The organism is Nocardioides sp. YIM 152315, assembly GCF_029210375.1.
GTDB lineage: Bacteria > Actinomycetota > Actinomycetes > Propionibacteriales > Nocardioidaceae > Nocardioides.
The window spans coordinates 1-55,705 of sequence record NZ_JARGER010000042.1; the positions used below are offsets into that span (position 1 = coordinate 1).

59 protein-coding genes and 1 pseudogene (1 of these 60 cut by a window edge) are annotated in these 55,705 nt (G+C 70.3%); 34 read left to right on the forward strand and 26 right to left on the reverse strand.

Annotated features, from left to right (window positions below):
* The 3 genes from PZ894_RS17635 to PZ894_RS17645 form a co-directional block, all read left to right on the forward strand.
* Nucleotides 1-340 (forward strand): hypothetical protein (locus PZ894_RS17635; RefSeq protein WP_275746805.1); only part of this gene is annotated, 340 nt, incomplete at its 5' end.
* Between the two features lie 17 nt (nucleotides 341-357).
* Complete coding sequence (locus PZ894_RS17640) at nucleotides 358-1,554, forward strand: cytochrome P450 (protein ID WP_275746807.1); 1,197 nt, start codon at nucleotides 358-360, stop codon at nucleotides 1,552-1,554.
* A gap of 43 nt (nucleotides 1,555-1,597) precedes the next feature.
* Entirely contained in the window at nucleotides 1,598-3,844 is a 2,247-nt protein-coding gene (locus tag PZ894_RS17645) for a catalase (RefSeq protein WP_275746809.1), read from the forward strand.
* Nucleotides 3,845-3,856: 12 nt separating this feature from the next.
* Here PZ894_RS17645 and PZ894_RS17650 read toward each other — a convergent pair whose 3' ends face one another.
* Both PZ894_RS17650 and PZ894_RS17655 read right to left on the reverse strand, forming a co-directional pair.
* Complete coding sequence (locus PZ894_RS17650) at nucleotides 3,857-4,390, reverse strand: hypothetical protein (protein ID WP_275746811.1); 534 nt, start codon at nucleotides 4,388-4,390, stop codon at nucleotides 3,857-3,859.
* Nucleotides 4,391-4,454: 64 nt separating this feature from the next.
* Complete coding sequence (locus PZ894_RS17655; RefSeq protein WP_275746813.1) at nucleotides 4,455-4,751, reverse strand: hypothetical protein; 297 nt, start codon at nucleotides 4,749-4,751, stop codon at nucleotides 4,455-4,457.
* Between the two features lie 193 nt (nucleotides 4,752-4,944).
* Between PZ894_RS17655 and PZ894_RS17660 the strand changes: the two genes are divergently transcribed.
* From PZ894_RS17660 to PZ894_RS17705, 10 genes are all read left to right on the forward strand, one after another.
* A complete protein-coding gene (locus tag PZ894_RS17660; RefSeq protein WP_275747176.1) occupies nucleotides 4,945-6,060 on the forward strand; it encodes a GDSL-type esterase/lipase family protein in 1,116 nt (371 codons plus the stop codon).
* 94 nt (nucleotides 6,061-6,154) lie between these two features.
* Complete coding sequence (locus PZ894_RS17665) at nucleotides 6,155-6,826, forward strand: ThuA domain-containing protein (protein WP_275746814.1); 672 nt, start codon at nucleotides 6,155-6,157, stop codon at nucleotides 6,824-6,826.
* Complete coding sequence (locus tag PZ894_RS17670) at nucleotides 6,811-7,698, forward strand: nucleoside hydrolase (RefSeq protein ID WP_275746815.1); 888 nt, start codon at nucleotides 6,811-6,813, stop codon at nucleotides 7,696-7,698. The genes PZ894_RS17665 and PZ894_RS17670 overlap by 16 nt, the downstream gene beginning before the upstream one ends.
* Nucleotides 7,695-8,624, forward strand: coding sequence for a ribokinase (locus PZ894_RS17675; protein ID WP_275746816.1), 930 nt, complete (start codon nucleotides 7,695-7,697; stop codon nucleotides 8,622-8,624). The genes PZ894_RS17670 and PZ894_RS17675 overlap by 4 nt, the downstream gene beginning before the upstream one ends.
* A gap of 75 nt (nucleotides 8,625-8,699) precedes the next feature.
* Complete coding sequence (locus PZ894_RS17680) at nucleotides 8,700-9,875, forward strand: Gfo/Idh/MocA family oxidoreductase (RefSeq protein ID WP_275746817.1); 1,176 nt, start codon at nucleotides 8,700-8,702, stop codon at nucleotides 9,873-9,875.
* Nucleotides 9,876-9,912: 37 nt separating this feature from the next.
* The gene (locus tag PZ894_RS17685; RefSeq protein ID WP_275746820.1) at nucleotides 9,913-10,989 is read left to right on the forward strand and encodes a Gfo/Idh/MocA family oxidoreductase; all 1,077 of its coding nucleotides are present in this window, start codon (nucleotides 9,913-9,915) and stop codon (nucleotides 10,987-10,989) included.
* A 94-nt stretch (nucleotides 10,990-11,083) separates the two neighbouring features.
* Nucleotides 11,084-11,833, forward strand: coding sequence for a phytanoyl-CoA dioxygenase family protein (locus PZ894_RS17690; RefSeq protein ID WP_275746821.1), 750 nt, complete (start codon nucleotides 11,084-11,086; stop codon nucleotides 11,831-11,833).
* A 10-nt stretch (nucleotides 11,834-11,843) separates the two neighbouring features.
* A complete protein-coding gene (locus PZ894_RS17695) occupies nucleotides 11,844-12,761 on the forward strand; it encodes a sugar phosphate isomerase/epimerase (protein WP_275746823.1) in 918 nt (305 codons plus the stop codon).
* Nucleotides 12,762-12,791: 30 nt separating this feature from the next.
* On the forward strand, nucleotides 12,792-14,855 hold the full coding sequence (locus tag PZ894_RS17700) for an alpha-amylase family protein (RefSeq protein ID WP_275746824.1): 2,064 nt from the start codon (nucleotides 12,792-12,794) through the stop codon (nucleotides 14,853-14,855).
* On the forward strand, nucleotides 14,852-15,805 hold the full coding sequence (locus PZ894_RS17705) for a zinc-binding dehydrogenase (protein WP_275746825.1): 954 nt from the start codon (nucleotides 14,852-14,854) through the stop codon (nucleotides 15,803-15,805). Before PZ894_RS17700 ends, PZ894_RS17705 begins: the two co-directional genes overlap by 4 nt.
* 13 nt (nucleotides 15,806-15,818) lie before the next feature.
* Here the strand turns inward: PZ894_RS17705 and PZ894_RS17710 are convergent, their stop codons facing one another.
* Nucleotides 15,819-16,847 carry a LacI family DNA-binding transcriptional regulator gene (locus PZ894_RS17710; protein WP_275746826.1) on the reverse strand — a complete coding sequence of 343 codons (1,029 nt, stop codon included), beginning with the start codon at nucleotides 16,845-16,847 and terminating at the stop codon, nucleotides 15,819-15,821.
* Between the two features lie 47 nt (nucleotides 16,848-16,894).
* Between PZ894_RS17710 and PZ894_RS17715 the strand changes: the two genes are divergently transcribed.
* From PZ894_RS17715 to PZ894_RS17745, 7 genes are all read left to right on the forward strand, one after another.
* Nucleotides 16,895-17,746 (forward strand): AraC family transcriptional regulator, encoded by an 852-nt coding sequence (locus tag PZ894_RS17715; protein ID WP_275746828.1) that lies wholly within the window; start codon nucleotides 16,895-16,897, stop codon nucleotides 17,744-17,746.
* Nucleotides 17,747-17,888: 142 nt separating this feature from the next.
* Nucleotides 17,889-19,208: a sugar ABC transporter substrate-binding protein gene (locus tag PZ894_RS17720; RefSeq protein ID WP_275746829.1), complete on the forward strand. Its 1,320-nt coding sequence runs from the start codon at nucleotides 17,889-17,891 to the stop codon at nucleotides 19,206-19,208.
* A gap of 40 nt (nucleotides 19,209-19,248) precedes the next feature.
* On the forward strand, nucleotides 19,249-20,187 hold the full coding sequence (locus PZ894_RS17725) for a sugar ABC transporter permease (protein ID WP_275746831.1): 939 nt from the start codon (nucleotides 19,249-19,251) through the stop codon (nucleotides 20,185-20,187).
* Nucleotides 20,184-21,203: a carbohydrate ABC transporter permease gene (locus PZ894_RS17730; protein WP_275746833.1), complete on the forward strand. Its 1,020-nt coding sequence runs from the start codon at nucleotides 20,184-20,186 to the stop codon at nucleotides 21,201-21,203. Before PZ894_RS17725 ends, PZ894_RS17730 begins: the two co-directional genes overlap by 4 nt.
* Nucleotides 21,200-22,405: a hypothetical protein gene (locus tag PZ894_RS17735; RefSeq protein WP_275746835.1), complete on the forward strand. Its 1,206-nt coding sequence runs from the start codon at nucleotides 21,200-21,202 to the stop codon at nucleotides 22,403-22,405. The genes PZ894_RS17730 and PZ894_RS17735 overlap by 4 nt, the downstream gene beginning before the upstream one ends.
* Nucleotides 22,402-23,403, forward strand: coding sequence for a Gfo/Idh/MocA family oxidoreductase (locus tag PZ894_RS17740; RefSeq protein WP_275746837.1), 1,002 nt, complete (start codon nucleotides 22,402-22,404; stop codon nucleotides 23,401-23,403). Before PZ894_RS17735 ends, PZ894_RS17740 begins: the two co-directional genes overlap by 4 nt.
* Nucleotides 23,400-24,410, forward strand: a complete 1,011-nt coding sequence (locus PZ894_RS17745; RefSeq protein ID WP_275746839.1) for a Gfo/Idh/MocA family oxidoreductase — start codon at nucleotides 23,400-23,402, stop codon at nucleotides 24,408-24,410. Before PZ894_RS17740 ends, PZ894_RS17745 begins: the two co-directional genes overlap by 4 nt.
* Before the next feature lie 21 nt (nucleotides 24,411-24,431).
* On the opposite strand, the gene PZ894_RS17750 is transcribed toward PZ894_RS17745, so the two are convergent.
* Nucleotides 24,432-25,637, reverse strand: coding sequence for an endo-1,4-beta-xylanase (locus PZ894_RS17750; RefSeq protein WP_275746840.1), 1,206 nt, complete (start codon nucleotides 25,635-25,637; stop codon nucleotides 24,432-24,434).
* A gap of 116 nt (nucleotides 25,638-25,753) precedes the next feature.
* Complete coding sequence (locus PZ894_RS17755) at nucleotides 25,754-26,104, reverse strand: Rieske (2Fe-2S) protein (protein WP_275746841.1); 351 nt, start codon at nucleotides 26,102-26,104, stop codon at nucleotides 25,754-25,756.
* 108 nt (nucleotides 26,105-26,212) lie between these two features.
* Between PZ894_RS17755 and PZ894_RS17760 the strand changes: the two genes are divergently transcribed.
* Complete coding sequence (locus PZ894_RS17760) at nucleotides 26,213-27,361, forward strand: amidohydrolase family protein (protein ID WP_275746843.1); 1,149 nt, start codon at nucleotides 26,213-26,215, stop codon at nucleotides 27,359-27,361.
* 45 nt (nucleotides 27,362-27,406) lie between these two features.
* Here the strand turns inward: PZ894_RS17760 and PZ894_RS17765 are convergent, their stop codons facing one another.
* From PZ894_RS17765 to PZ894_RS17775, 3 genes are all read right to left on the reverse strand, one after another.
* Entirely contained in the window at nucleotides 27,407-27,766 is a 360-nt protein-coding gene (locus tag PZ894_RS17765) for a hypothetical protein (RefSeq protein ID WP_275746844.1), read from the reverse strand.
* A 22-nt stretch (nucleotides 27,767-27,788) separates the two neighbouring features.
* Nucleotides 27,789-27,986: a hypothetical protein gene (locus PZ894_RS17770; RefSeq protein ID WP_275746845.1), complete on the reverse strand. Its 198-nt coding sequence runs from the start codon at nucleotides 27,984-27,986 to the stop codon at nucleotides 27,789-27,791.
* Between the two features lie 183 nt (nucleotides 27,987-28,169).
* Entirely contained in the window at nucleotides 28,170-28,442 is a 273-nt protein-coding gene (locus PZ894_RS17775; RefSeq protein WP_275746846.1) for an SHOCT domain-containing protein, read from the reverse strand.
* 313 nt (nucleotides 28,443-28,755) lie between these two features.
* On the opposite strand from PZ894_RS17775, the gene PZ894_RS17780 reads away from it, so the two are divergent.
* Nucleotides 28,756-29,304, forward strand: coding sequence for a TIGR03086 family metal-binding protein (locus PZ894_RS17780; RefSeq protein ID WP_275746847.1), 549 nt, complete (start codon nucleotides 28,756-28,758; stop codon nucleotides 29,302-29,304).
* A gap of 51 nt (nucleotides 29,305-29,355) precedes the next feature.
* On the opposite strand, the gene PZ894_RS17785 is transcribed toward PZ894_RS17780, so the two are convergent.
* A complete protein-coding gene (locus tag PZ894_RS17785; protein ID WP_275746848.1) occupies nucleotides 29,356-29,628 on the reverse strand; it encodes a hypothetical protein in 273 nt (90 codons plus the stop codon).
* 433 nt (nucleotides 29,629-30,061) lie between these two features.
* On the reverse strand, nucleotides 30,062-30,778 hold the full coding sequence (locus tag PZ894_RS17790; protein WP_275746849.1) for a hypothetical protein: 717 nt from the start codon (nucleotides 30,776-30,778) through the stop codon (nucleotides 30,062-30,064).
* A gap of 181 nt (nucleotides 30,779-30,959) precedes the next feature.
* Here PZ894_RS17790 and PZ894_RS17795 point away from each other — a divergent pair, with 181 nt between their 5' ends.
* Together PZ894_RS17795 and PZ894_RS17800 are read left to right on the forward strand one after the other, a co-directional pair.
* On the forward strand, nucleotides 30,960-32,096 hold the full coding sequence (locus PZ894_RS17795; protein ID WP_275746851.1) for a sensor histidine kinase: 1,137 nt from the start codon (nucleotides 30,960-30,962) through the stop codon (nucleotides 32,094-32,096).
* A gap of 26 nt (nucleotides 32,097-32,122) precedes the next feature.
* A complete protein-coding gene (locus tag PZ894_RS17800) occupies nucleotides 32,123-32,761 on the forward strand; it encodes a response regulator transcription factor (RefSeq protein WP_345799161.1) in 639 nt (212 codons plus the stop codon).
* Between the two features lie 241 nt (nucleotides 32,762-33,002).
* Here the strand turns inward: PZ894_RS17800 and PZ894_RS17805 are convergent, their stop codons facing one another.
* The 3 genes from PZ894_RS17805 to PZ894_RS17815 all read right to left on the reverse strand — a co-directional run bounded on the left by PZ894_RS17805 (nucleotide 33,003) and on the right by PZ894_RS17815 (nucleotide 34,635).
* The gene (locus PZ894_RS17805; RefSeq protein WP_275746855.1) at nucleotides 33,003-33,323 is read right to left on the reverse strand and encodes a HigA family addiction module antitoxin; all 321 of its coding nucleotides are present in this window, start codon (nucleotides 33,321-33,323) and stop codon (nucleotides 33,003-33,005) included.
* 21 nt (nucleotides 33,324-33,344) lie between these two features.
* Nucleotides 33,345-33,485 carry a type II toxin-antitoxin system RelE/ParE family toxin gene (locus PZ894_RS17810; RefSeq protein ID WP_275746857.1) on the reverse strand — a complete coding sequence of 47 codons (141 nt, stop codon included), beginning with the start codon at nucleotides 33,483-33,485 and terminating at the stop codon, nucleotides 33,345-33,347.
* Nucleotides 33,486-34,014: 529 nt separating this feature from the next.
* On the reverse strand, nucleotides 34,015-34,635 hold the full coding sequence (locus PZ894_RS17815; RefSeq protein ID WP_275746859.1) for a TetR/AcrR family transcriptional regulator: 621 nt from the start codon (nucleotides 34,633-34,635) through the stop codon (nucleotides 34,015-34,017).
* Nucleotides 34,636-34,732: 97 nt separating this feature from the next.
* Here PZ894_RS17815 and PZ894_RS17820 point away from each other — a divergent pair, with 97 nt between their 5' ends.
* From PZ894_RS17820 to PZ894_RS17830, 3 genes are read left to right on the forward strand one after another with little or no spacing between them, the layout of a single operon-like run.
* Nucleotides 34,733-36,094, forward strand: coding sequence for a GH1 family beta-glucosidase (locus PZ894_RS17820; RefSeq protein WP_275746860.1), 1,362 nt, complete (start codon nucleotides 34,733-34,735; stop codon nucleotides 36,092-36,094).
* Nucleotides 36,091-37,326, forward strand: a complete 1,236-nt coding sequence (locus tag PZ894_RS17825; RefSeq protein WP_275746862.1) for an MFS transporter — start codon at nucleotides 36,091-36,093, stop codon at nucleotides 37,324-37,326. The genes PZ894_RS17820 and PZ894_RS17825 overlap by 4 nt, the downstream gene beginning before the upstream one ends.
* 3 nt (nucleotides 37,327-37,329) lie before the next feature.
* On the forward strand, nucleotides 37,330-39,105 hold the full coding sequence (locus tag PZ894_RS17830) for a sulfatase (RefSeq protein WP_275746864.1): 1,776 nt from the start codon (nucleotides 37,330-37,332) through the stop codon (nucleotides 39,103-39,105).
* Between the two features lie 743 nt (nucleotides 39,106-39,848).
* On the opposite strand, the gene PZ894_RS17835 is transcribed toward PZ894_RS17830, so the two are convergent.
* The 7 genes from PZ894_RS17835 to PZ894_RS17865 form a co-directional block, all read right to left on the reverse strand.
* Entirely contained in the window at nucleotides 39,849-41,309 is a 1,461-nt protein-coding gene (locus tag PZ894_RS17835; protein WP_345799162.1) for an FAD-dependent oxidoreductase, read from the reverse strand.
* A 500-nt stretch (nucleotides 41,310-41,809) separates the two neighbouring features.
* Nucleotides 41,810-42,508, reverse strand: coding sequence for a TraR/DksA C4-type zinc finger protein (locus tag PZ894_RS17840; protein WP_275746865.1), 699 nt, complete (start codon nucleotides 42,506-42,508; stop codon nucleotides 41,810-41,812).
* A 653-nt stretch (nucleotides 42,509-43,161) separates the two neighbouring features.
* The gene (locus PZ894_RS17845; protein ID WP_275746866.1) at nucleotides 43,162-43,317 is read right to left on the reverse strand and encodes a hypothetical protein; all 156 of its coding nucleotides are present in this window, start codon (nucleotides 43,315-43,317) and stop codon (nucleotides 43,162-43,164) included.
* An 89-nt stretch (nucleotides 43,318-43,406) separates the two neighbouring features.
* Entirely contained in the window at nucleotides 43,407-43,529 is a 123-nt protein-coding gene (locus PZ894_RS17850; RefSeq protein ID WP_275746867.1) for a hypothetical protein, read from the reverse strand.
* A 282-nt stretch (nucleotides 43,530-43,811) separates the two neighbouring features.
* Entirely contained in the window at nucleotides 43,812-44,327 is a 516-nt protein-coding gene (locus PZ894_RS17855; RefSeq protein ID WP_275746869.1) for a hypothetical protein, read from the reverse strand.
* A gap of 26 nt (nucleotides 44,328-44,353) precedes the next feature.
* Entirely contained in the window at nucleotides 44,354-44,743 is a 390-nt protein-coding gene (locus tag PZ894_RS17860; RefSeq protein WP_275746871.1) for a thiamine pyrophosphate-dependent enzyme, read from the reverse strand.
* Between the two features lie 144 nt (nucleotides 44,744-44,887).
* Nucleotides 44,888-45,247 carry a hypothetical protein gene (locus PZ894_RS17865; protein ID WP_275746872.1) on the reverse strand — a complete coding sequence of 120 codons (360 nt, stop codon included), beginning with the start codon at nucleotides 45,245-45,247 and terminating at the stop codon, nucleotides 44,888-44,890.
* A 471-nt stretch (nucleotides 45,248-45,718) separates the two neighbouring features.
* Between PZ894_RS17865 and PZ894_RS17870 the strand changes: the two genes are divergently transcribed.
* From PZ894_RS17870 to PZ894_RS17890, 5 genes are all read left to right on the forward strand, one after another.
* Complete coding sequence (locus PZ894_RS17870; protein ID WP_275746874.1) at nucleotides 45,719-46,468, forward strand: SDR family oxidoreductase; 750 nt, start codon at nucleotides 45,719-45,721, stop codon at nucleotides 46,466-46,468.
* Nucleotides 46,469-46,497: 29 nt separating this feature from the next.
* Nucleotides 46,498-47,367, forward strand: a complete 870-nt coding sequence (locus PZ894_RS17875; RefSeq protein ID WP_275746876.1) for a low temperature requirement protein A — start codon at nucleotides 46,498-46,500, stop codon at nucleotides 47,365-47,367.
* 68 nt (nucleotides 47,368-47,435) lie between these two features.
* Nucleotides 47,436-47,582, forward strand: a complete 147-nt coding sequence (locus PZ894_RS17880) for a hypothetical protein (protein WP_275746878.1) — start codon at nucleotides 47,436-47,438, stop codon at nucleotides 47,580-47,582.
* 135 nt (nucleotides 47,583-47,717) lie between these two features.
* Nucleotides 47,718-48,989, forward strand: a complete 1,272-nt coding sequence (locus PZ894_RS17885) for an FAD-dependent oxidoreductase (RefSeq protein ID WP_275746880.1) — start codon at nucleotides 47,718-47,720, stop codon at nucleotides 48,987-48,989.
* A 10-nt stretch (nucleotides 48,990-48,999) separates the two neighbouring features.
* A complete protein-coding gene (locus PZ894_RS17890; protein WP_275746882.1) occupies nucleotides 49,000-49,983 on the forward strand; it encodes an NADPH:quinone reductase in 984 nt (327 codons plus the stop codon).
* 147 nt (nucleotides 49,984-50,130) lie between these two features.
* Here PZ894_RS17890 and PZ894_RS17895 read toward each other — a convergent pair.
* From PZ894_RS17895 to PZ894_RS17920, 6 genes and pseudogenes are all read right to left on the reverse strand, one after another.
* Nucleotides 50,131-51,246 (reverse strand): annotated as a pseudogene (locus PZ894_RS17895) (cytochrome b N-terminal domain-containing protein); the annotation flags it as partial.
* Nucleotides 51,247-51,261: 15 nt separating this feature from the next.
* Complete coding sequence (locus tag PZ894_RS17900) at nucleotides 51,262-51,522, reverse strand: hypothetical protein (protein WP_275746884.1); 261 nt, start codon at nucleotides 51,520-51,522, stop codon at nucleotides 51,262-51,264.
* A 70-nt stretch (nucleotides 51,523-51,592) separates the two neighbouring features.
* On the reverse strand, nucleotides 51,593-52,330 hold the full coding sequence (locus PZ894_RS17905) for an alpha/beta hydrolase (RefSeq protein ID WP_275746885.1): 738 nt from the start codon (nucleotides 52,328-52,330) through the stop codon (nucleotides 51,593-51,595).
* A 28-nt stretch (nucleotides 52,331-52,358) separates the two neighbouring features.
* Nucleotides 52,359-53,306, reverse strand: a complete 948-nt coding sequence (locus tag PZ894_RS17910) for an alpha/beta hydrolase (RefSeq protein WP_275746886.1) — start codon at nucleotides 53,304-53,306, stop codon at nucleotides 52,359-52,361.
* A 40-nt stretch (nucleotides 53,307-53,346) separates the two neighbouring features.
* Complete coding sequence (locus PZ894_RS17915) at nucleotides 53,347-54,201, reverse strand: alpha/beta hydrolase (RefSeq protein ID WP_275746887.1); 855 nt, start codon at nucleotides 54,199-54,201, stop codon at nucleotides 53,347-53,349.
* 74 nt (nucleotides 54,202-54,275) lie between these two features.
* Entirely contained in the window at nucleotides 54,276-54,617 is a 342-nt protein-coding gene (locus PZ894_RS17920) for a hypothetical protein (RefSeq protein WP_275746889.1), read from the reverse strand.
* A gap of 139 nt (nucleotides 54,618-54,756) precedes the next feature.
* Here PZ894_RS17920 and PZ894_RS17925 point away from each other — a divergent pair, with 139 nt between their 5' ends.
* Both PZ894_RS17925 and PZ894_RS17930 read left to right on the forward strand, forming a co-directional pair.
* Nucleotides 54,757-55,302 carry a GNAT family N-acetyltransferase gene (locus PZ894_RS17925; protein WP_275746890.1) on the forward strand — a complete coding sequence of 182 codons (546 nt, stop codon included), beginning with the start codon at nucleotides 54,757-54,759 and terminating at the stop codon, nucleotides 55,300-55,302.
* 91 nt (nucleotides 55,303-55,393) lie between these two features.
* Nucleotides 55,394-55,705, forward strand: the 5' portion of a protein-coding gene (locus PZ894_RS17930; RefSeq protein ID WP_275746891.1) for a LuxR family transcriptional regulator. Its footprint extends 2,466 nt past the window's final position; the window shows 312 of its 2,778 coding nt (coding positions 1-312); its start codon is at nucleotides 55,394-55,396; its stop codon lies beyond the right edge, outside the window.

Here is a 55,705-nt window from a genome sequence, read left to right on the forward strand (position 1 = left end):
GGCAGCACGCGAGGCAGCACGCGAGGCAGCACGCGAGGCAGCACGCGAGGCAGCACGTGCGGGCGGGCATACGCGCCCGACCCCGGGGTACCGCATCCACGAATCCGATCTGGGAGGTGCCGTGATGCCGGGCAAGTCGTCGAACGTGAAGAACGAGAAGCAGTACGAGGCGCTCAAGGACAAGGGCATGTCGAAGGAGCGGGCCGCGAAGATCGCGAACGCGAAGGACTCCTCCAAGCACGGCGGCCAGCAGTCCGGCAAGGGCGGCAACAGCAAGCAGGGCGGCACGACCGCTCAGAAGAAGGAGGCCGGTCGCAAGGGCGGCAAGGCGAGCCACTGAGCTCGTCGGCCCGTGTCGTGACCGGCGACCTGGCGGCGCAGCTGCTGCGGCGCGGCTATCTGGCGCTCCCGCACGAGCACCGACAGCACGGCGGCGCGGACGTCTTCGGCTCATCGGTCCTGGGCCGCCGCGCCGTCGTCGTCCGCGGCCGCGAGGGCGCGCGGCTCTTCTACGACACAAGCGTCGTCGAGCGTGCCGGCGCGATCCCGGCGCCGCTGGCGAACCTGCTCTTCGGCCGCGGAGCGGTGCACGGGACCGATGGCGCGACACACGCGTCGCGCAAGCGGATGTTCCTCGACCTCCTCGACGAGGACCGCGTGGCAGACCTGGCGACGACCATCGGCCGCGACCTCGAGCGGCGGGCCGCCGGCTGGTCCGGCCGCGAGGTCGTCGTCTTCGACGAGCTCGTCGAGGTGTACGGCGCGGCCGTGCAGGCGTGGGCCGGCATCATCGCGGGACCCGCGCAGACGCGCCGCACCAGCCGGCGCCTCGCCGCGGTCGTCGACGGCTTCGGCGGCGCGGGCGCGGCCTACCCCAAGGCGTGGCTGGCCCGGTGGTGGATCGACCGTCGCGCCCGCCGGCTGGTCGCGCAGGCGCGCAGCGGCTGGCCCGAGGCCCGCCCCGGCAGCGTGGTGGCCGAGCTCGCGACCGGCCCCGGAGCCGGCCTCGACGCCCGGCTCGCCGGCGTGGAGCTGGTCAACATCCTGCGCCCCACCGTCGCCGTGGCGTGGGCTGGCACGTTCCTCGCCCGGGACCTCCATGCGTACCCCCAGTGGCGGGCGCTGCTGGACGACCCGGAGCATCGGGTGGAGTTCGGCCACGAGGTACGTCGTACCTGCCCCTTCGTCCCGGCGCTCGCCGGCCGGGCCGTGCGTCGGGCGCAGATCGCCGACACGACCGTCGAGCCCGGCGACCTGATCGTCCTGGACGTGCCGGGGACCAACCGGGACCCGGACCACTGGGCCGAGGCGGAGCGCTTCCTGCCGGAGCGCTTCGCCGGCGTCATGCCCGACCCGTTCGCGTTCGTCCCGCAGGGCGGCGGCGACCCGACGACCGGGCACCGCTGTCCCGGCGAGACCCTCACCGTGCGCATCCTCTCCGAGACGGCGCGGGTGCTCGCGGGCGTCGACTACGAGCCGGTCACCGACACGGCGCACGACCCGACCCGGATCCCCACGCTGCCGGCGCGCGGCCTGCCGGTGCGGGTGTCGTAGGGCCATCCGGGTGTGACCGGGAGCCGGGTGGTTACCGGTCCGCATGGACCCCAGGAAGCTCGCCAAGGACACGTTCGACCGGATCGTCGCCGGTCTGGGGACACAGGAGCCGTCGATCCCGGGGGCGCCCGGCTCGGAGCCGCCCACCGTCGAGGAGCCGACCGAGCCCCGGGAACCGCTGCCGCCCAAGTCCGACCAGGCCGCGCCCGACGCACGCACGGCGACCGGTGCGGAGACCGGAGCGGCCCCGGGCTCGCGGAGCCAGCACGACGCCTGGCTCACGACGTCGCAGGGCGCCCGCGTGCGGGACACCGATCACTCCCTGAAGGCGGGGGAGCGCGGCCCGACCCTGCTGCAGGACCACCACCTGCGCGAGAAGATCACCCACTTCGACCACGAGCGGATCCCGGAGCGCGTCGTGCACGCGCGCGGGGCCGGCGCCCACGGCGTGTTCGTCGGCTACGGGACCGCCGACACGGTGACCCGCGCGGCGTTCCTCGAGGCCGGCAAGGAGACGCCGGTGTTCGTGCGGTTCTCGACCGTGCTGGGGTCGCGCGGCTCGGCCGACACGGTGCGCGACACCCGCGGCTTCGCGACGAAGTTCTACACCGACGAAGGCACCTTCGACCTGGTCGGCAACAACATGCCGGTCTTCTTCATCCAGGACGGCATCAAGTTCCCCGACATCATCCACGCGGGCAAGCCGCACCCCGACCGGGAGATCCCGCAGGCGCAGAGCGCCCACGACACCTTCTGGGACTTCGTGTCGCTGCACACCGAGGCGCAGCACCACACGATGTGGAACATGTCCGACCGCGGCATCCCGCGGTCGTTCCGGATGATGGAGGGCTTCGGCGTCCACACGTTCCGGTGCGTCAACGACGCCGGCGAGACGGCGCTGGTCAAGTTCCACTGGAAGCCCCGCCTCGGCGTGCACTCCCTGACCTGGGAGGAGGCCCAGCTGATCGGCGGCATGGACCCCGACTTCCACCGGCGCGACCTCGCCGACGCGATCGAGGCGGGCGCCTACCCGGCCTGGGAGCTCGGGATGCAGGTGCTGCCCGACGAGCCCGACCAGATGTTCGGCGGGATCGACCTGCTCGACCCGACGAAGATCGTCCCCGAGGAGATGGCCGCGGTGCAGCCGGTGGGCCTGATGGTGCTGACCGGCAACCCGACGAACTTCTTCGCGGAGACCGAGCAGGTCGCCTTCCACGTCGGCAACCTGGTGCCCGGCGTCGAGGTGACCGACGACCCGCTGCTGCAGACGCGGCTCTTCTCGTACGTCGACACGCAGCTGACCCGGCTCGGTGGCCCGAACTTCTCGCAGATCCCGATCAACCGGCCGCACGCGCCCGTCAACGACATGCTGCGCGACGGGTTCCACCAGCACGCCGTGCACGCGGGCGCCGCGCCGTACCGGCCGAACTCGCTCGACGGCGGCTGCCCGTTCGTGGTCGACGGAGACGCGCGGGCGCTCGAGGACCTCGCCGTCCGGGTGGCCGAGAGCGTCAAGGTGCGCGCCAACCCCGCGTCGTTCGACGACCACTTCAGCCAGGTGCGGCAGTTCTGGCTGAGCATGACGCCCGTGGAGCAGGAGCACATCATCCGGGCGTACACGTTCGAGCTCGGCAAGTGCTACGTGCAGGCGATCAAGGAGCGCCAGCTGCAGTGCCTGGCCAACATCGACGCCCGGCTCTGCTCCGAGGTCGCGACCGGACTCGGCCTGCCGGCTCCCGAGCCGACCGTCGAGCCGGCCGACGTCGAGCCCAGCCCGGCCCTGTCCCAGGTCGGCCAGGAGTGGCCGCCGGACGGACGGATGGTCGGCATCGTCGTCGATCCCGACGGCGACCTGTCCGGCGTCGACGCGGTGCGCACCGCGATCTTCGATGCGGGCATGGTGCCGCTCGTGATCGCCCCGCACGGCGGCGTCGTCGGCGACGGCATCGCCGCGCAGCGCACGTTCGCCACCGGCCGGTCGGTGGAGCTCGACGCCGTGCTGGTCGCCGGTGCTCCCGTGCCGGCACCGGACGCGCTGCCGCTCCGCGACGCCAAGGCCGGCGCGGCCGACACCCCCAACGTCGACCCGCGGGTGGTCCTCCTGCTCGAGGAGTGCTTCCGCCACGCGAAGGTCATCGGTGCGTGGGGCGACGGCGTCACGGTGCTGGAGGCCGCGGGCTGCACCGGCGCGCCGGGGATCGTGCGCGGCGCCGACGGCGCCGACGTCCTCGCCCGGGTGCAGGAGCAGATGGCTCGGCACCGTGTCTGGGACCGGTTCACCGCTTCGTAGCCCGCGGACCGATCAGCTCGGGTCGATGAACGGGTGCGGGTTGCCCACCGGGCGGGCGGCCGAGTTCAGCCAGGTCCGGAAGCCGGTGGCGTCGCGAGCCTCGAGCTCGTCGAGGTAGGACTGGCGGGCGTTCACGATCGCGAGGCGCTCGGCCGGGCTCTGCGCGCGCTGCAGGGCGACATAGCTCTCCGACCAGGCCGCGCACAGCCGGGTGTCGTCGAGCGCCTCGACCGCGCTCTTGTGGAGGGGCGGGCGCACGGCGCGCGCGACCCGGCCGACGGCGTACGGCGAGGTCGCGCCGACCAGTGCCAGCGCGGCCAGGGCGGCCGGCCCGGTCGACCAGAGCGCCGCCACCGCCATCGCGGCCACGACACCGCCAGCCGCGCAGTCGACGGGCGCCCAGCCCGCGACGAGCGCCAGGCAGACCGCGGTCGCCAGGGCGGCGAAGCAGAGCGCGACGGGTGCCGCCACGAGCAGGCCGAGGAAGACCGGGACGGCGCCGACCAGCAGCCAGGTCACCGCCCAGATCCAGCGGTAGAGCTCCACGTCGTAGGAGGTACCCGATACGCAGCACCTCAGCGTCGGCGCGCGACGCCTTCCCGCAGCCGGATCAGCTCGACGCGGCCACATCGTGGCGGGCCGACGAGATCTGCGCTGCGGTCGCCGTGTCCGGGTCGGTCCAGACCCTCACCCGGCATCCGAGGCTCTCGGCGCCCCGACAGGCATCGCGGATGGCGACCGCGACCTCGGACGGGACGGACGGCATCCGGGTGAGATCGACGATGAGCCCGCTGCCGGGATCGGCGAAGGCCTCGATGGCGTCCGCGAGCCCGGGGGCGTCCTCGGGCCAGCAGAAGCTCTCGACGACGAGTCGCCGCTCCCGCGCGTTGTACGAGACCGATGCCATGGCGCTCTCCTCACCGGCGCATCCGCCCCTGGCCCCTTGCTCGACCCGGGTTGGTCTGGGGGTACCCCGTGGGGGCACCCGCCATGCTTCCCGTCATGCCTCCGGCCGTCGCGTCGCCGGGTGGACGGGAGGGGATCCACCCTGCATGATTTCCCCACCGGTCCACCCACGTCCCGAGAGTCACTCCTTGCACATGCGTCCCGTCGGCCTGCGCAGGGTGCTGCTGACCTCGCTCGCCGTCGTGCTGCTACTCGCGCTCGTGCCGTCTGCGAACGCCGCCGGGCACCGGGTGGAGTGGCCCCGGAAGTACACCAAGGCGCACCCGATCCGGGTCATGTACGTCGGAGACTCGATGACCCACGGGCACCCCGGCTCGGCGACCTACCGCTACTGGATGTGGCGAGAGTTCCGGCAGCAGCGCGTGCCCGCCCGGTTCGTCGGGCCCCGCACCGACCTGCGGTCGACCTACCCCCACCGCGACCTCGCGCCCGGTGAGTACAACTACGAGCACACCGACCACGGATTCGCCCACCAGGAGGCCCACGCGGCGCAGGGCGGCTCGCGGTTCGCCTACCACCTGCCGCGGATCGCCGGGGAGGTGCGCACCTACCGCCCCGACGTCGTCGTGCTCGAGCTCGGCTTCAACGACGCCACCACGCGCGGCGCGTGGCGCATCGCCCGTGACACCGCGACCCTGCTGAAGCGGATCTGGTCGGTCGAGCCCGACACCCGCGTGATCGTGGGCGAGATCCCGAGCTCCGGCCGCGAGCAGGGCGTGAACATCAAGGCGAGCCGCAAGAACGCGCGGACGGCGTACGCCAACGAGGTGATCGCCCGCAAGATCGGCCGCGACCGGCGGGTGGCGATCGCCCACCTCCGCACCAGTGCCGCGCACCCGTGGGACCCGCAGCTCTACACCTTCGACAACGTGCATCCGAACCCGACGGGGGAGACGCTCTTCGCCGAGAGCTTCTCGCTGGCGTTCGCCGAGCTCGGGGTCTTCCGCCGGCCGGTGCACGTCTTCCACCAGGAGGACTGGACGCCGCAGTTCTCCACCGAGGTCTCCGGTGGCACCGGCCTGGCGGTCGCGAACCTGCTGCGCGTGCGGCAGCTGACCTACGCCACCAAGGCGAAGGTCCGCGTCTGGACCGCTCCCGCGGGCGGCACGCTCGTCAAGGAGTCCCGCTGGAGCAAGGACGACTACCTCGCCGTCCGCCTCGACCCCGGCACCTACTGGATCGAGCCGATCGCGGCCCGTCGCGAGCTCGTCAGTGCGCCCGGCACGCGCGCCGCGGTCGTCGTGTCCTGAGCTCCCCGGACCCGCCACCGGCTGCGTGCGGTGCTGGACCGGTTCGCGGCGAGCCGCTAGCCAGCAGCAAATCGATTGGCTAACGTTCCCGCCCATGGAGAACTCCCGCACTCGTCAGGCCCTGGTCGTCCGCGGGGGATGGGAGGGACACGGCCCGGTCGAGGCGACCGAGCGGTTCATCCCGTTCCTCAAGGAGCACGGCTTCGCGATCGAGGTCCACGACGGCCCCGAGGTCTATGCCGACGCCGACAAGCTGGCCGCCACCGACCTCGTCGTGCAGTGCTACACCCAGGGCGTCGCGACCGACGAGCAGGTGCTCGGTCTGTCGGCGGCGGTGGCCGACGGCACCGGTCTCGCGGGCTGGCACGGCGGGGTGTGCGACTCCTACCGCGGCTCGCCCGACTACCTCCACCTGACCGGCGGCCAGTGGGCCGCGCACCCGGGCGGGTTCGTCGAGTACGACGTGGTCGTGCTGCCCGAGAAGGCGGATCACGAGCTGGTGGCCGGCCTCAACCCGAGGTGGACGCTCGACACCGAGCAGTACTGGGTGCTCACCGACGCGCTCAACGAGGTCTACGCCACCACGACGTTCGAGCCGGGCGACGGCACGCCGTGGCGTGAGACCGTCACCTGCCCCGCGGTGTGGACCCGCCGCTGGGGACGGGGCAAGGTCTTCGTCTCGACGATCGGCCACAAGCTCGAGGACCTCGACCACCCCGACGTGCGGACGCTGACCGAGCGAGGTCTGCTGTGGGCGAGCCGCTGAGGATCATCCTCGACACCGACCTGGCGATGGGCGCGCCGGACGCCGACATCGACGACGGGTTCGCGCTCGCGCTGGCACTCGCGGACCCCGGCATCGTGGTCGACCTCGTGACCACCGTCGGCGGCAACAGCGACGTGGTCACCTCGACCCGACTGACCCGAGACCTGGTCGAGGTGCTCGGGCGCCCCGAGGTCCCGGTCGTGCAGGGAGCGGCCGCCGACGAGGGCGCCGCGCGGGAGATCGTCCGGCGGGTGCGCGCCGAGCCGGGCGAGCTGACCGTGGTCGCGATCGGGCCGCTCACCAACGTCGCCCGGGCGCTGCAGCTCGACCCCGACGTCGCCCGCGACGTCCGCGAGATCGTCGTCATGGGCGGGGTCTACCTCGAGCAGACCAACGTCGCGGCGATGCCCGGTGAGTACAACTTCTGGTGCGACCCGGGTGCCGCCCAGGCCGTGATGGAGAGCGGCGCACCGCTGCGGCTGGTCGGGCTCGACGTCACTCGACAGGTCAGGCTGACGCGTGCGGACGCCGACGCGATCGCCGAAGGCGGTCGGTTCGGCCGCATCGCCGGGTCGGCGACCCACGGCTGGATCGACTTCCAGGAGCGGGCGAAGCCGCGGGAGGAGCTCGAGCAGGGCAGCTGCGCGTTGCACGACCCCCTCGCCGTCGCGGTCGTCACGCGTCCGGACCTGGTCACCTGGACCGAGGCGCACGTCGCCGTCGAGACCGAGGGCCGATTCACCCGGGGAGTCGCGGTGGCCGACCTGCTGATGTGGCAGGACCCGCCGACGCCGAACTGCCGGATCGCCACGGCGGTGGACGCCGCGGCGTTCCGCGAGCTCTTCCTCGAGCGGATGGCGAGCCTGCCGTGACCCGTCAGGTCGACGTGGTCGTCGTCGGCTCGGTCAACCGCGACTACGTCTGCCGCGTCGACGACCTGCCGACCTCCGGGCAGACCGTGCTCGGCGGCCAGGCGTCGGTCGGCTCCGGCGGCAAGGGCGGCAACCAGGCCGTGGCCGCGAGCCTGCTCGGCGCGCGGACCGCGATCGTCGCGCGGGTCGGTCGGGACGACGATGGTCGGGCTGTCGCCAAGGACCTGGCGGAGGCCTGGGTCGACACGACCGAGATGGTGGCGACCGGCACCCGCACCGGTCTCGCGTTCGTCATGGTCGACGAGCGAGGCGAGAACTCCATCGTCGTGGCTCCCGGCGCCAACGACCTCCTGGAGGCCCGCACCACGGCGCGCGCGGTGCGCTCGATGCTCGCGCCGTCCGGCGTCGTCGTCACCCAGGCCGAGATCCCCGAGCCGGCGTTCGACGCCGCAGTCCGCGCGGCCGGGGACGTGGGGGCACGGGCGGTCGTCAACCTCGCGCCCTACCGGCCGATCGCCGCGGACCTGCTGGCGCTCTGCGATCCGCTGGTCGTCAACGAGTCGGAGGCCAGCGGTCTGCTCGGGCGGCAGGTCCGAGGTGTCGACCAGGCGCGCGACGCCGTCGCCGAGCTCGCCGGCAGATGCAGATCGGTGATCGTGACCGTCGGCGCGGCCGGTGCCGTCGTCGGCCGGCGAGCCGAGATCGACGTCGTCGCGGCCGAGGCGGTCGCGGTGGTTGACACGACCGGCGCGGGCGATGCCTTCACCGGGGCGCTCGCGGCGGCACTCGGCGCGGGCTGCGAGCTCGTCGAGGCGGCGCGGATCGGCGTACGCGCGGGCACGTACGCCGTGTGCCGACCGGGCGCGCAGGCGTCGTTCCCGCGGGCGGCGGAGATCGGCGTACCGCCGCTCTACCGACGTGGCTGACCGGCATTGACCCGAGGCCGCGCAGCGCTTAGCGTTCACGCACCAAACCGATTTGCACGGGAGGTGCGCATGGGCGTGACGGCGACGGACGAGGGCGGCGAGACCCTGGGCGTGGCGATGATCGGCTACGCCTTCATGGGCGCGGCGCACTCGCAGGCCTGGCGCAACGCGCACCGGTTCTTCGACCTGCCGGTGCGACCGGCGGCCAACGTGCTCTGCGGGCGCACCGCGTCGGCGGCGCGGGAGGCCGCGGCCAGGCTGGGCTGGGCCGCGTGGACGACCGACTGGCGCGACGTGCTCGACCGCGACGACGTCCAGGTCGTCGACATCTGCACGCCCGGCGACTCCCACGCCGAGATCGCGGTGGCCGCGCTCGAGGCGGGCAAGCACGTGCTCTGCGAGAAGCCGCTCGCCAACACGGTCGCGGAGGCCGAGCAGATGGTCGCCGCGGCCGACGCCGCGCGCGCCCGCGGCGTGCAGTCGATGGTCGGCTTCAACTACCGCCGTACGCCGGCGCTGGCGCACGCCCGGCGGCTGATCGAGCAGGGTGCGGTCGGCACGATCCGCCACATCCGGGCGCAGTACCTCCAGGACTGGATCGTCGATCCCGAGTTCCCGCTCGTGTGGCGGCTCCAGAAGGACAAGGCCGGCTCGGGTGCGCTCGGTGACATCGGCGCGCACATCGTCGACCTCTCCCAGTTCCTGACCGGCCAGCGGCTGACCGAGGTGGCCGGCCACCTGGCGCGCTTCGTCGAGCGGCGCCCGCTTCCGGAGGCGTCGTCCGGGCCGAGCGCCAGCGGGGGAGCCCAGACGGGCGAGGTCACGGTCGACGACGCGGCCGTCTTCTTCGGCCGCACCGACGGCGGGGCGCTGGCGACGTACGAGGCGACCCGCTTCGCGACCGGCCGCAAGAACGCGATGCGCGTCGAGGTCAACGGCTCAGCGGGCAGCCTGGCGTTCGACTTCGAGGCGATGAACGAGCTGCACGTCTACGACGGCAGCGCGGCCGACGCCGGATTCCGACGGATCCTCGTCACCGAGCCCGACCACCCGTACGCCGCCGCGTGGTGGCCGCCCGGGCACGGGCTCGGCTACGAGCACACGTTCGTCCACGAGATCGCCGACTTCGTCCGCGACGTGGCCGGCGGCGCGCCACCCAGCCCGTCGTTCGCCGACGGCCTCCAGGTGCAACGCGTGCTCGACGCCGTCGAGCGGTCCTCGGCCGACAACGCCGCCTGGGCCAAGGTCTGACCTCCCCGAACCGAACTGCACCACGAGAGGCAACACGTTGAGCAAGCTGCGCGTCGGAGTGATCGGCCTGGGCGAGGTAGCCCAGGTCATCCACCTGCCGATCATCGAGTCCCTCCCCGACCACTACGAGCTCGCGGCGATCTGCGACATCTCCCCGGGCCTGCTGAAGCGCCTCGGGGACCGCTACCGGGTGGAGCACCGCCACACCGACGCTCGCGAGATGATCGCGGCCGGCGGGCTCGACTGCGTCTTCGTGCTCAACAGCGACGAGTACCACGCGGAGTGCACGATCGCCGCCCTGGACGCCCGGCTCGACGTCCTCGTCGAGAAGCCGATGTGCCTGAGCCCCCGCGAGGCGGCGGAGATCATCGCCGCCCGCAACCGGTCGGGGAAGACCGTCATGGTCGCCTACATGCGCCGCTTCGCCCCGGCGTTCAACGAGGCGGTCGCGAGGCTGCCCGAGCTCGGCGAGGTCCGCTACGCCCGCGTGCACGACGTCATCGGCGAGAACCGGTTGATCGTCGACCAGACGTCGTACGTCGACCGGCCCGACGACATCCCGCAGGAGCTCGTCGACGAGAAGTGGGCGCGCCGGTCGGCGCTCGTCCGTGAGGCGCTCGGCGAGGTGCCGCAGGAGCTGGAGTGGACCTACGGCCTGCTGTGCGGGCTCGGCAGCCACGACCTGTCGGCCATGCGCGAGCTCCTCGGGCGCCCCCGGGAGGTCTCCGCGGCGAAGATGTGGCGCAACGGCGGGTACGTCGTCGCCCTGCTCGACTACGGCGACTTCGTCGTCACCTACGAGACCGGCGTCGACGCCCAGCTGCGCTACGACACCTACATCGAGGTCTACGGCGAGAGCGGCACGATGAAGGTCCAGTACGACACGCCGTACGTGCGGCACTTCCCGACCACGCTCCACCTGGAGCTCACGAACGGCGACGCCTACGAGCGCTCGGTGGTCCGGCCGCACCTGAAGGACCCCTACACCTACGAGCTCGAGTACTTCCACGAGATCGTGACGAACGGGGGCACCCCGAAGACCGGCCCGGAGGACTACGTGCAGGACATGGAGCTCTTCGTCGACATCATCCGGGCGATCGAGGCGTCCTCCTGAAGATAAGTCGAACGCGGCCGAGGATAGGCGTCGTCGCGCGGGCCGCGGGTCCGTAGCGTCGCTGACACCGCACCACCGAACGAGAGGCGAGACCGTGCTGAGCGAGCAGGACATCGACCACTTCCGCACCAACGGCTACCTCCTGCCGGGCCGGCAGCTCTTCTCCGAGGAGAAGCTGGCCCGGCTGGAGCAGATCTTCAACGAACACCTCGCCGACAAGGGCGACAAGCTCTCCGACGAGCTCGACACCCCGCACTACCGCGACGACCGGCTGCTGGAGTTCCTCATGTCCGACGAGGTCCTCGACACCGTCCAGCCGCTGATCGGCCCGAACATCGCGCTCTGGTCGAGCCACTTCATCTCCAAGGACCCGTTCACCGGCCGGGCCACGCCGTGGCACGAGGACAGTGCCTTCTGGGAGGGGCGGTTCGACAGCTACGACCACATCGTCACGATCTGGCTCGCCCTCGAGGACGGCTCGTTCCAGGAGAACGGCTGCATGCGGGTGATCCCCGGCACCCACCTCGACGGTGGCTTCTCGGACAACTACGAGCCGACCGACATGACGGAGCAGACCTTCCACGCGGGCCTCGCGGGCGTCGACGAGGACCGGGCCGTCTACTTCGAGCTGAAGCGGGGCGAGTTCTCCATGCACGACGGCCGGATCGTCCACGGCGCCAAGGCCAACACCAGCGCGGTCCGGCGCACCGGCTACACGATGCGCTACTTCCCGTCCTCGGTGAGGATGCAGGACGTGCCGCAGAACGAAGGCTGGAAGATCTGGCTCGCTCGCGGCGAGGACCTGGCCGGCAACTCCTACGCGAACGTCCCGGCGAACGCGTGAGGTCCCGCCCGTGAAGCTGGGACTGCTCACCGCCTGCCTGCCCGGCGAGTCCCTCGAGGACATCGCCGGCTGGGCGGGGGCCCACGGGTACACCGCGCTGGAGGTCGCGGCCTGGCCGGACCGGCCGGGCCGCGACTGGGAGGCCAGCCACCTGGACGTCGAGTCGTTCGGGCCGGCTGATGCCGACAGGGTCAGGTCGATCCTCGACCGCAACGGCCTGACCCTGTCGGCGGTCGCGTACTACGAGAACAACCTCCACGAGGACCTCGCCGTGCGCGAGGCGACGCACGAGCACCTGCGCCGGTGCATCGACGCCGCGCAGCTCCTTGGCGTCGGCCTGGTCGGCACGTTCGTCGGTCGCGACATCTCGCTGACCGTCGCCGAGAACCTCCGGCTCGCCGACAAGGTGCTGCCGCCGCTGGTCGAGTACGCCGCGGCCCGCGACGTACGACTCGTCATCGAGAACTGCCCGATGGAGGGGTGGCACCCCGACGGCTACCCGGCCAACCTCGCCTACTCGCCGGAGCTGTGGCGCTGGATGACCGACCTCGGGCTCTGGCTCAACTACGACCCGTCCCACCTGGTCTGGCTGGGCATCGATCCGGTCGTCGCGCTCGAGGCCTTCGCCGATCGGGTCCTGCACGTGCAGGCCAAGGACGTCGAGGTCCACGCCGAGCACCGCAACCACTACGGCGTCTTCGGCCGCGTCGTTGACAGGCAGCCGTGGGCGAGCGGCTGGTGGCGCTACCGGATCCCGGGGCTGGGGGAGGTCGACTGGCGACGCGTCGTCGACACGCTCTTCCAGTCCGGGTATGACGGCGTGGTCTCGGTCGAGCACGAGGACCCGGTGTGGAGCGGCGACCCCGAGCGCGTCTACCGGGGCCTCGCCATCGCCGAGCGCACTCTTGCGCCGCACGTCAACGTCTGATCCGTCCCCGTCAGCCCAGGAAGGCCCACCATGCACCGCGGTGTCTACTTCGACGCCTGGTTCCCGCGCCAGCACTGCTACCACCCGAGCCTGCCGCCGCGCCGGCTGCGGATGGTCGACGACCTCGTCGACTTCCGCGCCACCGTGCTGGTGTGGGCCTCGATGGGCGGCGGGTCGCTGTCGCTGCCCTACCTCGAGCAGGAGGCCTTCGGCCCCGTCGACGCGCGCTCGCGCTTCTACGGGTTCGTCAACGACAGCGAGTTCATCGCCGCCTGTCACGAGCGGGGCATCAAGGTGCTCGGCATCGTCTTCGAGGCGCAGGGCTGGGAGTTCCCGGTCGAGCTGACCGAGGACGAGACCGAGGTGCTCGCGCTCAACGAGCTCCGCGGCGTCGGCAAGCGGGACTGGATGGGCCTGCGCGAGTTCTCCTCCAACCGCTATCCGAAGCTCTGGAAGCCGGTCGAGCACTACTTCCCCGACGGTCTGGTGAACTCCGACGGAGAGCCGGTCACCGACCTCATCGAGGAGTGCGTGGTCCGCGACATCCACCAGCAACCGTGCCACGCGCACTGGGTGGAGTGTCCAGACCGCGAGCACCGGTGCTACTACATGGACCGCAACAACCCGGTGTGGCGCGAGTACCTCAAGGCCGTCATCCGGATCCAGCTCGACGCCGGTGCCGACGGCATCCAGCTCGACGAGGCCGAGCTCCCGATGGGCGCGTTCCAGTACGGCGCCTGCTTCTGCAAGGACTGCATGAAGGGCTTCCGCGCGCACCTCCAGGACCGCCGACCGGCCGAGCTCGAGGGCGTGGACCTCGCGACGTTCCACTACGGCGACTGGCTCCTCGCACAGGGCTACGACTTCAAGGACGGTCGCGAGAGCACGCCGCTGTTCGGCGACTACTACGCCTTCCAGTGCCTCTCGATCAAGAAGTACTTCGCCGAGCTCGCCGACTACGCGCGTGAGTACGGCCGATCTCTCGGGCGCGAGATCATCCTGTCCGGCAACTTCTTCAACCTCGAGCCGATGTACCTCGCGCTGGCCGACGACGTCGACCTGGTCATCACCGAGATGCGCAACACGACCTACCGGCAGCCGGAGTGGTACCGCTACGTCGCGGCGTTCGCCGGGGACAAGGACGTCGTCGTCGTCGAGAACCCGTACGGCGGCGTGGTGCCCGAGCTGATCGGGCTGCTCGCCGAGGGCAGGGGTCACGACCTCTTCCGGCTCTCGCTCTTTGAGGCGGCGGCCCTCGGCGCCAACATGTCGGTGCCCTACGGCTCCTGGATGGGCTCGGTCATCGAGGACTCCTTCTACGCCCCGCACGGGCTCGCGACGGAGGTCCAGAGCTTCCTCGCCGACCACGAGCAGCTGATCGCGCGGCCGACGGCCAACGAGGTCGCGGTCGTCTTCAGCGTCGAGAGCACCCGCGAGCTGATCGGCAAGGCCGACGCCAGCGACAACACGACCAACCTGCGCGACGACTCGGTCGTCGTGCCCTACCGCGTCGTGACGAGGACGCTCGCTGACGCCGCCGTGCCCTTCGACGTGGTGATCTGGGCCGACGGCGTCACCGCGCCCGACCGGGCGAGCGCCGAGGCGCTGGCGCGCTACTCCACCGTGGTGCTGCCGGACGTGCACGCGATGACGCAGGCGCAGGTCGTGGCCGTCGCGGGCTACCTGGCGGCCGGCGGGACGGTCGTCGCCACGGACCGGGTCGCGAAGCTGCTGCCGAAGCACGAGGGCGTGCGGACGGCCGGCCACGCCGAGCTCGACGAGCTGCTCCCGCACGGTCGGCAGGTCGAGACATCGGTCTCGGTCGCGTCCAACCTCCAGCAGCTCGCGGACGGCTCCCTGGCCCTGCACCTGGTCAACTACGACTACGACCGCGATGCTGACGCCGTGCGCACGCTGACGGACGTGCCGCTGCGGGTGCGGCTGCCCAAGCACAAGCAGCACGCGACCGCGGTGGCCAGCAACGGCTCTCGTACGCCGCTGGAGCTCACGCGGGACGGCGACGCGCACCTCGTACGCCTCGACGAGGTCGGCGTCTACACGATCGTGGTCTTCCACGACGGAGACCTGCCGTGAGGATCGCGGTCCTGCGCGGACCGGAGCGGTTCGAGGTCGACGACGTGCCGGTGCCGCGGATCAGGCCCGACGAGGTGCTGGTGCGCGTCGCCGCCTCGGGCGTCTGCGCCTCGGAGCTCGAGCCCTGGGTCGACGGGCCGTCGACCGGCGAGCCGCGCTACCCGGGTCACGAGGTGAGCGGCGTGGTCGTCGAGACCGGCGCCGAGGTCACCGACCTCGACGTCGGCGTCCGCGTCGGCGTGTGGGTCACCGAGCGCGGCTTCGCCGAGTACGTCGCGGTCCGTGCGGCGTACTGCTTCCCGGCCGGTGACGGCTCCCTCGACGAGGCGCTGGCGGAGCCGCTGTCGTGCGTGGTCAACGCGGTCGAGCTCGCCGATCCCCGGCTGGGCGACGACGTGGTCGTCATCGGCGCCGGGTTCATGGGCAACCTGGTGCAGCAGCTCGTCGCGCTGCGCGGACCGCGGCAGCTGATCGTGGCCGACACCCGTCCGGAAGCGCTCGAGCGCGCGTCCCGCCTGGGCGCCACCAGGGTCGTGGACGTGACCAGGGAGTCGTTGCCCGACGTGGTCCGGTCCCTCACCGACGGCGGAGGAGCGGACCTCACCTTCGAGTGCACCGGCACGCAGGCGGCCCTGACCTCTTGTGGCGAGACGACCCGGATGAGCGGCAAGGTCGCGATCGTCGGCTTCCACCAGGGTCCGTCGCGGGAGATCCCCCTGGCCTACTGGAACTGGATGGCGTTCACCATCCTCAACGCCCACTTCCGCGACCCGGCCGTGATCATGCGCGGCATGGAGGTGGGCATGCGGCTGGTGTCGTCGGGGGTGCTGTCGATGCACGGCCTGGTCACGCACCGGTTCGGGCTCGAGGACATCAACGAGGCGTTCGCGACGTTGAGGGGCAAGCCCGAGGGCTTCGTGAAGGCGGTGATCGCGTTCCCCGACGAGTGAGGCGCCCGGAGCGTCAGACCGTGCCGCGGACGACGAGTGGGCAGGGGAGCACGACCGTGCGCCCCGCGCCGGTGTAGCGGCCGGACATGCGGCTCATCAGCAGGTCGCCGGCGGTGCTGCCGGCCTCGTAGGCCGGGTTGCGGACCGTCGTCAGCTGCGGCGTCACGATGGTGGCGGCGTCGACGTCGTCGAATCCCATGATCGCGACGTCGGTCGGCACGTCGAGGCCCAGCTCGTGGGCGACGTCGAGCGCGCCGATCGCCATCAGGTCGTTGGCGCAGAAGACCGCGTCGGGCCGCCGGTCGAGCGTCATCAGCCCGCGCATCGCGTCGTACCCGCCCTTGCGGGTCCAGTCGCCGCGTGCCATCAGCTCCGTCGGCACCTTGTGCTTCGCGGCCTGCATGGCCGCCCGGAAGCCGGCGGTGCGCTGGGATCCGTACCGCTGCGGCCCCTGGATCATCGCGATGCGCTCGTAGCCGCGGGCCGCGAGGAACGACGCGGCCGCCCGCGACCCGGCCTCGTCGTCGGGGGTCACGGCGTCGCACAGCGGGTGGTCGAGGTGGCCACCGATGCAGATGATCGGCGTCGTGTAGTCGGCCGGGCCGAACGTCACCTCCGACGCCGTCTCGCCCGAGGCGAAGACGATGCCGTCGACACCGCGGTCCATCACGTCCTGGAAGAACTTCCGCTCCCGGTCGCGCTGGCCGTCGGTGCTGCACACGTAGCTGCCGTAGCCGGCGGCATCGACGGCGTCCGCGAGCCCGCGCGTCAGCACGGCGTAGAACGGGTTGGTGATGTCGGGGACGACGACCGCGATCATGTGCGACTGGCGGGTCCGCAGGTTGCGCGCGACGTGGTTGGGCCGGTAGCCGAGCTCCCGGATCGCGTCGAGGACGACGTCGCGCGTGGTGGCGTTGACGACCCGCTTGCCCGAGAGGACGTGGGAGACCGTCGTCGGGCTCACGCCCGCACGATCGGCGACGTGCGCGATGGTGACGCGACCGGGGGAGTCCCCGTTGCGGGTCGGCTCACGGCGCGGCATGCGCGGTACTGTACCCAAGTCAAATCGATTTGAGCGATGAGGTGCGAATGACCGACCCCGTCGAGCGGTTCACGGTCGATTCGCTGCTCGCGCCCGAGGTCGGCGTGCGGGTGCAGCGACCGGAGCTCGCCAGCGTGGGGGTGCACTGGCACGACTACTACGAGCTCGGCCTCGTGCTGTCCGGCACGGCCGAGCACGTCGTCAACGGCCAGCGCGGCCTCCTGCGGCCCGGCAGCGCCTTCCTGCTCTCGCCCGCCGACTTCCACGAGATCCGGGTGGCGGAGGGCGAGTCGCTCGGCTGCTACAACACCGTGCTCGATCCGACCCTCATGGAGCCTCAGCTGGCCGCGCTCGGATCGCAGGTCGTGGCCGGCCTGCCCTGGCGCACCGACGACTTCGGCGACGCGGAGCCGGACTTCGAGCGCCTCCGGGAGGAGCTCGAGCGGCATCGGCCCGGGTCCCGACAGGCCGCGGAGGCGCTCGTCGCGCTGCTCGTGGTCGAGCTGGCCCGTCGGTGCGGGACCGACGTCCCGCACCGGCGGCGCGCCGGTGCCGGTGAGGAGGGACTGCGCCAGGCGGTGCTCTTCGTGGACCGCCACTTCCGCGAGCCGATCACGCTCGCCGACGCCGCCGAGCGGGCGCACCTGTCGCCCAACTACTTCAGCGAGCGGTTCCGGGCCTACGCCGGCGTGCCGTTCCAGCTCTACCTGCAGGAGCGCCGGCTGCGGTTCGCGCGCTCGCTGCTGGCCGCCACGCAGCTGTCCGTGAGCGAGGTCTGCCACGCGTCCGGCTTCAACAGCCTGTCGCACTTCGGGCGCGCGTTCCGGCGCCGGTACGGCGCACCCCCGTCGGCGCCGCGTCGCTCCCCGGAACCAGGTCACGAGCACGTGACAATCTGACGAGGTGTGACGAGAACCACCCGAATCCCTTGACAGGGACCGGCCCGGCAACGATGCTTCCCGCCAAGGAGCCAAACGATTTGCATAGGTCGCATTCGGTCTTCGACAGTGCCCCCTCTGGAGTGAGCAAGGAGCTGGTTCGGTGAGGTCCAAGTTGTCCCGCAAGGTGGCCGCCGTCGCCGCCGTCGTGTCGATCACGTCCCTCGGTCTGGCCGCCTGCGGTGGCGAGTCGGAGGACCCGCAGAGCGAGCCCAAGGGCGAGGGCCAGGGCCAGGTCGAGGACCCGACCGAGCCCACGACCGTCTCGTTCTTCTCCTGGGTGGGCAGCCAGCCCGAGATGAAGAAGCTGGCCCGGGAGTTCCACCAGGAGCACCCCAACATCACGATCAAGTTCGAGAACGTGCCCGCCGAGCAGGCGGCGCAGGTGCTCACCACCCGGATCGCCGGCAACAACGCACCCGACGTCGCCTACGTCAACGCCAGCGACACCGCCGACTACGCCTCGCGCGGCGCGGCGGTGGACCTGCAGAACTACATCGACCGGAGCGAGGTCGTGAAGGCCGACGACTACGTCGATGCCTTCAAGACCTTCGTCACCTACGACGACAAGATGTGGGGCCTGCCGATGGGCGGGGAGACCACCGGTCTCTTCTACCGCACCGACATGTTCGAGGAGGCCGGCCTCGACGGGCCGCCGACCACCTGGGACGAGTTCGAGGAGGACGCGGCGGCACTCACCGACGAGGACGCCGGCACCTACGGCTACGCGGTCTTCGCCCCGGAGTCGGCGTACTACTGGTACCCCTGGCTCTACCAGGCGGGCGGCGACCTGCTGAGTGAGGACGCCGAGATCCTCTTCACCAGCGACGAGGCGAAGGAGGCGGCCGACTACTACATCGGCCTCACCCAGTACGCGCCGCCGGACTACCTGAACTCCAACTCGTGGGACGCGCGGGTCGCCTTCGCCGAGGGTCAGGTCGGCATGTACATGGCGGGCGCCTGGTTCGCGGGCACGCTCGCCGAGGAGTTCCCCGGCATCGACGGCAAGTGGGCGACGGCACCGCTGCCCGACGGGTCGGCCGGCTGCAAGACCACGATCGCCGGTGACGCGCTGGTGATGATGGACCAGACCGACCACCCCGACGCCGCCTGGCTCTGGATGGAGTTCCTCTCCCGGCCGGAGACCATCGCCCGACTGACCTACAAGACGGAGGGCACCCTGCTCCCGCCGCTGACCTCGCTGCTCGAGGGCGACGAGATCGTCGAGGAGAAGCCGGTCCTCGAGGGCTTCATCGACCTGATGCCCTGCGGCGTCGCCAGCACCGTCTCCAACCCGAAGTGGCCCCGGATCGAGACGATCCTCAACGAGGAGCTCGGCAAGTCGATGTACGGCGACCAGTCGCCCGAGGACGCGCTGAACAACACCGCCCAGCAGGCGGAGGCGATCCTGGCCCGAGGCTGACGACCGCCCGCACACCACAAGCACGGAGGCAGGAGAACGTATGTCGACGGCGGTCGCGCCGGTCAGGAAGGACGTCCGGGACACCCGGGTGCGGAAGTTCTTCTGGAGGATGTGGCGTGAGAGGTCGGCGTACCTCTTCATCGCGCCCGGGGTGATCATCTTCTCGGTCTTCACCCTGGCCGCGCTGATCTTCGCGTTCTATCTGACGTTCCACCGGTGGAGCATCATCGAGCCGGAGAAGCCGTACGTCGGGCTGCAGAACTACGAGGACATGATCCACGACGAGCGGTTCGTGCAGTCGGTCCTCAACACGGTCTACTTCACCGGGGCCTCGGTGCCGCTGACGATGATCATCGGGCTCACTCTCGCGCTGTTGCTCAACCAGCCGATCCGCGGCCGGGCGATCTTCCGGACGGCGTACTACCTGCCGGTCGTCACCCCGTTCGTGGTCTCGGCGCTGCTGTGGAAGTGGCTCTACAACGGGGAGTTCGGGCTCTTCAACTACTACCTGCTCAAGGGCCACATCATCGACGAGCCGCTGCTGTGGCTCTCCGACAAGAACCTGGCGATGCCCGCCGTGGTCCTGATGAGCGTGTGGAGCGGCGTCGGCTTCTCGATGGTCGTCTACCTGGCCGGGCTCCAGTCGATCCCCTACGAGCTCTACGAGTCGGCGAAGCTCGACGGCTGCGGGACCTGGCGCCGGATCCGCTACGTCACCATCCCGCTGCTGCGGCCGACGACGCTCTTCCTGCTCGTCATCGGCATCATCGGCTCGTTGCAGGTCTTCACGCAGATCTTCGTGATGACCAGCGGAGGGCCGGTCAACAAGACGACCACGATGGTCTATTACATGTACCTCTGGGCCTTCAAGTACTACGACATGGGCTACGCCAGCACGCTGGCCTTCGCACTCTTCGCGATGCTCCTGGTCTTCACCGCGCTGCAGCTGCGGCTCTTCAAGGACGGAGGCACTCAGTGACAGGCATCACCGAGGAGCCCACCGCCCACCGCCTGGCGTCCGAGGCCGCGCCGGTCCTGCCCCGGCGGGTCCGCAGGCAGAGGAACCGCCGCCCCGCCGGCGCCCCGCGCGAGAAGGAGTACGTCAGCCTCAAGGCCAAGCTGGCGACGTACCTCATCCTCGCGCCGATCGCGATCCTCTTCGTCGCGCCGTTCGCCTGGCTGATCAGCGCGTCCTTCCAGCCGATCAGCACGATCTTCGCCAACCCGCCGACCTGGATCCCGGACAACCCGACCGTCGACGGCTACAAGGGGTTCCTCAACGTCGGCACGCTCACCGAGGCCCAGCAGGCGCAGGGACACGGCGAGTGGCGCTGGTTCCTCAACAGCGCCATCGTCGCGGTGTCCATCACGGTGCTGCAGACCTTCTTCAACGCGCTGTGCGCCTACACGTTCGCGAAGCGGAAGTTCCCCGGCCGCAATGTCATCTTCGTGCTGTTCCTCGGCACGATGATGGTGCCGGGCCAGGTCACGCTGATCCCGAACTACATCATCGTCCAGCACATCCCCTTCTTCGGTGGCAACGACTGGCTGGGCAACGGCGGCCACGGCTGGCTGGACTCCTACTGGGGCCTGATCATGCCCGGTGTCGTGAGTGCGTTCGGGATCTTCCTGCTGCGCCAGTTCATGCTGTCGATCCCCGACGAGCTGCTCGACGCCGCCCGCATCGACGGGGCCAGCGAGTTCCGGATCTTCTGGAGCGTCGTGCTCCCGCTGTGCATGCCGGCCCTCGCCGCCAACGCGATCTTCACCTTCCAGGGCGCGTGGGAGGACTTCTTCTGGCCGCTCATCATCATGTCCGACCCGGAGAAGATCACCGCGCCCGTCGGGCTCGCGCTGTTCGTGGTGCAGAACAAGACGGACTGGAACCTGCTCTTCGCGGGCTCGGTCATCGCCACACTGCCGATGGTCGTCGTCTTCATCATCTTCCAGCGGCACTTCGTCCGCGGCATCGCCGTGACGGGCATCAAGGGGTGAACGCGGCCGACCGGACTCGTGCCGTCGTCGACCGCCTGCTCTCGGCCGGCGACGGGGTGCTGCGATGCGAGCCAGCCTGGGTCGCGCGGGACTTCCTGCCGCCCGGTCGTCGGCTCGGCCTGCCCGAGGACCAGTACGACGTGGGGGAGCGCGGCGCGATCTGCGAGCGCTGGCTGGCGTCCACGACGAAGGCCGACAACCGGGTCGGTCCCGACGACGAGGGGCTCAGCCACGTGGTCGGCGAGCACGGCGAGCGGGTCCTGCTCCGGGACGCGGTCGCCGCGAGTCCCGAGTCGATCCTCGGCACGGCGTACGCCGCGGCGCACCCGGCGGGCCTCGGGCGGCTGGCGAAGATCTTCGACTACGCCTACCGCCTGCCCTACCACATCCACCCGCCGCAGGAGTTCGCGTCGCTCGTGGGCTGTCGGGCCAAGGACGAGTCCTACCACTTCCTGCCCGACGCGGACCGTGGCGCGCACCCGGAGACCTTCTTCGGGGTGCATCCGTGGATCGCCGAGCAGCGCGCCCACGACGTGCTGCTGCCCTACCTGGTGGACTGGGACAGCGACCTGATCCTGCGGCACGCGCGGGCGGAGCTCCAGGTCGCGGGCGAGGGCTTCCACGTGCCGTCCGGGGTGCTGCACGCCCCGGGCACCGGGCTCACGCTCGAGCTCCAGGAGGACTCCGACGTGCTGGCGATGTTCCAGGCGCTCAACGCGGGCCGGATCATCTCCAAGGACCTGCTTTTCAAGGACGTCCGGCCGCAGGACCGCGAGCAGCACGGCGAACGCTTCCCGCTCGGCTTCGTGGACTGGGAGGTCAACGGCGATCCCTGGTTCTACGAGCACCGCCACCTCAGCCCGCAGCCCGTCGTCGGCGCCGGCGGTGACGGCGAGGAGACCTGGGTCTTCTACAACACGACCAGGTACGCCGGGAAGCGGCTGGTCGTCCCGCCCGGTGGCACCCACCGGCTGCGGGAGCCGGGCGTCTACAGCGTCTTCGCGTGGTCGGGGACGGGGCGCCACTCGGGGCACGAGATCTCGGGCGGCGAGCCCGGCCGCGACGAGCTCGTCGTCACCCACGCGGCGGCGACCCGCGACCACGAGGTCGTCAACACCGGCCGCGAGGACCTGGTGGTGTTCCTCTTCTTCGGACCCGACCTCCACACGGAGGCGCCGACCATCCCGGTGCGCACGCAGTGACCGCCGAGGTGACCGTCGGTCTCCTCGGGGCCGGCCTGATCGCCGGCGTGCACGCGCACGCCTACCGCGCCTGTCCGGGCGTGCGGCTGGTCGCCGTCGCGGACCCGGTGCCCGGCAAGGCCGAGCGGCTCGCCGGCCAGCACGACGCGAAGGCCGTGGGCGACCTCGACGACCTTCTCGCGACCGGCGTCGACGTCGTCGACGTCTGCACGCCGCCCACCGCGCACGCCGACGCGACGATCGCAGCGCTGGGGGCGGAGCGGCACGTGCTCTGCGAGAAGCCGATCACCCGCACCATGGACGACGCACGCCGGGTGCTCGCGGCCGCCGAGGCCGCCCCCGGCCTGCTGTCGATCGGGCAGGTCGCCCGCTACGCCCCCGACCACCGGCTCGCCCGCGACCTCGTGCGCGCCGGCGAGATCGGGGAGCTGCGGATGGTCACGCACTCCACGACGTCCTCGCTGCCGGGCTGGAGCGAGGCCGGCTGGTTGACGGACCCGGCGACGTCCGGTGGGCCGCTGCTCGACCAGGCCGTGCACGGCTTCGACTATGCGCGGTGGGTGATCGGCAGCCCCGCCGTACGCGTGCACTGCATGGCCGCGGACAGCGGCGCCGGTCCCGCGACGTACACCCTGTCGACGGTCCGCTACGAGAGCGGCGCGATCGCCCACGTCGAGTGCAGCTGGGCCCACCCGGCCTCGCGCGGGTTCAAGCTGCGCGCCGAGCTCGTCGGCACCGGGGGTCGGCTGTCGTGGGACAACGACCACCAGATGGCCGGGGTGCTCCACGCCCGCGAGGGCGACCCGGAGTGGTGGGACGCCCTCGGCGACCGCGAGTTCACCCGCGAGCTCGGCGCGTTCTTCGATGCCTGTCGCGCCGGCGGCCCGCCCCCGGTGCCGGCGGTCGAGGCGACCGAGTCGCTGCGCATGGCGCTCGCGGCCCTCGAGTCCGCTCGTTCTGGCCGGACCGTCGACCTGACGACCTGGGAGGTCTCGTGACCCGGATCGGGATCCTCGGCGCCGCGCACACGGGTCACGCCTGGGCCTACGCCCGGGCGCTGACGGAGTCGTCCGACGCCGAGGTGGTCGGCGTCCACGACGACGAGCCCGAGCACACCCGCTGGATCCGCCAGGACTTCGGCCTCGCGTCTGCCGAGTCCGCCGAGCAGCTGGTCGGGTCCGTCGACGCCGTGCTGGTCTGCAGTGCCAACGACGAGCACCGGGCGCACGTCGAGCTCGCCGCCGCGCACGGCAAGCACGTGCTCTGCGAGAAGCCGATCGCCACCACCCTCGACGACGCCGAGGCGATGGTGGCTGCCTGTACGGCGGCCGGTGTCCAGCTGCACGTGGCCTTCGGGTCCCGCTTCCTGCCGGTCGTGGCCCGCGCCCGGGCGGCCGTGCTCGAGGGGCGCCTGGGCGAGATCATCGGCATGGTCGGCGCCAACCGGGGTCGGCCGCCGCTGCCGCCGGCGTACCCGGCCTGGATCACCGACCCGGTCGCCGCGGGCGGGGGAGCGCTCATCGACCACTCGGTGCACGTCACCGACGTCATGCGCCACCTCACCGGCCTGGAGGTCGCCGAGGTGTCGGCCGAGGCGGGCGCGCTGCTCTGGGGTCTGGCCGTCGACGACGTCGCGGTGGTGTCGCTGCGCTTCGACAACGGCGCGGTCGGCAGCATCGACCCGAGCTGGTCCGTGCCGGCGGACCACCCGTGGGACTACGACTTCTCGCTGCGCGTGGTCGGCACCGAGGGGGCGCTCGACCTGACGGACGGCGCGGAGTCGGTGCAGCTGGTCGGCGCCCGCGAGGGCGGCGGCCGCGGCCTGCGCCACGCCTCCTTCGCGGACGACCACGACCGCGTGATGATCGAGGCGTTCCTCGCGTCGGTGCGCGCCGGCACCGTGCTCGACCCGTGTGCGACCGGAGACGACGGACTGCGGGCCCTGGAGGTGGCGCTGGCCGGCTACCGGTCCGCGGCCGGCGGCGTGGCGGTCGCGGTCCGGTAGCCGCCTCGCGCGGCGGGGTGGCTACTTCTCGAGCTGCCAGAGCGGCTCGCGCACCGGGGCGTGCCGGAAGGCCCGGCTGATCGCGTGGTAGGCCGGCTTCGGGTTCAATCGGCGGTCGAAGGCGAGTGGCCGGCGGTGCGACCCGTCCTCGCGGGGCTGGTCCTCGTCGAGCCACGTGTAGCGGTCGGTGAGGCCGAAGGCGACGACCACCTTGACGGCGCTCTCGTCGAGCGTCACGTCGAGATAGCGGCGGTAGACGTCGGCCACCTTGCGGTCCCGCTTCCTCGGGTTCTTCGGGAGTCCCTCGTCGAGCACGTCGAGCTCGGTGACCAGGATCGGCAGGCCACGGTCGGCGATCTCGCGGAGGAAGTTGCGGTAGCGCCTCTCGTGGAACCGCTGGGCGAACCGGTCGGCGAGCAGGTGGCCCTGGATGCCCACCGCCTGCACGGGGGCGCCCTGGTCGAGCAGCCGGTCGATGGCCTTGAGATAGGCGCGCTGCCGCGGCCCGGGCCGGTCGCCCCACTCGTTGACGGTCTCGAAGCCGAACTCGTTGATGATCCGGAGCGCGCCGGGGTCCTTCTCGGCGGCGATGTGGAAGCACTCGGCGATGTAGCCGGGCCCGATGGTGCTGTACCACGGCACGTTCTTGCGGAAGCCGTGCTTGTCGGCCTCGTTCGGGTCGGTCACCTCGTTGGCGACGATCCAGCCGTTCACCCGACCCTGGTAGTGCTCGACCTCGGCCCTCACGACGCCGTAGAGCAGATCCTCCGCGTCCTGGCGGTTGAGGTCCCACAGGTCGGCGTCGGTCCAGCCCTCGCCGAAGCCCTCGTCCCAGGCGAGGTGTGCCGCGATGACCAGCTGATCGTTGCGCTCGGCGAAGCCGATGATCTGGTCCCCGGGCTCGAAGTTCAGCGGCGCCTTGGGCTTGGGCTTGAGCTGGTACCAGAGCAGGTCGTCCTCGGTGAAGAGCAGCCCCGCCTCCCGGTCGTGGAGCCCGCGGTAGCCCTTGTCGAGCTGCCAGGTCGCGATCGACGACCCGAAGACGATCCCCTTCCGGCCGGCCTGGCGCCACAGGGGAAGGCGACCGGTCGGCTGCAGGGTGCCGGCCGGTGCGAGAGCCGCGGCAGCCTCGGCAAGTGGTCCCGCCCCGACGGCGAGGCCGGCGGCGGCTCCGGCGGCGCCGGTCAGGAGCGATCGGCGGGCAACGGTGGTGGTGGTGTCGTGCATGGCGGCTCCTCGGGGTGGGACCGTCTCGGCGGTCCGTGTGACGGGGGTCACGCAAAACGATTGGCACGACGGTAGGCCGTGACCGGGTGCCACGACAAGCCCCGACGCGGACGGGCTCAGGTGTGCAGCACGACCTCGCCGTCGTGCTGCGTGACGCGGTAGGTCTTGAGGCCCACTCGCTTGGGCTCGAGCAGCGACCGGCCGCTCGCGAGGTCGAACTCCCAACCGTGCCAGGGGCAGCGGATCACCCGGTCGTCCATGCCGTACACCAGCTCGTGGGGTCCGGATGGCACGAGCGTGCCGCTCAGCGAGCCGGTGCACATCGAGGCACCCATGTGCGGGCAGCGATCGCTGACCGCGAAGAACTCGTCGCCGACGCTGATGACGCCGACGGGGCGCCCGTTGACGTCGACGACCCGGCAGCCCTCGCTGCGGATCTCCTCGACGGTCCCGACTCGCACGTCCATCCGATCCACCCGTCCGTTGCTCTATCGCGGTGCCAAACGATTTGCTATGCATGACTCTGACGGTTCAGGCACCGTCTCCGCAACGGTTGTCCGCACAGGAGTGACCTCATGACCGAACTGCTCGACCAGCCCGCCGCCGAGGACGCCGCACCGAGTCGCTACCGACTGGTCGACTGCGACGTGCACCCGATCATGAAGGGCGGCATGGGCGACCTCCGGCCGTACCTCTCGCAGGCCGCGCAGCGCCGACTCGGCCTCGACGAGCGGCGCAGCCTCAGCACGGTCGGCCACCGCGAGGCGGTGTCGATCCCGCGGAACATGCTCTACGTCAACCAGGCCGGCGTGCTGCGCGACGACGCCCGCGCCCCGGACGGGTCCGCGCCGGGCGCCGATCCGGCGTTCACGGCGCAGCAGCTGCTGGACGCCCACGAGATCGACCGGGCCGTGCTGATCGGCGGCGAGGTGCTGGGGCTGGGCGCGATGCCCGATCCGGACGCCGCGGCGATGATCGCCTCGGCGTACAACGACTGGCTGGCCACGACGTGGTTCGACGCCGACGACCGCTACCGCGGCTACCTGGTGGTCGGCGCCCAGGATCCGCTGCTGGCCGCGCAGGAGATCCGGCGCGCCTCGGAGGACCGGCGCTTCGTCGGCGTACTGCTGCCGCTGACCAACATCCTCATGGGTCAGCGGCACTACTACCCGATCTACGAGGCCGCCAACGAGGTCGGGATCCCAGTCGCGGTCCATCCCAACTCGGGCGAGGGCATCTTCCGCACCTCGCCGCCGATGGCCGGCGGCACGCCGACCTACTACGTGGAGTGGCACAGCGGGCTGAGCCAGGTCTTCCAGGCGAACGTGATCAGCCTGGTCGTGCACGGGGTCTTCGAGCGCTTCCCCAACCTCAAGGTGGTCCTGACCGAGGGTGGGCTCGGCTGGATCCCGGATGTGATGTGGCGGCTGGACAAGAACGTCAAGGGCCTGCGCGACGAGGTGCCGTGGATCCGGCGGCTCCCGAGCGAGTACCTCGTCGACCACGTGCGCTTCACCACCCAGCCGCTGCCGGAGCCGAAGCGGCGCCACCACCTCCACGTGCTCTGCGAGATCGCCCGCGCCGACAGGACGCTGATGTTCAGCTCGGACTACCCGCACTGGGACTTCGACGACCCGCGGCACGCCCTGACGACCCTGCCCGCCGACATCCGGCAGCGCGTCGCGAGCGAGAACGCGATCGAGACCTACGGAGACCGGTTGTAGCCGGGGGCCCGCACAGGGTCGCCGCCCCGGCGCGGGGTGGCTGGATCATCCCGGACCGCCGGGGTGCGCGAGATCGTAGGCGCGAGCGACCTTCTGGGGCACGACCATGCGCCACGCGTCGACGACGAGCTCCCGTGCCTCTGCCGGGTCCAGCGCCGCCAGGTCGGCATGGACCCAGTTGAAGCGCAGGTCCGCCGCCGACGGCTGGTGGAACTTCTGCGGCTCTCCCGCGACGAGTGCGTCCCGCTCCACCTTGGGGAAGGCGAACCCCATCACGGTCTCGTCGAGGGAGAACGCGACGTACACGATCTGTCGGACTCGGAACTTGAGCCTGCCCCGTACGAAGACCTCGTAGGAGCGTTCGAGCTCGGTGCCCAACCAGCGGACGTCCTCGAGCGTCGCCATGCGAACTCCCGAGAACGCAGATCTACGCGACTTCGCGCTTGAGCAACTCGGCTGCGTTCCTCAGCGACACGATGTCGGCCACGAGCCGGTGGATCTCGTCGCGGCATTCGTCCAGCACCGGGTCGGCAGCGCCGTCGGCCTCGCGCAAGTGTTGCTGGAGCTGCGAGGCCCGACTCAGCGCCGCGGCCGCGGATCTGTCGACGAGTTCAGCTACGCCCATGCCTATGCCCCCTCAGGCAGTACCCCGGCGCCCCCTGCGCCGAGCCCCGGCCTGCGTGAGCGCCGGAGCCACCATTAACTCCTGTGGGAGCGCTGCCATGGGACCCGCTTGAGGGAATCTTGCACGGCATTGTGATTCAGCACTCAGCACCTCGCCTGCTGTGCGGCCCGCCCGAGGAGTTGGTCAGGGCTTGTCGTGGCTGCTCCGGAGCACCGCGCGTCGCGCCCGATACTCGCCCTCGTCGATCTCGCCGTCGGCGTAGCGCTCCGCGAGTCGACGCTCACCGGCGCGCGGCCCTGCGTGCAGCGCGCGCTGGCGGGCGTTGACGGCGAAGAGCGTGATGACGGCCGCGATGACGAGGAGCCAGACGATGGGGAAGATGGGCCACCAGTCGGGCCGATCCCAGTGATCCGCGCTCTGGGCGATGACGTCGGCGGTGATGATGTCGGTGAACATGTGTGCTCCCTCGTGGGTGTTGGATGACACACCCAGCCTGGATCGAGCAGCTCGCGGTGACATCCGCGCGGCGGCGACCCCGGCGTACGCAATCTGACGTACGACGACCCCGAGGGGACCCCGAGGCGGTCAGGGGCGTCCTGCTCTCGAGTCACCATGCGAAGATCGACTGTCGTCATGTTGTCGAGGAGCAGCCGATCGGGCGAGCAGGGGAGGGCCTCGGTGGCCTCCGTCAGTCTCGTCCGCTGAAGATGCCGGACCGAGATTCCAGCTCACGATGTGGAGGGACCCGGAATTGCCTGTGCGAACGGGGTTGATCGACGAGGCGTCTGCGGAGTTCGAACGAGTGGTCCGTCAGCTTCCTGAGGACTCATGGGATCGGCCTACGCCGTCGGAGGTCTCCGTCCGCGAGCTGATCGAGCACGTGGTGGTGGGGAACCGATTCACGGCGATGCTTCTCGAGGACGTTGATCGCGCCGCAGCGAAGGCCAGCCTTACGGGTGATCCACTCGGAGCTGATCCGGTCGCCGCAGTGGCTGACTCGGTACGGCAGCAGAAGGAGGCGTTCGCCGCAGCAGCGCCGGGCCAGCCTGTCGCCGGCCCGAAGGGTGTCATCCCCGCTGCCGCGTTCTTGCGGTTTCGTCTCGTCGACCTGGTGGTTCATGCCTGGGACCTTCTGCGCGCCGCGAACTTGAAGGAGGACCTCGATCCGCGACTCGTTGCCGACCTCGTCGAGGTGGTCGAGCCTCACCTCGACGAGATGCTCGCGTACGGTGCTTACGGCGCGGGCCCCAGCGGCACGCTTCCCCCCGATGCTTCACCGCAGACCCGCCTGCTCGATTGGTTCGGGCGTCGACCGTAGGGAATCCGATCGGCGGATGAGGACTTCTCTACCGCCGATCCCGCCAACCGCTCAACGGTCGGGCTCGAGCGCCTGTCGAGTCATCGCGGTGAACTCGTCGATGGCACTGTCGGCAGCTTCTCGGTCGCCGGTCAGTGCCATCTCGAACAGGATACCCCGGCCCACGGCCAGGCACAGGCGCGCGAGCCGCTCGGCCCGCGACTCGTCGGTGACCCGCGCGAACCCCCTGCTGAATCCGGAGAGCCAGGCATCGGTCAGGACGTGCCGGAGGTGCTCGGCGTACGGCTTGCCGTACATCGCGTGCGCGGACAGTTCGTAGAACAACGGGGCGAAGGTGCGAGCAGTCTCCGCGACGTGGTGCCAGTACGCTCGACCGGCCTCGACCGGGTCGTGGCTTCCGGCTAGGCGCTCCTCCAGCGCCCGTCCCTCGGCCTCGCAGACCGTGCCGATGACGGCCGCGAGCGCCGGCGCCGGCAGCGGGTCGAGGCCGCGCAGACCCAGTCGCGCCGCCTGGCCCGACTCGTGTTCATCAGCTCGCCGCGCCTCGCGTCCCTGCGCGACCGCGCTCTGCGGTTCGCGAGCATGGAGCAGATGGGCGCGCCGCTCATCAAGGATCTGCGTGAACCGATCTGATCATGACCGCCCGCCACCGGGAGAGCCACCGGGAGCGTGACCCTTCGCGCTTCCATGGATCTCGACGTGGGGCGCGCCCTGGTCAGCACAGTCGAGGTCGGTGCGGGGTCGCCGCCTCGTCGCCTCAGCTGGTCGGTGCCCGCCCGTTCCGGCCGGCGCTCGCCCCTTCCTGCTCCGCGTGCGCGAGCGTGCACCGGGCGAGCACCCAGAAGAGCGCGACGAGCATGACCTGGAAGACGGCGTCGACCACCCGCGTCACAGCTGGACCGCCTGCACCCGCGGCGACGGGCTGCAGGAGCAGTACTCCGAGCGTCGCCCAGGGGAGCCACCTCGGGACGAATGCCGCGCGGCGGGCGGCAAGCGTGACCAGGAACGGTCCGATCAGGTAGCCGATCACCGCGACCGGCGTCAGCCCCAGGATGCCTGGACTCACGTCGAGCTGGTGGAGGTAGTCGCGCATGGCGGAGTCCGGCCCGGCACGGGTCGCGGCGAGGGTGCTCAGGTCGACCGCGGTCAAGACCGACATCCCGACCCCACCGAGCGCGACCAGACCCCCTGCCACGGTGGCGAGGGTGGCGCCGCGCCCGCGGATCCGAGCGACGACTGTCAGCAGCCCGAGAACGAGCGCGACGAAGCCGAGGATCGTGAGCAGCGCGCTCGCGGTGACGCGGACATCGGTCCCCGACATCTGTTGCAGTCGCTCGGCGGGGCCCCCGCCCGGCGTGGTCATCAGCCGGCCGAGCGCCAGTAGGACCGCGCTCACGACGAGGCCGGCGAGCCCGGCGCGAGTGCGTGGGTCGACGACAGCTTTGCTGCTTCCCGGTTGGATGGTCATGGTCATGATCGGCTCCTCTGTATCGGCGACGGTTCGCATGGGACGGTTGGAGTGTGGAGACTCGGAGCCGTGCAGCGCGTCCTCATGCGGTGCGATCTCCGGTCGGTCATCCGGCGTAGGCGAGGGAACGGGGTCTCCGCCTCAGTGATGACGCCAGCTGGCCCCGGCGCTTTCTACACTTCGAGCCATGGACTGGCCGCCGCGCTCCGACGTGGGCATCGCTGCGCTCCTCGTCGCATGTGCGGTCGCCGAGGTGGTCACCGGCACCGTGCGTGGAGCGCTGCCGGTCACGCTTGGGGTCGCGGTCGCATCGCCAGCCGCGCTCGCATGGCGCCGGAGCGCTCCCGTAGCGGCTGCTCTCGCATGTGCGGGGGGTGTCGCCCTCAAGACGGCGTTCGGCCTTCGCCTCGACGGGCTTGCCCTCCTCGCGGCCCTGCTCGTGGCTGCCTACTCCGTGGGTCGGCACACCGCACCGCACCGCGCGGCGGTGGCGGTGGCGGGGATTCTGTCGCTGGCGTGGCTTTCGCTGTTTGGTCTCCCACCCGCGGATCAGACCCTCGCCAACTACCCGTTCATCGCCCTGTGGGTGGGTGGCCCGGCGATCGCCGGTGCGGCACTGCGGGCACAGCTGGAGCGCACCGCGACGCAGGCCGCGCGGGCCGCGCGCGCGGAGATGGCCCGGGAGCAGTATGCCGCCGCCGCGGTCATCGACGAGCGCGGACGGCTCGCGCGTGAGCTGCACGACACCATCGCGCACGCCGTGAGCGTGATGGTGCTGAACGTGGGCGCCGTACGCAGCCGGTTGCCCGGGTTCCTCGTATCCGAAAGCGACGCGCTCGCTCGGGCCGAAGACCAGGGCAGGCGCGCTATTGCCGAGCTGCGTCAGCTGCTCGGCATCCTGCGCACGGAGGGGGAGCGCGAGACCCTGGAGCCGCTGCCGACCCTGGCCGCGCTCGACGAGTTGGTGGGTCAGTCTCGTGCGGTCGGTCTGGACGTCCAGCTGCACGTGCGGGGAAGCCCGCCGTCGCTGTCGCCGGGTGTGGAGGTCTCGGCGTACCGCATCGTCCAGGAAGCACTCACCAACGTGCGCAAGCACGCGCGGGCGCGGCACGTCCTCGTGGAGATCGGGTACGAGGAGCAGATGGTGTCGCTGCTCGTTGCCGACGACGGAGTCGGAGCCGGGGACGGAATCGGGTATGGCGCTGGCCACGGCCTGATCGGCATCCAGGAACGGGTGGACCTGCACGGTGGCCACCTCGACGTCGCCTCGCCGCAGTCGGGTGGATTCCGGCTTCGAGCCGAGCTTCCGGTGGCGTCGCTGTGAGTGCCGCGGCGGTCAGGGTGCTGCTCGTGGACGACCAGGAGATGGTTCGGGCCGGCTTTCGGTTGCTGCTGGAGCAACCGCCGGATCTCGTGGTCGTAGGGGAGGCGGACGACGGGCCCAGCGCGTTGACCAAGGCGCAGCGCCTGCGTCCCGACGTGATCCTGATGGACGTCCGGATGCCACGGATGGACGGGATCCGCACAACGCGGGAGATACTCGGACAGCTACCGGAAGCACGCGTGATCGTGCTGACTACCTTCGACGTGGACGACTATGTCTACGACGCCATGCGCGCCGGCGCGAGCGGATTCCTGCTCAAGAGCGCACCAGCCGAGACCCTGGTCCGTGCGATCCGCACCGTCGCGGCAGGGGATGCCCTCCTGGACCCGGCGGTGACCCGACGGGTCATCGAGCGATTCGGCAGCCTGTCCGCCGCCGAGGTCCGGCCCTCCCCGGACCTTGCCCTGCTCACGAAACGCGAGTGCGAAGTCCTGACTCAGATGGCGAAGGGGCTCTCGAACGCCGAGATCGCTGGGGAGCTCGTCGTTTCCGAAGCGACCGTCAAGACGCATGTCGCGCGGGTGCTCGCCAAGCTGAGGCTGCGCGACCGAGTGCAGGCCGTGGTCTACGCCTACGAGAACGGGATCGCCCGTCCCGGGGCCTAAGCGCGGACCCTGGGTCACCCGTGACCCACGACGGTATGACGAACGACCCCCGACACTGGAAGACGACAGAGGGCATCTTCCTGGCCAGGGATCGCTCTCAGTGGCGGCGCCTCACCCTGCCCATTGACAGGAGCGGCCTACATATCAGATGTCGTAGTAGTGATCTACGCACCGGTGTTGACCTGCGCAAACGCGGGTTCAGCTGGCGCTGGGGCCTCCGTGGGGCCGCACGTTGCCGAGTTCAGATCGCGACCAGGGCGGTGACCTTGGCCAGGTCGTCGGCGTGCAGGTCGCGCTCGACCTCCAGGTCGTAGTCGGTCTGGATGTTGATCCAGAACCGGTCGTCGAGGCCGAGTGCCTTGGACAGACGAAGGGCGGTGTCGGTGGTGATGGCGCGTTTGCCGCGCACGATCTGACTGATCCGGGTCTGGGGGAGACCGGTGGCCTGGGCGAGGCGGTACTGGCTGATGCCGAGTGGCTCCAAGAACTCGGTCAACAGGATCTCACCCGGGGTGATCGGGTCGTGCGCCTTGGAACTGGGTGCCTTCGTCGTGATGGCCATGCTCGTCTCCTCTCGTGGCGTTCAGTGGTAGTCGGCGATCTCGACGTCGATCGGGCCGGAATCGGTCCAGACGAAGCAGATCCGATATTGATCGTTGACGCGGATGGAGTATTGGCCGGCCCGGTCGCCGACCAGCTTCTCCAAGCGGTTGCCGGGAGGCACCCGCAGGCTGTTCTGAGGCCGCGTTGAGGAGCCGGAGCTTCTTCTGCGCGGCCCGTTGCAGTTCGGGTCCAAGGGCCCGGACGTGTTCGCGGTTCCAGACCCTCTCGGTGTCCGAGTTCTTGAAGGACCGGGTCACGAGACGATGCTAACGCGTGACGATACTATCGGCAAACATGGGCAACTGCGCGGGCTCGTCGACTCGGCGCCAGGCAGGGATGTGCAGGTCACGGCTCTCAGGTGTGCACTCGATGGCGTCCTGGTTCTCGCTTGAGCCTGTCCAGGCCTCGGTCGCGCGGACGCTCGGGTGCGTCGCTGGTGAATGCCGGCAGACGGTCCGGTCCCGGACCCCGGGATGTAGGAGGCTGGTGTGGATGGCTGGCTTCGCGTGATAACTCGGATGCATACCTTGAAGCCGAGGTTCGCAGCTCATCAGGTGGATGCCCGCAGTCTCTGCCTCAGGCCGGAGGACCTTGGCAGCCAAGCGACCTTGGAAGACGACGCCGTCGGTCAGACGGTCCGTCGCGTCGACTCAGACCTGGTCTGGGGTCGAGCTAACGATGAATGCCTCGGCCAGGACGTCGAGGAGGAGGTCGAAGGAAGCAACGGTGTCCACCTCCGGATTGAGAGCGTGGTGCAGCTGCAGGCCTTCCATCGCGCCCATCACGAGGTGAGCGAGTGCCGTGGTGTCGACGTCGTCTCGCAGACCGCCGGATGCCGCCGCGGCGTCGAGGGGCTCGACGAACTGGCTGGTCACCCGACGGTACCGATCGACGAAAAAGTCGTGGGCGGGATGGGCGGGGTCGATCGACTCGGCGGCCAGTGTGATCTGGAGCTGGAAAAGGCCGGGGCGTTGGAGTCCTTGAACGAGCTCCTCGCGTACGAAGGCGACGCTCTCGTCGATGGTTAGCAGCGGGTGTCCGGGCTGATCTTCCTGGTCGAAGCGATCCAGGACGGCGAGGAGGAGCGCGTTCTTGGAGCCGAAGTGATGCAGGACGCCGGCCTGGCTCATGCCGACGCGCTCGGCGATCTCGCGCAAAGATGCGCCACGCTCGCCGCGTCGCGCGAAGACGGCCATGGCCGCGTCCAGGATCCGCGCCCGCTGGCCTGGGGTCTTCGCGTACTGGCGCTGCCCGGTCGTGGGAGTGCTCATGACGTCACTCTAAGGATGGGTGGAACAAAAACCTAGCGCATATTCGGTTTCTTGCTAGCGTACGGCCCTACCCACACCGTCGCGAGGAGATCGCCCGATGACCAGCACCCCCGGCCGCTACCCCGACGGCTTCGTCTGGGGGGTGTCCACGGCGGCCTACCAGGTAGAAGGTGCGGTCGCGGAAGGCGGTCGCGGGATGTCGGTCTGGGACACCTTCACCGCCCAGCCGGGGCGCATCGCCGACGGCAGCAGTGGCGCGGTTGCCTGCGACCACTTCCACCGCTTCGGCGAGGACGTCGCGTTGATGCGCGAGCTGGGCGTGGATTCTTACCGTTTCTCGATCTCGTGGTCGCGGGTCGTGCCGGACGGCCGGGGACCGGTCAACTCAGCCGGACTCGACTTCTACGACCGTCTGGTCGACGAGCTCGTCGACGCTGACATTGCCCCGAGTCCGACCCTGTTCCATTGGGACACCCCGCAGGCGCTGGAGGACGAGGGAGGGTGGCTCGAGCGGGATACCGCGCACCGGTACGCCGAATACGTCGAGCGGGTAGTGGACCGGATCGGTGACCGGGTGTCGCGCTGGATCTCGATCAACGAGCCGCGGGAGGTCACGATGCTCGGCTACGCGCTGGGCGTGCACGCCCCCGGGCGCAGCGACCTGTTCGGCGCGTTGCCGGTCGCCCACCACCAGCTCCTCGCACACGGCCTCGGCGTACAGGCGCTGCGGGCGGCGGGAGCGCGGGACATCGGGATCGCGGTGAGCCACTCGCCGACCTGGCGCGCGAGTGATAGCCCGGATGATGTGGCCGCGGCGGATGCGTTCGACGTGCTCAACAACTGGCTCTTCTCCGACCCGATCCTCACCGGTACGTACCCGCCGGACTGGGCCGAGATGATGCCGGTTGAGGACGGCGACCTGCCGACGATCGCGACACCGCTGGACTGGTACGGCGTCAACTACTACAACCCGACCCGGGTCGGCGCTCCCGTCGATGGCCCGGACGAGGTCGACGGTATTGCCGTACCGGATGGGCTGCCGTTCTCCTTCCCACCCATCGAGGGGGTTCCGCTCACCGACTTCGGTTGGCCCGTGGTCCCCGCTGGCGTGACCGAGCTGCTCATCGCGCTACGGGAGCGGTACGACGAGAAGCTGCCGCCGCTGATGATCACCGAGAACGGCTGCTCCTACGGTGATCGGCCGGACGCGGCCGGCCGCGTCGCCGACCAGCGCCGCATCGACTATCTCGACGCCCACCTACGCGCCCTGCGCGCGGCCGTGGACGCGGGCGTCGACGTGCGTGGGTACTTCCACTGGTCGATCCTCGACAACTTCGAGTGGGCCGCGGGGTACGAGCAGCGCTTCGGTCTCGTGCACGTCGACTTCGAGACCCAGCGCCGGATCCCCAAGGACTCCTTCCGGTGGTATGCCGATCACATCGCCCGGGCTCGCGCGTGAGCACGGCGCGCTGCACCGAGGTCGTCGAGCCGACGACTCCGGTCGACACACGATGGCTGTGGCTCTTCGGCCTCGCCTGGCTGGGCTTCTGGCTGCTGGTCATGCTGCCCGGCCAGATCATGCTCGCCCAACTGGCGAAGTCCATCCATCCCGGTCGCAAGGTCGAGCTGGTCAGTCTCTTCCAAGCGGTGATGCTGCTGACGGTCGTGCTGGTCGTACCGCTGGTCGGTTATCTGTGCGACCGGACAGTGCTGGCCTGGGGGCGACGTCGGGTCTGGGCCGTGGGCGGCTTCGCGCTGGCGTCGGTGACCTTCGTCCTGGTCGGGTTCACGGAAAGGGTGCCGCTGGTGTGTCTGCTGCTGGTCCTGGTCGCAGTCGGCGAGGCCTGCGTACTGGTTGCACTCAGCGCAATGATCGCCGACCAGGTCCCGGTCGCGCAGCGCGGCCGGGCGTCGGCCGCGTTCGGCGTCTCCCAGGTGCTCGCGCTGGCTGGGGGCATGGTGGTGGTCACCAGCGTCATCACCGACGTCACCACCGGCTGGCTGGTGATCGGAGTCGCTGCCCTTGTCGTCTGCTTGCCGTTCCTTCTCGGCCGTCGGGAGCCGGCCCCGTCGCCGACGGCTCGCGTGCGAGGTGGGCTGCGCCACAACATCGCGCCGCCACGCCTCGCCGAGGCGCGGGACTACTACTGGGCGATGGCGACGCGGGTGCTGATCAACGCGGGCAATCTCGTCGGCACGACCTATCTGCTCTACTACGCCGATGACGTCCTGCGCCGCTCGAACCCCGACGCAGCGGTGCTGGCGCTGACGCTGGTCTATTTGATCTTCTGCGTCTTCGCCACCTACGCGGCGGGCGTGGTCTCGGACCGGCTGCTCCGCCGGCGTCCGCTGGTGGTCGCCGGCGGAATGCTACAGGTGCTCGCCGCCCTCCTGCTGGTGGTCTCGCCAACCTGGGGAGCGACGATGATCGCAGCGTGCCTGCTCGGGATCGGCTACGGAGCCTTCCTCTCAGTCGACCAGGCGTTGACCACCGACGTGCTCCCGCAGCCCGAGACCCGAGCGCGTGACCTCGGACTGGTCAACGCCGCTCAGCATCTGCCGATCGCGCCCCTGGTCGGCTTCACGGTGCTCGCGGTGACGGGGGAGAGCTACCGTGCCCTGTACGCCGCCGCCGCGGCGGTCATGGTGATGGGCGTGTGGTCGGTGACACGGATCAGGGGGGTGCGGTAGCCGATGCGAGCGATCCTGGTGCTCTTCGACACCCTGAACCGGCGCTACCTCCCGCCGTACGGCGCCACCGGCGTGGAAGCGCCGAACTTCGCCGACCTGGCCCGGCGCGCGGTCACATTCGACAACGCCTACGGCGGCTCCATGCCGTGCATGCCCTCACGACGCGAGCTGCACACCGGACGACACAACTTCCTGCACCGCGCGTGGGGACCGCTCGAGCCCTTCGACGACTCGGTGCCGGAGATGCTCACCCGAGCGGGCGTCTATACCCATCTGACCACCGATCACCAGCACTACTGGACCGACGGGGGCGCGACCTACCACCCGCGGTTCCGTACCTTCGAGTTCTTCCGCGGCCAGGAGGGTGACGAGTGGAAGGGCCACGTCGCGGACCCGCCGGTCCCGGACAACCTTTCCCCGACGACCACCAACGCCGAGCTGCGCCGCCAGGACCGGGTCAACCGGCTCTACATGGGCACCGAGGCAGTGCACCCGCAGACGCTCACCTTCGATGCCGGGCTCCACTTCATCGACACCAACGCAGGGGAGGACAACTGGTTCCTCCAGATCGAGACCTTCGACCCGCACGAGCCGTTCTTCACCTACGAGGACTACCGCAAGCTCTACGACACCGGCTACGACGGCCCCGAGCTCGACTGGCCCGACTACGTACGCGTCGCGGAGTCACCACAGACCGTCGCGCACGTCCGATCCCTCTACTCTGCGCTGCTGACGATGTGCGACCGCAACCTGGGTCGGGTGCTCGCGGTGATGGACCAACACCAGATGTGGGACGACACGATGCTGATCGTCTGCACCGACCACGGGTTCCTCCTCGGTGAGCACGACTGGTGGGGCAAGAACGCGCCGCCGTTCTACGACGAGACCATCCATCTACCGCTCTTCCTCTGGGACCCGCGCACCCGGGTCGCGGGGGAGCGGCGCTCGGCGCTCGTGCAGACCATCGACCTGGGGCCCACCCTGCTCGACCACTTCGACGTCCCCGCGACGCCGGACATGCACGGCCGGACACTGCGCGCGACGGCCGCCTCCGACGAGCCGGTGCGCGAAGCCGGCCTTTTCGGCATCTTCGGGGGCCACGTGAACGTGACCGACGGGCGCTATGTCTATATGCGCGCGCCGGCGAACCCGGGCAACCGGCCACTGGCGGAGTACACCCTGATGCCCACTCTGATGCGCGGCCGTTTCCCGGTCGAGACACTGCGTGAGGCGACGCTCGCCGAGCCGTTCTCTTTCACCAAGGGCGTTCCGGTCCTGCGCGTCCCCGGCACCTCCTACACCGACCCCCATGCCTTCGGCACCATGCTGTTCGACCTCGAGGCAGACCCGCTCCAGGAGCATCCCCTGCTGGACGATGGCGTCGAGCTGCGGATGGCCACGCTGCTGCGGGACCTCATGGTGCGCCACGACGCGCCGCCCGAGCAGTTCGAACGGATGGCGCTACCGCCCGTGGGACCGGTGATGTCCGAGCATCTGCTCTGCCGCGTCCAGCAGGATCAGGTGCAGACCTCACGGCTGCGACCGCCGCGCGCCTCCGACTTCCCATCAGGTCGTCTCGACGTCACCGCTCCGGTGGCGACCCTGCTCGCCGACCCCGCGGCCGGCCAGGTGCTCCGGCGTCACCTTGGCGACCTGGTCGACGGACCGCTGCCCGACGAGGTGCTCACGATGGGACTAGTCGACATCGCCGGCGTCGCGGTCGGCATCATCCCCGACGCCGCACTGCATGCGATCGCGCAGGACCTGACCCAACTTTGACCTGCGACTCGGGGGGACCGGCCCGCCGATGTCAACGCAGCGGATCGAACACCGCAAGCTCCCCGCGAGGTGAGCGCTCGGTCGCTAGCTGCCGCTCGGAGAACTGGTCCCGTCGGCGCGCTGCTCGTCCTCCGAGAAGACCGGTTGAGGTCCCAGCGCTTCGGGAGTCTCCACGCTTGAGGTTCGCGGCGCAGGTGCGGTCTCGGGCCAGCCTTGTTCCGGCTGCTTGTCCGCCGATCAGTGTCACCGTCGGGCACGATGGCGGCCCGTTCCGGATGGACGCTCCGCCGAGCGTGATCGGGCGAGCTCCTGCGACCTGGAGCTGTTGGTTCGCCTCCGCGTCGCGCGGGGAGAGATCGGCGCCGGCAAGCGTGCGAGGGTCAGGATGGCAACGATCGTGATGGCTGCCAGGCCGAGCGCGACGAGGTGGGCATGCCGGATCAGGAAGGTCTCTCGATGAGTCGCACGAGTGAACTGAACGGCCTCGCGGCGTGGTGTCGGTCGAGGCGGTGCTGGGCGCGGCGGATCCCTACCGCTCGGCCGAGCTGCGCGACGGTCGATCGCGACGACGGCGCTCACGGATGTGCTCAGTGATCCGCCCGAGCGTGTACTGGCACGCGACCGCCATCGCTAGGAGAACAAGCACCTTCCAGGCGATGTCCACAAGCTCCCCCTTGCGATACGAGATGGACTGTCGATGATGCGCTCGCGGACGCATTCGCACTGACTGAGCGTCGGCGCGGTCAACGCTGCGGATCGAAGGGCTTCAGCTGTGGCGGTGTGGTCTGAGCGATGATCTGCTCGGCCAGGAGCTTGCCGGTCACGGGCCCGAGCGCTACCCCCCACATGCCATGGCCTCCGGCAACGAACACGCGCCGGTCCTGAGTTGCGCCGATCAGCGGAAGGCCGTCGATGGTGCACGGTCGGGAGCCGACCCATTCGGTGCGGCGACGGTCGAGGTCCACGCCGTCCAGAAGCGGGCGGAGGGTGTCGACGATCGCGCGGATCCTGCGTGGGTCGAGGGGCTCGTCAGGCCGTCGGAACTCCATCATCCCGGCGACCCGGAGAAGCTCGGTGTCCTCCTCGCCGTACGGCGGCTCCCCGATCGGGTAGAGCGGTTCGTGCAGCGGCGTGCACGCGATCCGCTGGTTCGGGAAGTACACCGGGCTGGTCGGCACCTGCGTCCCGGTGACCGTGAAGGAGTATCCGCGTCCTGCTTGTACGAGCTGCTTGACGCCGAATCGCCGGGCCAGCCGCCCCAGGGCCGCGCCGGTGGCCAGGACCACGGCGTCGTGTCGGTGTCTGACGCCACCGTTGTCGGTCAGCCAGACCGCATTCGGTTCGGCGTCGACGTCGTCGATGCGGATCCATTCGCGCAGCTTGCCGCCTCGCGCGATCACCGACTGGGTGAGCGCTCGGATGAACTGGGGAGGGTGGATGTACTTCTGGCCGTGGATGGCGACCGCGGCACGGACTTCGTCGCTGACGCTTGCTTGTGCCTGTTGGACCTGCCCACCGGTCAGGTAGTCGAAGTGGACCCGTTGACCCGCGTCCTGCATCCGGCGCAGCTCGCTGAGCATGGTGGTTGCTTCGCCGGTGGTGCGGAAGCAGGCGAGGAACGGCCGAGCTTCATGGGGGCGCGGCGTCGCGTCGGCGTCGGCGAGGTCGGCGAACGCGCGGATCGCCATCTGGTTGATGGGAGCGTAGGCCGCGACTCCGCGACTCCACCTACGGTGCGTGCAGTGCAGTGCGAAGCCGGTCAGGAATCGCCACAGCGCCGGGTCCAGTCGTGGGGGTACGAACACGGGGGAGGACGGTCGGAGCGCGGACCTGAATCCGTATCGGAGGACGTCTGGTTCCGGGAGGGGGACGGTCAGCCCGGGGGTCAGCCAGCCGGCGTTTCCCCACGATGCTCCGCTGGCGGCATGGTCCGCGTCGTACACGGTGACGGCGGCGCCCCGATCCTGGAGGAACCAGGCCACGGACAGCCCGACGATGCCAGCTCCGACGACGGCGATGTCGTTCGGCCTCCCCGGCGTCCGATGTGGAACCGCGGTGGAGACGGACGATCCCGGTGCTTCACCGAGACCTGGCCGGCGCCTCGACCCGAGGCTGCTGACTCCCCGAGACCTACCGGTGGTGGTCGAGTCCATGCGGCCGTCGGGAGTGGTCGTGCGTCGCCTCGGTCGGTGGCTTTGGTTCATGTCGTTGCTCGTTTCGTAGTGGCGCTCGCGCAAGCGTCGAAGACGTCGCGTGATCGGGTCGCTGGGTCCGGGGGGCGAAGGCGTGGATGGTCAGCGGTTCGCACATCCGATGCACGTCGCCGCCCAAGGACGGAACTCGATCCGACCTGGTGGGATCGGGTCGCCGCACCGTGTGCATGAGCCGTAGGTGCCGGCCACGACTCGCTCCTGAGCGGCGGCGATCTCGGTCAGAGTCTGCAGCAGCGCCGTTCGCTGTGCTGCGATGACCGGGTCGTCGGCGGCGTCGGGCAAGTCACGCAGTTGCTCATACTTGGTCCTGGCTGAGCAGCTGAGGGCTGAGTCCGCCAGAGTCCGGTCGTGGGCGGTGGGGGCGTCCGGGTGCACGATGGTCCTCCTTGATGCCTGTGGCGTCCTGCTGGGTGAGTTCACGAGATCTCCTGGGGTCGAGGTGCTGCGCGAGAGTCGCTCGCGGTTGCCGCGGGTGGCTGGGTTCGCTTCGCTCAGATGTCGAGTGCGCAGTAGGTGCACAGCCGCGCCCACGGACGGTCCGTGAGCACTGCGAGTCCGATGTGCTCGGTACACGTCAGGCACCGCCCGTAGGAGCCGTCGGCCAATCGCGCATGAGCCTGCGTCGCATCTCGCGAGATCTGTTGGAGCCGCGTCCGGTACGCGAGCGTGCGGTGTCCGAGCTGCTCTGCTGGCGGCAGCGCTTGAAGACGAAGGTCCGCGGCCTGGACGATCGCCTCGAGCCGTTGGGGAGCGTCGGTCGGCAGTGCGACCGTGTCGTCGAAGCGCGACCCGGTCTTGCGTCTGAACGACGCGAAGAGGCCGAGCTCGAACCATGGCTCTTCCGTGCCGCGCTCACCGCCGCCATCAGGTCCGTTGTGACCCATGTGGACTCGGGAGCCACCCTGGGCTGCCGTCATCGGCGGAACCTCGCTTGCGGTCGTGACGGTGTCGTCTATCGGGGCTGGCGAGACAGTGTCGGTCGCCTGGGCGGCAAGCCATGCACGGTCGGCTCGCGTGATCCGCGGGCGCACTACACGCCGCCGAGTTCGGGGAGTCGTGTGCCTTCTGGCGTAGGCCCGGTCGGTGTCGGGATCGGTGCAGTTCCGGTCGACGTCGCGGTTGAGCCAGAGCGTGATGAAGAGACCTGACCAGCGGCCCATGGTGGCAGTGCGGGGGACTTCGTTCTGCATTGTGTTCCTCCCGGTTCTCGATCGGACGACTGTCGTGCTGTCGCCCTGCGTGGGTGCGCTGACGAGTTGTGCGTGTCGCACCGGTGACGTGCCTTCGTGCGGCGGGTTTCGCGATCGCGTTGATGGGTCGCACGGAAGCGACCACCGTGGTCGGTGCCGTTCTCGGTTGCGCGGAGTCGAGCTGCTGAGGGTGGGGTCCGACGAGGGTTTGGTGGAGACGCGTGTCAGTTCGGTCGGCAAGAACGGCACAGCGGCGCCCACGGGCGCGGCGGGACCTCGCTGAGATCGCTCCGACGTCCGCATCGGTCGCAGTCGCCGTACGTACCGCTCCGCAGCTGCTCCTGCGCTGCACGGATGGCCGTCAGGATGCGTCGAACACTGTCGCGGTGCGCCCGCGCGACCAGGTCCGATACGGGCGGAAGTGCTCTGAGCTGGACTTCGCGTGCCGCGGCAGCGGTGGCCAGCTCCTCGGCGACTCGATCCAGTACGGCGTTTGGGAGTGAGGTTGCCGCGCCCGCATTGCGCAGCAGATGTGGGTGTGCCCGCATGAGTTCTTCCTGTCTACGGGTAGGCCGACGCCGCGGTCCCGCACGGACGAAACCGCTCGGCCCGAGGGCGCAGGGCCGGCCCAACTAAGGGTGGGTGCAGACAGGTCAGCGCGGCGGGGCGCGGTCGACGCTTCGACGTAGGACGTCGAGGCCACGAATTCCGCGTGCGATCTCGCTCAGCTCGATCGCCAGGAGAGCGGCACCCGACGGCACATGCGACGGCTCAGCCGTCACCTCTCGTGCCTCGAACTTCGGTGCCATGGCCGGACCATAACACCTCTGCCCGGCTGGTGGTCCGTCGCGCTGCGGTCGCCTCTGCGACCACGCCGCTCTACGAAGCCCTGAACATGCTAGGCCGCGGTGGCAGACGGCGGCGTGTTCGACAGGCGTTGCCCCCGATCGTTGGCGGGATCACCTTGTCGCCATGTGATGAGGAGGAAGATCAGGAGCACGAGGAAGATCGCGGTGAGCATCACAGCTCCGACCCGTCGGGCCTTCTGCGCTGGGCTGAGTTCGGAGAAGCGCCTCATCGTGCAGCCCCTTTGATCGTGACGATCACGGGTGCAGCAGCCATTGGTCGACGGATCGTCATGCGACGCGGTACTCCTCGGCGTCCGTGGTGCGGAACGACATGCCGTGGCCCGGCCCGACTGGGGGAGTCAGTTCTCCGTGCTCGGGATCCGGGCAGGGCTCGAAGAGGCGCTGTTCGATGCGGACGTGGTCGTGGAAGTACTCCAGGTGCCGCAGCCGGGGGGTCAGGGCGGCGACCGGGAGTGAGAGGTAGGGCGCACAGTGCCCGCCCAGTGGTGAAGCTGGTCGCGCATGCGATGGTCGTCGTAGGTCGTGAAGCCGCCGCTGCCGTAGACGGGGACCGGCCCGGGTCCGGCTGCTTCGCCGGCGGCGTCTGACGTGGTGGACCAGAGATCGACGAGGGACTGGTCCTTGAGTCGGCCGGCGAGGTCCCACAAGGCGATATCGACCGCCGAGATAGCCATCCCGACCGGGCCCGGTCGTCCTGCGTTGCGGATCGCGCGGACCATGGCTTCCCAGGCGCCTTCGACGTCGAGTGCGTCGCGTCCGGTCACGACCGGGCGTAGCAACTCGTCAACGACTGCGGCTGCGGAGCTGGGTGCGTAGGTCCAGCCGATACCGGTGGCGTCGGCGGCGCTTGCCTCGACGAGGATGAGGGTGGTGCTGTCCCAGGCGAGGGTGCCGTCCCCCTCCGGAGCGTCGGTGGGGATGGTGTAGACCGACGTGTCCAGTCCGGTCACGGTCAGAGCGCGACTGGGCGAGCGCGTCATGTGTCATCGCCGCCAGTGAGCAGCTCCTGGGCCTTGGTCTTGATGCCCTCCTTCAGCACGCCCCAGCGGCTGGGGTCACCCTTGATGAGTGCCTTGGCGGAGGCGGTCATCTGGTCGAGGGTGGCGTGCGGCGGGATGGGTGGGATGTCGGGGTCGCAGTGGACGTTGAGCACGTAGGGCCGGTCGGCGGCCAACGCGGTCTTCCAGGCGCCGGCGAGCTCTTCGGGGTCGGTGATCGTGATCGCGCCGAGACCGACCGAGGTCGCGAACTCGGCGTAGGAGACGTCCGGGAGGGCTTGGGACTCGACGAACTTCGGGGTTCCGCCCATGGCGCGCAACTCCCAGGTGACCTGGTTGAGGTCGTTGTTGTGCAGCACCGCGATCACCAGCCGTGGGTCGGTCCATTCCGGCCAGTAGCGGGAGATGTGATGAGTTCGCGGTCGTCATGCTGACGTCGCCGCCCGCGAGCACCTGGCGTGCGAGCTCGTCGAGGAAGTGGACCTCTGGGCCTGCGAGCTCGTACGCGCCGTTCAGGGGCGCACCGAGTGCCAGTCGGACGATCTCAGCGGCCACGTCGTCTGCGGCGACGGGCTGCAACCGGACGGGCGGGAGGCGTACGAGATGCGTGGTGGCGACGTGGTCGACGAGACGCGGCATGAACTCGTACAGCATCGTCGTGCGTAGCAGCGTGTGGGGCGTGGGGCCTCGATGACCAGGCGTTCCTGCGCGGCCTTCCCGCGGAAGAACTCGCCGTCGATGCTCTGCGCGCCGATGATCGAGACGCCGACGTAGTGCTGCACGCCAGTCTCGTGCTCGGCGAACAGCACGTTGCGGGTGCAGGTCTCGAAGAAGTCGTGGGCCTGCTCGTAGTCGTAGGCCGGCCGGTTCATGTTGGTGGCGTCGACGACGACGTCCGCTCCCCGGAAGAGGTCGACAAGGCCGCGGCCGCTCTAGGCGTCGATGCCTGTCCGCAGCGAGCCGACGGCGACCTCCGCCCCATGCTCCCTCAGTCGGTTGACCACCCGGGAACCGATCAGTCCGGTCCCGCCGACCACGACGACGTGGAGGCGACTTCCTCTCGCTGGAACGTTGATGCAGCCTTCGACCGGACCGGAAGCTCTGGCGTGACGTCACACCCGAGGACGCTGCCCGGTCGGCTGGGGACGGCGGAGCGAAGGTCGAGTCGCAGGTAAGGACGGGACTCACTGGGTTTCACCGGGGCGGACCGAGATATGTCCGTCAGGCCGGAAGCAGAGAGCGACTGGACCCGCTCGTCACCTCCTCCGCCCGCGTGCTGTCACATGCGCCACGGCTGCGCGGTCGAACGTGCTGCACGGACTTCCAACCAGAGAGGTGTTCCCATGAAGGTCGCCGTCATCGGTGGCACGGGGCTGATCGGCTCCAAGGTCGTCGAGAAGCTCAACGCTCACGGCCACGAGGCCGTCCCGGCCGCGCCGCAGACCGGCTGCAACACGATCACCAACGAGGGTGTCGACGAGGCGATCGCCGGCGCGGACGTCGTGGTCGACGTCTCCAACTCCCCATCGTTCGCCGACGACGACGTGCTGGACTTCTTCACCACCTCCACCGGCAACCTGATCGAGGCCGCGAAGAAGGCCGGCGTCGGTCACTACGTCGCGCTCTCGGTGGTCGGGTGTGACCGGCTGCCCGACAGCGGGTACCTGCGTGCCAAGGTCGCCCAGGAGAAGCTGATCGCCGAGTCCGGCATCCCGCACTGCATCGTGCGCGCCACTCAGTTCTTCGAGTTCGGCAAGTCCATCGCCGACGCCGCCACGGTCAACGGGGAGGTCCATCTCCCGCCTGCGTACTTCCAGCCGATGGCGTCCGACGACGTCGCTGCGGCCGTGGGGCGCCAGGCCGTCGGCGCACCGGTCGACGGAGTTGTCGAGGTCGGTGGTCCGGAGAAGTTCCGCATGAGCGAGTTCGTCGCCGGCGCACTGGAGCGGATCGGTGACCCGCGGGTCGTCGTGTCCGATCCGCATGCGAAGTACTTCGGCACCGAGATCGACGACCAGAGTCTGGTGCCAGGCCCGGACGCCCGACTCGGCGAGACGACGTACGACGCTTGGGTTGCGGCGAGCGCCCGCTGACCATGCGCAGCGGAGCTGGGCGTCGGGTGATGTCTGCCCGGACGGTCGACGAGGCCAACAGGACTGCAACCCCGATGGAGCTGCTCTTCGACCTCACGTTCGTCGCTGCGGTGGCTCAGCTCGCCGCTCGGCTCGCACATGCGACGGTCGACGGTCATGCGCCGTCGGCCGTCGCACCGTTCCTGATGGTGTTCTTCGCGATCTGGTGGGCCTGGATGAGCTTCACCTGGTTCGCCTCGGCCTACGACTGCGACGACGTGCCCTACCGGCTGGCGGCCTTCGTCCAGATGGGCGGCGTGCTGGTGCTCGCGGCCGGCACCGGTCGGGCCTTCGATCGCGGCGACTACACTGCGGTGACGCTCGGCTACCTCATCATGCGCGTCGGGCTGCTCGGCCTCTGGATCCGGGCAGCAGTGCAGCACCCGGAGGGCCGTGGGGCGTCGGTGCGGTACGCCGGCGGCGTGGCCGCACTCGAGGTGCTCTGGGTGGCCCGGCTAGCCCTCGGCGAGCACGCGGCGGGTGCGACGTTCCTCGCGCTGGTCGTCCTCGAGCTGCTCGTGCCGGTGTGGTCCGAACGGCACGGACCGACCAGTTGGCATCCGCACCACATCGCAGAGCGCTACGCGCTGTTCACGATCATTCTGCTCGGTGAGAGCGTCTTCGCCTCCACGACCGCCGTCGTGGCCTTCGTAGAGCATGCCGCCGACCCCGAGCTCGTCGCGGTGTCCGTCTCGAGCCTGGCGATCGTCGCCGCGCTCTGGTGGCTCTACTTCGCCGTGCCGGCCGGTGCCGGTCTGGAGGCTCACCGACAGTGGTCCTTCGTCGGGGCTATGGTCATTACCTCACCTTTGCCGCGCTCGCTGCCCTCGGCGCTGGTCTCGAGGTCGCGGTGGTGGTGAGCTCCGGAGCTCACGCTCACCTTGCTGCACGCGGCGCGGTCGCGGCAGTAGCGCTCCCTGTCGCGGTCGTGATCGTGATGGTGGAGCTGCTGCGCGTGGAGGACGGATCGGCCCGGCTCCGTCCGGTGACGGTGCTCGCACTGCTCCTGCTCGGGTCGATCACGGCCGGCGCCGCTCAGCTCGGCCTGGCCATCGGGGTGTTCCTGGTGGCGTGACCGTGGCCGCCGCCGTGACGGTCGACCTCACCGTTCCCACACGATCGAGGAGTTGGGCATGAAGACCATCAGCGCCAGACACGTCAGCACGAAGCGCATCGTCGTCGGCGGCGGGTACGCCGGCTTCTACACGGCGTGGGGTCTCGAGAGGCGGCTGCGTCGCGGCGAGGCATCGGTGACGGTCATCGATCCTGCGCCGTACATGACCATCAGCCCTTCCTCCCCGAGGTCGCTGCCGGCTCGATCGAAGCGCGACACGCGGTCGTCCCGCTGCGCAGGCACCTGCGCCGTACCGAGGTCGTCAGCGGCCGCGCCACCTCCATCGACCACGGCTCGCGCACCGTGACGGTCCGGCTGGTCGACGGATCGACCACCACGATCGGGTACGACGAGGTGGTCGTCACCGCGGGTGCGGTCACGCGCGTGCACCCGGTGCCGGGAGTCGCGGACGCCGCCATTGGCCTGAAGTGCATCGAGGAGGCAGTCGCGATCCGCGATGCCGTCTTGACGGCGTTCGACGAGGCGGCCAGCCTGCCTCCGGGGGCGGCGCGGAGTCGGCGACTCACAGTCACCTTCATCGGCGGTGGGTTCGCGGGTGTCGAGGGCTTCGCCGAGGTGCTGAGCCTCGCGCACGCGCTGATCCGGTCACAGCCGGAGCTCTCCCGGGACGAGGTGACCTTCCACCTCGTCGATGCGGGCGACCACCTGCTGCCCGAGGTCGGGCCGCGCGCCCGGGAGTGGGTGCGTCGGCACCTGGAGCGGCGCGGTGCGCTCGTCCACCTGCGTACCACGGTGACGTCGCTGGTCGGGGGGAACGTGACGCTGTCGACGGGTGAGACGTTCGAGTCGGGACTGGTGGTGTGGACCGCCGGCATCACAGCCAACCCGGTGATCGCCCGGCACACCGATCTGCCGATCGACGACCGCGGTCTGGTCGTGGTCCGGCCGGATCTCCGGGTGGGCACTGTCGAGGACCCCGTCGACCATGCCTGGGCAGCCGGTGACGACGCAGCGGTCCCTGACCTGGCTCGCGAGGGCGGTGCCTACACGGTGCCCAACGCGCAGCACGCCGTCCGCCAGGGGAAGCGGCTGGCCACGAACCTCGTCGCCACTCTCCGCGGACGACGGCCGCGGGACTATCGCCACCGCAGTCTCGGCGTCATCGCCACCCTGGGCCTCGGGCACGGCATCTTCCAGTCCGGCCCGGTCACGATCACCGGCTTCCCGGCCTGGGTCGTGCACCGGGGCTACCACGTGCTCGCCGTCCCGACCTGGGAGCGCAAGCTCCGGGTGTCCATCGGATGGCTCGGCGGGCTCGTTCTGGGCCGCGACATCGCGTCGCTTCAGACCGTCCAGCAACCGCGCGCGGCGTTTCGGGAGGATGCTGGGCTGCGCCGTCTGGCGTGAGGGAGGGCGTGTGCGAGCCGCATTCATCGAACGTCGTGGTCCTGCCGACGAGATCCGATACGGGGACCTGCCGGTCCCCGAGCCGGGACCGGGTGACCTCCTCGTGCGCGTGGAGGCCGTCGCGGTCAACCCGGTCGACACGATCGTGCGCAGCGGGGCATTCCCGACGCCGTTGCCGTTCCCTTTCGTGGTCGGCCGCGACATGGTGGGCACGGTGGTGGCCAGCGGGCCGGGAGTGTCCAGCTTCCGGATCGGCGATCGGGTGTGGTCGAACAGCCTGGGCCACGATGGTCGGCAGGGTGCCGCGGCCGAGTATGCCGTCGTAGGCGCCGACCGTCTCTACCGTGCGCCCGCCGGGGTGGATCCCGTGGCCCTGGTGGCGGTGGTGCACCCGGCGGCAACGGCGTACCTCGCGCTGCACGTGCACAGTGATATGCGCAGCGGTGACACGGTGCTCGTGGCCGGGGCGGCGGGGCACGTCGGCCGGGCGGCGACCGTCCTGGCCGTTCGTGCCGGAGCCCGGGTGGTCGCCACCGCGGGCGGTGGGGACGTCGATGCGTGCCGGGAGCTCGGCGCCGACGTCGTCGCGGACTATCGCGCCCCTGACGTTGCTCGCACGCTTGCCGAGGCCGTCCCCGACGGTGTCGACGTGCACCTGGACACGTCGGGTCGTCACGACCTCGCGATGGCCCTGGCGCTGATGGCGTGCCGTGGGCGGATCGTCGCGATGGCCGGTATCGACGCCCGTCCGGTCCTCCCTGTCGGTCCGCTCTACACGCGCGATATCCGCATCGTCGGGTTCGCGATCAGCAACGCCTCGGTCTCCGATCTGGCCGCTGCGGCGCGCCGGGTCAATCAACTGGTCGCCGACGGGCTCCTTGATCCAGGCCCGGTCGAGGTCCTTCCGCTGAGCGACGCCGCGACCGCGCACCTTCGGGTCGAACGTGGTGAGGTCCGCGGTGTGCGGCTGGTCCTGGTGCCGTCGCTCGACTGAGGTCGGCGATCGGCAGCAGGAACCAGTGACGCTGGACGCACCGGATGCGGGCGTGCTCGATGGGGCCGTCGGTGCTCTCGAGGACGTCGCGCCACTCCACCTCCGCGGGGCGGCCGCACTCGGGGCAGGTCGTCAGGTCCATCACGGTCACGCCACCCGATCGTGCTCGATGAGCTCGTGCTCGACCACGACGCGGTGATCGGCGTCGAGGGGAGCGTGGATCTCGGAGTAGGCACCGTCCGGTGCGCGCACGATCCGTCCGGTCTCGAACCCATGTGCCGCAACCTCACGCTCGTGGGCGACCAGGCCGACGCACACCCACCTGGCGACCTGGAACGCGACGAGCGGTCCGAGCACCAATAGGGAGCGCAGTGCGAGCACCTGGTGCTCGAAGGCGATGCTCAGCTGCGTCGCGACGAGATCGGTCGCACCCGCGCCCCACAGGATGAGGAAGAAGACGATCCCCGCGACGCCCAGCGGCGTACGGACCGGGTGCTCCCGTGGGCGGTCGAGCAGGTGGTGCTCGCGGCGGTCGCGTGTGGCGCGAGCCTCGAGAAAGGGCCACAGCACTACCGTGGCGAGGAAGGCTCCCACCACGACCTGGGGGACCAGCACCCCGAGTGGCACGGTGCCGCCGAGGGCGCTCACCTCCCACCCGGAGGGGACCAGCCGGAGCGCGCCGTCGAGGAACCCGGTGTACCAGTCGGGCTGGCTGCCGGCGGAGGCATGGCCGGTCGAGGATGGCCCGTACTTCCACAGCGGGTTGATGGCGACCGTGCCGCCGAGCAGGACGAGGACCCCGGTGGTCACGACGAAGAGGCCGAGTGCGCGCAGCGCTACCGCGGCGAGCGGTAGCCCGACGATCTTCTGCTCGGAGCGACCGTGCCCCGGGAACTGTGCGGGGAGTCGGCGCGCAGCGAGACGGAACCGAAGTGCGACCACTGCGAGGAGGAGGCCGGGGACGACCGCGATGTGCAGCCAGTACATGCGCTCGATGACCTGGCCGGGGAACTCTCCGCCGAGCAGCAGGAACGACGCGTGGGTGCCGACCACCGGGATGCCGAGGAGGATACTCTGGGCGATTCGCAGACCGGTGCCGGCGAGCATGTCGTCGGGGAGGCCGTAGCCGCTCCAGCCTCCGGCCAGGGCGAGCAGGAACGTCAGCGATAGGAGCACCCAGCTCCACTGACGAGGCCGTCGAAAGCCACCGGTGAAGAAGGTGCTCAGCATCTGCAGCAGAAGCGAAGCAGGGAGCACGAGCGCGGCCCAGTGGTGCGTCTAGCGCACCAGCATCCCGCCGGGCACCTCCAGCGAGATGTGGAGCGTGCTGGCGTAGGCCTGCGACACGGGGACACCCTGGAGCAACGGGTAGCTCCCGCCGTAACGGACCGTGTCGCTCGACGGGTCGAAGAAGAAGAACAGGACGACGCCGGTCACGGCCAGGACCACCAGGCAGCTCAGCGAGATGACGCCGAGCAGCATGGTCCAGTGCAGGGGGATGGCCCGTCGGGCGAGGCGGTCGGCGAGCGGAAGTCGCATGGTGAGTCCTCTGGTCGTGACGACGACCTTCCGCGGGCGGGCCGATCGGCCGGGCCCACCCGCGGATCGGTCAGGCGGCGTCGGCGGTGGTGCAGGCGGCGAGCGCCTCGAGGATCACCTCGGTGACCTCGTCGGGGTGGGAGGCGCCGACGGCGTGTGAGGCGCCCGTGATCTCCCGAACGCCGCGTGCGCCGGCTCGGACGGCCTCGTCGCGCAGCTCCGCGGCCGGGATGTTGCGGTCCTCGGTCGCGATCACGAACCAACTCGGCGCGGTTTGCCAGCCGGGCTGGTCGGTCGGCAGGCCCTCCTGGAGGGCGCGCTCGGTGACCGGTCGCTGGGTTCGTGCCATCAGCCCGGCGGTCTGCGCGGGCAGGTCGGCGCAGAACTGCTGGTGGAAGGCGTCGAGTCGGATGGCGAGCTCGTTGCCGCCGGTGCTGACCGGGTAAGCGGTGAGCGCGTCGCCCAGCGTGCTGCCCGGCTTCCGGGTCGAGAGGTCGAAGGCGCTCTCGTTCTCGTCGGGGGCGAAGGCCGCGACGTAGACGAGGCCGAGGACGGCGGGGTTGGCCGCCCCGGCGGCCCCGGTGATGACGATGCCGCCGTAGGAGTGGCCGACCAGGAGGACGGGCCGGCCGAGACCGGCGATCACGTCGCGCACGTAGGTAGCGTCGTTGCGCACGCCGCGGAGCGGGTTGGCGACGGCCACGGCATCGACCCCGTTGGCGTGGAGTCGCTCGATCACGCCGTTCCAGCTCGCGGACTCGGCGAAGGCGCCGTGCACGAGGACGACGACGGGGGACTGCTCGGACATGGTGTGCTCTCTTTCGTGGGATCGGTGATCAGGCTGCGAAGGCCTTGCGGAGGACGTAAACGGCCTGCTCGATGGCACCCGTGCTGGCGGCTGACGGCCGGAGCGGGTTGAGCATCATGAAGTCGTGGATCGTCGCGTTGTAGCGAACCGACGTGGTGCGCACACCGGCCTCGAGGAGGCGACGCGCGTAGGCCTCGCCCTCGTCGCGCAGGACGTCGTTCTCGTCGACGACGACGAATGCCTCGGGCAGCCCGGCGAGCTCCTCGAGTGTCGCGCGCAGCGGGGAAGCGGTGATGTCGCCGCGCCGATCCCGGTCGGGCAGGTAGGCGTCCCAGAACCAGGCCATTGACTTGGCGAGCAGGAACGGTCCGTCGGCGAACTCGGCGTAGCTGTCGGTGTCCTGCGCGGCGTCGGTGACCGGGTAGTACAGCGACTGGTGGCAGAACGTCACGTCGCCGCGCTGCTTGGCCATGATTGCGACGGCCGCGGCCATGTTTCCTCCGACCGAGTCCCCGGCCACCGCGAGCCGGGACGGGTCGAGACCTTCGTCGGCGCCGTGCGCGGTGACCCACCGGGCGGTGGCGTAGGCCTGCTCGATCGCGACCGGGTAGCGCGCCTCGGGCGAGCGGTCGTACTCGACGAACACGACGGCGGCGTCGACGCCGGTCGCGAGGTCGCGGACGAGGCGGTCGTGTGTCTGGGCGTTGCCCAGGACCCAGCCGCCTCCGTGGATGTAGAGGATCACGGGCAGCGGCTCCGTGCTCGCCGCGGGCGTGACGATGCGGACGCGTACGTCCCCGACCTCGGCCGGGACGGTGATCCACTTCTCGTCCACGTCGGGCTTGTCGATCGGCTGCGACTGCACGTCCTCGAGGACCTTGCGGGCCTGGTCGGGTGTCATCTCGTAGAAGTACGGCGGGTTCGCGGTGGCGTCGGCGATCGCCTGCGCCTCGGGCTCCAGGTGGTTCTTGCTCATGGGGACTCCTTCAGATGCTGGATGGCTGGTGTGTAGGTCGTCAGCGGGTGGCGCGGACGGCGGCGGTGATGACCCGCGTGACGGCACCGGGGTCGCTGATCAGGTCGAGGTGACCGGCCTTGAAGCGGGCGATGGTCGAGCCCGTCTTGACAGCCATCTCGTGCTGCGCCGTGGCGGGGATAACCAGGTCCTTGGTGCCGATCAGGTACCAGCTCGGGATCGTGTCCCAGGCCGGCGTACCCGAAGGTTCGTTGAGAGCGCCGAGGGTCACCGGGCGCTGGGTCGCCCAGAGCGTCTTGGCCTTCGCGCGACCGAGTCCGGTGGCGAACGACTTCAGGAACGTCGACCTTTTCAGGTAGACGTCGCTCTCCGGCGTCGGCGGCAGCTGCGCGGGCACGACGTCGAAGATCGTGGTCGGGTCGGGCACCGAGAGCGCCGACTTGGGGCCGGCGAGTTCCGCGACGGTCTCGCCCTCTGCGGGCACCGAGCCGTTGACGAAGACGAGCGCCCGCACGTCGGGGTCGCCGGTCGCGGCGTGGGTGATGACGCTCGCGCCGTAGGAGTGGCCGACGAGGACGATCGGTCCGTCGATGGTCTCGAGGATCGCGTCGAGGTAGGCGGAGTCCGAGGCGAGCGAGCGCAGCGGGTTCGCGGGCGCGAGGACTGGGTAGCCGTCGCTCTGCAGTCGCCGTACGACGCGACTCCAGCTGGAGGCGTCGGCCCAGGCGCCGTGCACCAGCACGATCGTCGGCTCCTTTCCGCCACGCTCGGCGCCGCTGGCCTCGGCGGCGATGGGGACCGTGGCGGTGCCGAGCGTGAGGGCGCCGACGAGGAGCGCGGCGCGGAGACGGCGGCGGCGCGCGTTGCGCCGGGCGACACGGGCGGTGGGGGTCATGGTGATGTCCTGTTCTCGGGAAGGGACTGATGTGGACGGGTAGGACGACCCAGAACCGACCCGGCGCGTGACAGTCACGCGCTCCATGGGCGCTCCCATGGCCGAACGGTCCTGACGCTGGTCAGCTGTTCGTGCCAGGTGAGGAGGTCGTCGTAGGTCAGCGGCGGGCCAGTGGGGGCACGGTCGGCGGCGGCGAGCGTGGGCTCGCTCAACCGCAGCGGCTGGACGCCGACGAAGAGGAGCAGGGTGAGCAGTTCGCCGACGACTCGGCGAAGCCCTGGGCGCCCGCAGGACGGGCAGCAGAAGAGCAACTCCGCGTCGGCGCGTGGCTCGACGTCCATCCGGAGGATCGCGGCATCCATGTCCACGGCGATCTCCTCGTCGCAGTTCGTGCAAGCCAGCAGGACCTCGGTCACGCCCATCACCTCCGTCGGTCAGGTCACAACGCCGACCGAGTCGTCGAGGCTCTCGTGACACAGCGCGCTGCCCGTCACGGATGGCTCGGCCGCCCGGTCGGAGAGCCAGGCAGTGAATTCCGAGCTGGAGGTGGTCGGCATGTCCCGGGTCATCGAGACCGCTCGTCTGGTGCTGCGACCCTGGCAGGTGTCTGATGCCGATGCGGCCCTGACGATCTACGCGGACCCTGCCGTCCGGCGCTGGTCGGCGCCTGCGGACCTTCCGGTGACCGCCGGTGAGATGCGCCTGCGCCTGCAGCAGTGGCGCACCGACGACCTGACCAGCAACGGGTGTACCGGCCACTGGGCCGTCGCCGATAGCAGTACGTCGGTGGTCGTCGGTGCGATGTTCCTGGACCACGCGCCGGGGAGCGAGAGCCTGACCATCGGGTGGGCCCTGGCGGCCGGAGCTCGCGGGCGTGGCTATGCCATCGAAGCAGGGGACGCGCTGGTCCGCTGGGCCATCCACGAGGGGGGCGCGGTCGAGGTGTTCGCGCTCGTTGAGCCCGACAACGTTCGCGCACGGTCGACGGCCGAGCGGATCGGGATGGAGTGGGTGACCGAGCTGGGTCATCTCGACGGCGGTGGGCGCTACCAGGTCTACCGGATCAGGCACGGCGACCTGGCCTACGAGGACGAGGCCTGACGGCTCCCATTCGGGATGGGCCGGTCGAGACGTGGCGGATACCGTGGTGTCGGAGCGCTCCCGACGGGTGCCCGCATCCGAAAGGAGACCGATGAGCGTCAGGCCGATGCCCGACCTGACCGGTCGACGCGCCGAGTGCGCGGTGCTCGACGACCTGCTCGACGGCCTGCGCGCCGGACAGTCCGCGGTGCGGGTGATCCGCGGGGAGGCCGGCATCGGCAAGTCGGTGCTGCTTGAGTACGTCGCGTCCCGGGCGACTGGCGCCGAGGTGACCCGGTCGCGGGGCGTCGAGGCCGACATGGAGTTGGCCTGGGCCAGCCTGCACCAGCTGTGCGCACCGTTCCTGGGTGCGGTCGACGCCCTGCCCGGCCCCCAACGCGATGCGCTCCAGGTGGCGTTCGGG

Excerpts from the sequence above, each read along its gene's own strand:
- PZ894_RS17645 (WP_275746809.1), top strand. The coding sequence starts at position 1,598 with ATGGACCCCAGGAAGCTCGCCAAGGACACGTTCGACCGGATCGTCGCC.
- PZ894_RS17665 (WP_275746814.1), top strand. The coding sequence starts at position 6,155 with ATGGAGAACTCCCGCACTCGTCAGGCCCTGGTCGTCCGCGGGGGATGG.
- PZ894_RS17790 (WP_275746849.1), bottom strand. The coding sequence starts at position 30,778 with ATGACCATGACCATCCAACCGGGAAGCAGCAAAGCTGTCGTCGACCCA.
- PZ894_RS17875 (WP_275746876.1), top strand. The coding sequence starts at position 46,498 with ATGTCTGCCCGGACGGTCGACGAGGCCAACAGGACTGCAACCCCGATG.
- PZ894_RS17925 (WP_275746890.1), top strand. The coding sequence starts at position 54,757 with ATGTCCCGGGTCATCGAGACCGCTCGTCTGGTGCTGCGACCCTGGCAG.
- PZ894_RS17870 (WP_275746874.1), top strand. The coding sequence starts at position 45,719 with ATGAAGGTCGCCGTCATCGGTGGCACGGGGCTGATCGGCTCCAAGGTC.
- PZ894_RS17715 (WP_275746828.1), top strand. The coding sequence starts at position 16,895 with ATGACCGACCCCGTCGAGCGGTTCACGGTCGATTCGCTGCTCGCGCCC.
- PZ894_RS17820 (WP_275746860.1), top strand. The coding sequence starts at position 34,733 with ATGACCAGCACCCCCGGCCGCTACCCCGACGGCTTCGTCTGGGGGGTG.
- PZ894_RS17750 (WP_275746840.1), bottom strand. The coding sequence starts at position 25,637 with ATGCACGACACCACCACCACCGTTGCCCGCCGATCGCTCCTGACCGGC.
- PZ894_RS17835 (WP_345799162.1), bottom strand. The coding sequence starts at position 41,309 with ATGAACCAAAGCCACCGACCGAGGCGACGCACGACCACTCCCGACGGC.
- PZ894_RS17655 (WP_275746813.1), bottom strand. The coding sequence starts at position 4,751 with ATGGCATCGGTCTCGTACAACGCGCGGGAGCGGCGACTCGTCGTCGAG.
- PZ894_RS17725 (WP_275746831.1), top strand. The coding sequence starts at position 19,249 with ATGTCGACGGCGGTCGCGCCGGTCAGGAAGGACGTCCGGGACACCCGG.
- PZ894_RS17760 (WP_275746843.1), top strand. The coding sequence starts at position 26,213 with ATGACCGAACTGCTCGACCAGCCCGCCGCCGAGGACGCCGCACCGAGT.
- PZ894_RS17905 (WP_275746885.1), bottom strand. The coding sequence starts at position 52,330 with ATGTCCGAGCAGTCCCCCGTCGTCGTCCTCGTGCACGGCGCCTTCGCC.
- PZ894_RS17840 (WP_275746865.1), bottom strand. The coding sequence starts at position 42,508 with ATGCAGAACGAAGTCCCCCGCACTGCCACCATGGGCCGCTGGTCAGGT.
- PZ894_RS17775 (WP_275746846.1), bottom strand. The coding sequence starts at position 28,442 with ATGTTCACCGACATCATCACCGCCGACGTCATCGCCCAGAGCGCGGAT.
- PZ894_RS17910 (WP_275746886.1), bottom strand. The coding sequence starts at position 53,306 with ATGAGCAAGAACCACCTGGAGCCCGAGGCGCAGGCGATCGCCGACGCC.
- PZ894_RS17850 (WP_275746867.1), bottom strand. The coding sequence starts at position 43,529 with ATGCTCACCGCGATCTTCCTCGTGCTCCTGATCTTCCTCCTCATCACA.
- PZ894_RS17900 (WP_275746884.1), bottom strand. The coding sequence starts at position 51,522 with ATGCGACTTCCGCTCGCCGACCGCCTCGCCCGACGGGCCATCCCCCTG.
- PZ894_RS17710 (WP_275746826.1), bottom strand. The coding sequence starts at position 16,847 with ATGCCGCGCCGTGAGCCGACCCGCAACGGGGACTCCCCCGGTCGCGTC.
- PZ894_RS17795 (WP_275746851.1), top strand. The coding sequence starts at position 30,960 with ATGGACTGGCCGCCGCGCTCCGACGTGGGCATCGCTGCGCTCCTCGTC.
- PZ894_RS17830 (WP_275746864.1), top strand. The coding sequence starts at position 37,330 with ATGCGAGCGATCCTGGTGCTCTTCGACACCCTGAACCGGCGCTACCTC.
- PZ894_RS17770 (WP_275746845.1), bottom strand. The coding sequence starts at position 27,986 with ATGGGCGTAGCTGAACTCGTCGACAGATCCGCGGCCGCGGCGCTGAGT.
- PZ894_RS17845 (WP_275746866.1), bottom strand. The coding sequence starts at position 43,317 with ATGGCACCGAAGTTCGAGGCACGAGAGGTGACGGCTGAGCCGTCGCAT.
- PZ894_RS17815 (WP_275746859.1), bottom strand. The coding sequence starts at position 34,635 with ATGAGCACTCCCACGACCGGGCAGCGCCAGTACGCGAAGACCCCAGGC.
- PZ894_RS17700 (WP_275746824.1), top strand. The coding sequence starts at position 12,792 with ATGCACCGCGGTGTCTACTTCGACGCCTGGTTCCCGCGCCAGCACTGC.
- PZ894_RS17755 (WP_275746841.1), bottom strand. The coding sequence starts at position 26,104 with ATGGACGTGCGAGTCGGGACCGTCGAGGAGATCCGCAGCGAGGGCTGC.
- PZ894_RS17865 (WP_275746872.1), bottom strand. The coding sequence starts at position 45,247 with ATGAACCGGCCGGCCTACGACTACGAGCAGGCCCACGACTTCTTCGAG.
- PZ894_RS17915 (WP_275746887.1), bottom strand. The coding sequence starts at position 54,201 with ATGACCCCCACCGCCCGTGTCGCCCGGCGCAACGCGCGCCGCCGCCGT.
- PZ894_RS17660 (WP_275747176.1), top strand. The coding sequence starts at position 4,945 with ATGCGTCCCGTCGGCCTGCGCAGGGTGCTGCTGACCTCGCTCGCCGTC.
- PZ894_RS17805 (WP_275746855.1), bottom strand. The coding sequence starts at position 33,323 with ATGGCCATCACGACGAAGGCACCCAGTTCCAAGGCGCACGACCCGATC.
- PZ894_RS17765 (WP_275746844.1), bottom strand. The coding sequence starts at position 27,766 with ATGGCGACGCTCGAGGACGTCCGCTGGTTGGGCACCGAGCTCGAACGC.